General features: G+C 54.7%; 31 protein-coding genes and 1 tRNA gene. 21 read left to right on the top strand and 11 right to left on the bottom strand.

The annotated features are described in order from the left end of the window. Positions 1–561, bottom strand: a 561-nt coding sequence (locus ABJK56_RS02635) for an SDR family NAD(P)-dependent oxidoreductase (RefSeq protein ID WP_347243113.1), incomplete at its 3' end; no start/stop codon positions are given. A gap of 327 nt (positions 562–888) precedes the next feature. Between ABJK56_RS02635 and nagB the strand changes: the two genes are divergently transcribed. From nagB to ABJK56_RS02610, 5 genes are all read left to right on the top strand, one after another. Next, positions 889–1,671, top strand: a complete 783-nt coding sequence (gene nagB / locus ABJK56_RS02630; RefSeq protein ID WP_347243112.1) for a glucosamine-6-phosphate deaminase — start codon at positions 889–891, stop codon at positions 1,669–1,671. Positions 1,672–1,692: 21 nt separating this feature from the next. Next, positions 1,693–2,238 carry a Holliday junction resolvase RuvX gene (gene ruvX, locus ABJK56_RS02625; protein ID WP_347243111.1) on the top strand — a complete coding sequence of 182 codons (546 nt, stop codon included), beginning with the start codon at positions 1,693–1,695 and terminating at the stop codon, positions 2,236–2,238. A 33-nt stretch (positions 2,239–2,271) separates the two neighbouring features. Then, on the top strand, positions 2,272–3,162 hold the full coding sequence (locus ABJK56_RS02620; RefSeq protein ID WP_347243110.1) for an SDR family oxidoreductase: 891 nt from the start codon (positions 2,272–2,274) through the stop codon (positions 3,160–3,162). 52 nt (positions 3,163–3,214) lie between these two features. Beyond that, entirely contained in the window at positions 3,215–4,639 is a 1,425-nt protein-coding gene (locus ABJK56_RS02615) for a BNR-4 repeat-containing protein (protein ID WP_347243109.1), read from the top strand. A gap of 699 nt (positions 4,640–5,338) precedes the next feature. Further along, the gene (locus tag ABJK56_RS02610; protein ID WP_347243108.1) at positions 5,339–6,442 is read left to right on the top strand and encodes a WYL domain-containing protein; all 1,104 of its coding nucleotides are present in this window, start codon (positions 5,339–5,341) and stop codon (positions 6,440–6,442) included. Positions 6,443–6,505: 63 nt separating this feature from the next. On the opposite strand, the gene tgt is transcribed toward ABJK56_RS02610, so the two are convergent. From tgt to ABJK56_RS02595, 3 genes are all read right to left on the bottom strand, one after another. Beyond that, positions 6,506–7,651 (bottom strand): tRNA guanosine(34) transglycosylase Tgt, encoded by a 1,146-nt coding sequence (gene tgt / locus ABJK56_RS02605; RefSeq protein WP_347243107.1) that lies wholly within the window; start codon positions 7,649–7,651, stop codon positions 6,506–6,508. Positions 7,652–7,819: 168 nt separating this feature from the next. Beyond that, positions 7,820–9,157, bottom strand: coding sequence for a DNA-directed RNA polymerase subunit alpha C-terminal domain-containing protein (locus ABJK56_RS02600; RefSeq protein WP_347243106.1), 1,338 nt, complete (start codon positions 9,155–9,157; stop codon positions 7,820–7,822). A 154-nt stretch (positions 9,158–9,311) separates the two neighbouring features. Continuing rightward, a tRNA-Thr gene (locus ABJK56_RS02595) sits at positions 9,312–9,384 on the bottom strand. Between the two features lie 603 nt (positions 9,385–9,987). Between ABJK56_RS02595 and ABJK56_RS02590 the strand changes: the two genes are divergently transcribed. The 4 genes from ABJK56_RS02590 to ABJK56_RS02575 all read left to right on the top strand — a co-directional run bounded on the left by ABJK56_RS02590 (position 9,988) and on the right by ABJK56_RS02575 (position 15,534). Then, complete coding sequence (locus ABJK56_RS02590) at positions 9,988–11,103, top strand: ATPase, T2SS/T4P/T4SS family (RefSeq protein ID WP_347243105.1); 1,116 nt, start codon at positions 9,988–9,990, stop codon at positions 11,101–11,103. A gap of 345 nt (positions 11,104–11,448) precedes the next feature. Next, positions 11,449–12,462, top strand: coding sequence for a Gfo/Idh/MocA family oxidoreductase (locus tag ABJK56_RS02585; RefSeq protein WP_347243104.1), 1,014 nt, complete (start codon positions 11,449–11,451; stop codon positions 12,460–12,462). 341 nt (positions 12,463–12,803) lie between these two features. After that, complete coding sequence (locus tag ABJK56_RS02580; RefSeq protein WP_347243103.1) at positions 12,804–14,366, top strand: hypothetical protein; 1,563 nt, start codon at positions 12,804–12,806, stop codon at positions 14,364–14,366. A gap of 280 nt (positions 14,367–14,646) precedes the next feature. After that, entirely contained in the window at positions 14,647–15,534 is an 888-nt protein-coding gene (locus ABJK56_RS02575; RefSeq protein WP_347243102.1) for a hypothetical protein, read from the top strand. A gap of 24 nt (positions 15,535–15,558) precedes the next feature. Here the strand turns inward: ABJK56_RS02575 and ABJK56_RS02570 are convergent, their stop codons facing one another. Next, positions 15,559–17,466 (bottom strand): glycosyltransferase family 39 protein, encoded by a 1,908-nt coding sequence (locus tag ABJK56_RS02570; RefSeq protein WP_347243101.1) that lies wholly within the window; start codon positions 17,464–17,466, stop codon positions 15,559–15,561. Positions 17,467–17,941: 475 nt separating this feature from the next. Between ABJK56_RS02570 and ABJK56_RS02565 the strand changes: the two genes are divergently transcribed. The 7 genes from ABJK56_RS02565 to ABJK56_RS02535 all read left to right on the top strand — a co-directional run bounded on the left by ABJK56_RS02565 (position 17,942) and on the right by ABJK56_RS02535 (position 28,958). Further along, positions 17,942–20,434, top strand: coding sequence for a YidC/Oxa1 family insertase periplasmic-domain containing protein (locus ABJK56_RS02565; RefSeq protein WP_347243100.1), 2,493 nt, complete (start codon positions 17,942–17,944; stop codon positions 20,432–20,434). Between the two features lie 15 nt (positions 20,435–20,449). Beyond that, a complete protein-coding gene (locus ABJK56_RS02560; RefSeq protein ID WP_347243099.1) occupies positions 20,450–21,877 on the top strand; it encodes a tRNA modification GTPase in 1,428 nt (475 codons plus the stop codon). Positions 21,878–21,968: 91 nt separating this feature from the next. Then, entirely contained in the window at positions 21,969–22,904 is a 936-nt protein-coding gene (gene rbsK / locus ABJK56_RS02555) for a ribokinase (protein WP_347243098.1), read from the top strand. Positions 22,905–23,053: 149 nt separating this feature from the next. Further along, positions 23,054–24,301 carry a Gfo/Idh/MocA family oxidoreductase gene (locus ABJK56_RS02550; RefSeq protein WP_347243097.1) on the top strand — a complete coding sequence of 416 codons (1,248 nt, stop codon included), beginning with the start codon at positions 23,054–23,056 and terminating at the stop codon, positions 24,299–24,301. Between the two features lie 105 nt (positions 24,302–24,406). Continuing rightward, positions 24,407–25,453, top strand: a complete 1,047-nt coding sequence (locus ABJK56_RS02545; protein ID WP_347243096.1) for a ThuA domain-containing protein — start codon at positions 24,407–24,409, stop codon at positions 25,451–25,453. Positions 25,454–25,665: 212 nt separating this feature from the next. Next, positions 25,666–26,949, top strand: coding sequence for a Gfo/Idh/MocA family oxidoreductase (locus tag ABJK56_RS02540; RefSeq protein ID WP_347243095.1), 1,284 nt, complete (start codon positions 25,666–25,668; stop codon positions 26,947–26,949). 71 nt (positions 26,950–27,020) lie between these two features. Continuing rightward, positions 27,021–28,958 carry a HEAT repeat domain-containing protein gene (locus ABJK56_RS02535; RefSeq protein WP_347243094.1) on the top strand — a complete coding sequence of 646 codons (1,938 nt, stop codon included), beginning with the start codon at positions 27,021–27,023 and terminating at the stop codon, positions 28,956–28,958. Positions 28,959–29,065: 107 nt separating this feature from the next. Here ABJK56_RS02535 and ABJK56_RS02530 read toward each other — a convergent pair whose 3' ends face one another. Both ABJK56_RS02530 and ABJK56_RS02525 read right to left on the bottom strand, forming a co-directional pair. After that, complete coding sequence (locus ABJK56_RS02530; RefSeq protein ID WP_347243093.1) at positions 29,066–32,395, bottom strand: error-prone DNA polymerase; 3,330 nt, start codon at positions 32,393–32,395, stop codon at positions 29,066–29,068. A 24-nt stretch (positions 32,396–32,419) separates the two neighbouring features. After that, positions 32,420–33,424 carry a hypothetical protein gene (locus tag ABJK56_RS02525; protein ID WP_347243092.1) on the bottom strand — a complete coding sequence of 335 codons (1,005 nt, stop codon included), beginning with the start codon at positions 33,422–33,424 and terminating at the stop codon, positions 32,420–32,422. Positions 33,425–33,484: 60 nt separating this feature from the next. Here ABJK56_RS02525 and ABJK56_RS02520 point away from each other — a divergent pair, with 60 nt between their 5' ends. Further along, positions 33,485–33,634, top strand: coding sequence for a hypothetical protein (locus ABJK56_RS02520; RefSeq protein WP_347243091.1), 150 nt, complete (start codon positions 33,485–33,487; stop codon positions 33,632–33,634). A 115-nt stretch (positions 33,635–33,749) separates the two neighbouring features. On the opposite strand, the gene ABJK56_RS02515 is transcribed toward ABJK56_RS02520, so the two are convergent. Then, the gene (locus ABJK56_RS02515; RefSeq protein ID WP_347243090.1) at positions 33,750–34,610 is read right to left on the bottom strand and encodes a hypothetical protein; all 861 of its coding nucleotides are present in this window, start codon (positions 34,608–34,610) and stop codon (positions 33,750–33,752) included. Positions 34,611–34,817: 207 nt separating this feature from the next. Here ABJK56_RS02515 and ABJK56_RS02510 point away from each other — a divergent pair, with 207 nt between their 5' ends. From ABJK56_RS02510 to ABJK56_RS02500, 3 genes are all read left to right on the top strand, one after another. Beyond that, complete coding sequence (locus ABJK56_RS02510) at positions 34,818–35,306, top strand: L-2-amino-thiazoline-4-carboxylic acid hydrolase (RefSeq protein ID WP_347243089.1); 489 nt, start codon at positions 34,818–34,820, stop codon at positions 35,304–35,306. Positions 35,307–35,396: 90 nt separating this feature from the next. Further along, positions 35,397–36,389, top strand: a complete 993-nt coding sequence (locus ABJK56_RS02505) for an NADPH:quinone reductase (RefSeq protein WP_347243088.1) — start codon at positions 35,397–35,399, stop codon at positions 36,387–36,389. 205 nt (positions 36,390–36,594) lie between these two features. Further along, the gene (locus ABJK56_RS02500) at positions 36,595–36,969 is read left to right on the top strand and encodes a hypothetical protein (protein ID WP_347243087.1); all 375 of its coding nucleotides are present in this window, start codon (positions 36,595–36,597) and stop codon (positions 36,967–36,969) included. A 45-nt stretch (positions 36,970–37,014) separates the two neighbouring features. Here the strand turns inward: ABJK56_RS02500 and ABJK56_RS02495 are convergent, their stop codons facing one another. Continuing rightward, positions 37,015–38,325: a Gfo/Idh/MocA family oxidoreductase gene (locus ABJK56_RS02495; protein ID WP_347243086.1), complete on the bottom strand. Its 1,311-nt coding sequence runs from the start codon at positions 38,323–38,325 to the stop codon at positions 37,015–37,017. 101 nt (positions 38,326–38,426) lie between these two features. Beyond that, positions 38,427–39,605, bottom strand: coding sequence for a VCBS repeat-containing protein (locus ABJK56_RS02490; protein ID WP_347243085.1), 1,179 nt, complete (start codon positions 39,603–39,605; stop codon positions 38,427–38,429). A 13-nt stretch (positions 39,606–39,618) separates the two neighbouring features. Here ABJK56_RS02490 and ABJK56_RS02485 point away from each other — a divergent pair, with 13 nt between their 5' ends. After that, on the top strand, positions 39,619–41,124 hold the full coding sequence (locus ABJK56_RS02485; RefSeq protein WP_347243084.1) for a uroporphyrinogen decarboxylase family protein: 1,506 nt from the start codon (positions 39,619–39,621) through the stop codon (positions 41,122–41,124). A 21-nt stretch (positions 41,125–41,145) separates the two neighbouring features. Here the strand turns inward: ABJK56_RS02485 and ABJK56_RS02480 are convergent. Next, positions 41,146–41,769, bottom strand: a 624-nt coding sequence (locus tag ABJK56_RS02480) for a GNAT family N-acetyltransferase (RefSeq protein ID WP_347243083.1), incomplete at its 5' end; no start/stop codon positions are given.

Genomic DNA, 41,769 nt, shown 5'->3' with positions numbered 1-41,769 from the left:
TTCCTCGGCAAGTCGCTGGGCGACGAGCTGTGTAATCATGTGCATTGCGGCTTTGGTCAGGCAGTAGTCCGCCCGATTTGTTGAGACGGCGAACGCAGAAATAGAAGAGATATTAATGATGTACCCTTTTTCCTGCCTTCCCGCCCGGATGAAATCAATCATCCTGCGAGCGGCGGCTTGGGAAAGGAAAAACGGGCCTTTAAGATTGGTGGCGAAAACGCGGTCCCAGCTATCCTCGGTGGCCTCCAGGATATCCCTTCTGCCCACGGAGGTAATCCCCGCGTTGTTGACGAGCACGTCCCAGCGACCAAAGTTTTCAAGACGAGCGCTCATTCTGTCGCGGTCCGCGGCGCTTCCGACGTCACCCTGGACAGCTTCCGCAGATCCCCCTTTTCCTATGATAGACGCGACGACTGCCTCGGCGGCATCAGGCCGTGTGGCATAGTTGACGAAGACATGATATCCCAGTTCCCCCAGCTTCAACGCGATTGCTGCACCGATTCCCCGGGATCCCCCGGTGACCAAGGCGGCTGGCCGCGACGGCGCGGTGGTGCTTGTCATCTCTGTCCTCCTGTTTGCCTAAATTCTTCCTGAACCCCTAAGAGCGAACGCCTCCGAACAGAGTTGATGAGGCTGCAAGTTGCCTTGTGGCGCAGGCGGTTCCATCAGCTTGACAAAGCCCCATGTAGGCCTGACACTCAAGTAATATTATCATGAAGGAGCATTTGATCAGAGTCAAACGCAGGCCTATATGAGACTTAGCAGAAAAGTGGAATGAGTGAGAGACTGTCCGGCAAGTTGGTTGATAGACGGGAAGTGCTTGTGTTCGCTGGAGGAGTGACCGGGGTCAAGGTTCGCGGCGGGTTCATCCGTTGAGGGAGACGGATCATGGAAGTAGTCATCAAAGAAACTTACGAAGAAATGTGTCGGGCGGCTGCCGAGGCTGTCGCCAGTGTCCTCAATGCGAAACCAAACGCCGTTCTCGGCTTGGCTGTGGGCAACACCCACATTGGGTTATACCGGGAACTTGTGCGGATGTTCAAAGAAGGGTTGCTCGATTTTTCTCAGGTGACAACCTTCAATCTGGATGAATATGTCGGTCTGGGAAAGGATCACCCACAAAGCCAGTACTATTTCATGCACGAGAACTTCTTTAAATATGTGAATCTTTCACCGCAAAATATCTATATGCCGTCTGGTACGGCAAAAAATTACCGCGCTTTTTGTGCTTGGTACGAGCAGCGGATCAAAGAGTGCGGTGGGATCGATTTGCAAATTCTGGGAATTGGGACAGACGGGCACATCGCGTTCAACGAACCGGGCAGTTCCCTTGGTTCGCGGACGAGAATTAAGACATTATCCGAACGACGATTGGCGGAGATTAAGGATCTTTTTGATGAGGGTGAAGAATTACCGATTTATGCTATCACCATGGGAGTGGGCACAATTCTCGAGGCGCGGCGAATCATCCTGCTGGCGCACGGCGCTGCCAAGGCAGATGCGGTGGCGGCCGCCATCGAAGGGCCGGTGACGAGTATGGTGACGGCCAGCGCTTTACAACTTCATCGCGATACGATCGCATTCCTGGATCGCGAAGCCGCGTCGAAGTTGAAGTTGTTTGATTACTATCTGTGGGTCCAGAAAAAGCGTCCTGGAGCTCCAGGATATTGATTAGCAGCAATATAAAAGAAAATGATGAATAACGAAGCGGCAAACGAACAACGCGAGGAAGAGAGCCTAAAAAGAAGGCCGCTCCCCGAGCGGGGACGTATTGCCGGACTGGACTACGGTAAGACGCGGATTGGGATCGCGTTGAGTGATCCAGGCTGGGTACTGGCCACTCCCTGGTCTGTCTATCGGCGACGGGGGGCTGTGCAGGATGCGGCTTATTTTCAGAAACTTGTGCAGCAGGAACAAGTTGTTCTTTTCGTCCTGGGGTTGCCTGTCCATTGTGACGGGACGGAAAGCGAGGTATCGCTGGAGGTGCGAGAATTTGGAAAGTGGTTGGAGTCAGTCACCCGTGTACCGGTCGTCTATATGGACGAGCGGTTCAGCACCCAGACAGCAGAAACGTGGCTGCGAACGGCAAATTTCAGTCGCAAGGAGAGGCAAAAACGCGTGGACAAACTCGCCGCACAGATTATTCTCAGTTCTTACCTGGCCATTCTAAAACGGGGTGACGCCCCGCCATCCTGGTCGCCGTCACCTTTGGACGATCCGTCCCTCGACAACGAATGAGCAGTCCTAAATTGCGAGGGAATGCTCACGCGAATGGCTCGACGCATTGTGGTGGGAACCGGATATGTAGGGCTGCGCATTGCCAAGCTGTGGCAGCAGCAGGGAGACGAAGTGTATGGAGTGACGCGCTCCCCGGCAAAGGCGCGCACGCTGGCCGAGCTAGGATTAAAACCGATTATCGCCGACGTTTTGGATCCGCCCACTTTGGCCGATGTTCCCTACTGTGACACGCTGGTCTATAGTGTTGGCCCCGGCGGTCAAAGTCAAGTCTCACGGTTTGCTCTGTATCGTGACGGTCTAAGGACTGTGCTCAGCCGTTGGGGCGATCGAACCGCGCGAATTGTTCTCGTGAGCTCAACCGGGGTGTACGGGGACTCTGATACCGAAGTCGTTGATGAGTCAACGCCCAGGAAACCGCTCCGTGAATCATCGCAAGCGTTGGCGGAGGCGGAAGATCTCCTTCTTGCGCCTGCGTGGAGGGATAAGGCCGTCATCACGAGAATGGGAGGGATTTATGGTCCCGGCCGATTGCCACTTCTGCGTTACATTCGCGCTCGGCAGCCGCTCCCCACCGATCCGGATGCACTTCTAAACTTGATATTTGCAGACGACGCCGCCCGCGCCGTCGTCATTGTGGCTAATGCTGCAGAGCCTCCCGAGGTGGTCAACGTCGTGGATGGACGCCCGGTCACGCGACGGCAGTTTTATGAGAAACTTTGTCAATGCCTTGGCTTGCCACCGCCCACCTTCTCTCCATCATCACAGGAAGCCCTGCGGTTAACCCGGGCAGCAGGATCAGCACGTCCGGTGCGAATCATCAGTAACCGGCGCCTGATTGACAGATATCAGATGTCTTTTCTTTATCCAGATTATGAGCGAGGCATCGAGTATATCGTTGCATCGGGACGGGAAGAACCAGATTGATTGCGCAAGTCTTTGCGCTTATGCGGAAGCGTCATATACGAGGGATGGTCCGATGATGAAAAGCCCAGGACATCATTTTCTCCCTGGTGGCAAGACCGGCTTAATATTTTTGGTTTTTGCCATCTATTGCGGCACGCTGATATTGGGTGCCGAGAAAGAGACTGGTTATCGCGGTATCTGGTTCACGCTTGGTCAGAAAACTGAATGGGGAGACAAGTATTCCGGGGGGCTCGGAACATATACAGCCAACCATGTTCCAATTGCCGTTTATTGTCCTCAGGTCAAAAAAACGTTTTTTGTCTATGGCGGTGCTAAGGACGGCAAACGGCATTTACTCAATATGATTTCCTATTACGATCACGAAAAAGGGACGGTCCCACGACCGGTGATAGTACACGACAAGGGTGGGGTGGATGATCCCCATGATAATGCGGCGCTGGCCGTCGATGACCAGGGATATCTTTGGGTATTTATCAGCGGGAGAGCACGGAGTCGCCCAGGTTATATTTATAAAAGCTGCAAGCCATATTGCATCGATGACTTCGAGCGCGTTCGAGAAGGCGAGCTCACCTATCCGCAGCCATGGTGGTTCCCGGGCGAGGGATTTTTGTTTTTATTTACAAAATATACACGAGGCCGCGAGCTGTACTTCAGTCGCAGCCTGGATGGTCGTGACTGGCTTCCAGATGTCAAATTTGCCGCGATGGGTGGGCATTACCAGACAAGTTGGCAGCGACAGCATCTCGTCTTTACCGCGTTTAACTACCATTTCGGGGGAAACGTCGATCGGCGCACAAATCTTTATTACCTGCAAACAGAGGACCTGGGGCAAACATGGAAAAACGTCCAGGGCGACCCAATCGAAGTTCCCTTGACCGATCCGGTTAACAATGCCCTGGTCCGTCATTATGAGAGTGAGCATCGCTTAGTGTATATTCATGATATCGATTTAGATCACAACGGACATCCGGTAATTCTGTATGTTACTTCTGCCAGCTACAAGCCTGGACCTCCAGGGGCTCCTCGGTGGTGGACCACAGCGCATTGGAACGGCAAGACCTGGGAGTTTTCTGAAATTACGCCGGCCAATCACAATTACAGTACAGGAGCACTTTATATTGAGGAGGATGGCTGGCGGGTTATCGGTCCGACCCAACCAGGACCACAGCCGATTGGTGCGGGTGGGGAGATTGCCGTTTCGCTCAGTAAAGATCAAGGTCGTAGCTGGACAATGGTTCGGCAGCTTACGGAGCGGAGTCCTTTCAACCACAATTATGTTCGGCGACCAGTGAACGCGGATCCAGGATTCTACGCATTTTGGGCGGACGGCAATCCGGACACGTTTTCGCCCTCATGTCTATATTTTTGCACGAAAGAAGCTGAAGTCGTTTATCGTCTTCCGTATCACATGACTGGCGAGGAAGAACGCCCCGAACCGCTTCCGTTGACTCGTCTCAATCGTGCTCGTGGCGAGTAGAAGGCGGCCTGTTTGTAAAAAAGTCGGTGACAACACGACGACAAGAACATTGCGCCTCGGAGGCCGCTCGCTTGGTTTCCTGCCCTGGTTCAAGCATAGACATCGTCATTCCCGGTTATCTGATCAAAGCCATGCGGGGCGGGGGGTGCGAGCTCATTTTCTGAATTTCCCCCGCCCGAAAGCCCGCCATCGGAACCTGACAAAAAATTACACCGGTTGGACGTGGTTTGTCCAACCTGCTGGTTAGACTTGCCTTGGGAGGGACGCCTCGTGCGTTAATTTTGGACGGTGAATGGGGATGGCCCGGCGTCTGGGATCCTGGGGCAGAACGGCGGCACTGCCCCGAATGCCGCCACCAGCGCCGGGCCGCCTTTTCGCTTGAGAAAATTTGAGTGTGCCAATAACCTCTCGAGCCTGGCCGAATTTATGACTCCGGTATTGCGGTGTGGGAACCGGCTTCTGTGACGCAGATACCGTGTGAGGCGAGGAATCTTTCGATGAGAAGGCCGGTGACGGCCGCGGCCTATCGTGCGGTTGTCTGCGCCAGAAAAACGGAGCGGGGTTTGAAAAACGCTTTGGCGTCGAACGTCGCCACGTTTTATAATCGAACACGGGGGCGGAATGATGGAAGCGGTCTATCGATTCTTACGACGATGCTGTGGATGGGGAATCACCTCGAAGGATATCTGGGAGTCGCACATGGCCGAGCACTCTCCGCTTGTCCGTCAGTGGATCATGCTCCGAATTCTGTCCAGCCGTCACTACGGCGTGACGGTGAAAGAGCTGGCCGAGGAGTTAGGCGTTAGCGAGAAAACTGTCCGTCGAGACCTGGATGCTTTTTCGGAGGCCGGATTCCCTCTGGAAGAAACCGTGGTGGAACATGGCAGGAAGAAATGGAAACTGGCCGGGGATCTGACGGTCAAGGGAGTGCCGCTCCATTATGACGAGGCCATTGCCCTCCATGTCGCGCGGTGTTTTATGGAACCGCTGGCAGGGACGATCTTTTGGTCAGCCGCTCAGCGAGCATTCAATAAAATCCGCTGCATGTTCAACGAACGAGCGCTGAAATATGTCGAAAAAATGGCCCAAGCTTTTTATCAAACCCGTGTGGGCTTTTGTGACTATTCGCGACAGGCGGAAATTATCGATCAGATTATGATAGGACTGGAAGATCACCGTGCATTGGAGATCGAATATCAGTCACTGAAAGCCACCGAACCGGCCACCTACGAAATCCATCCTTACGGGATGACGTACCATCGCGGGTCCCTGTATCTTGTGGGATGGTCTCCGGGGAAAAAAGAGATACGACACTGGAAGGTGAACAGGATAATCCGGGCGGAGGTGACCGATCGCCGATTCGAAATGCCTGAGGACTTTCGCTTGGACGAGCATTTTGCCGGAAGCTTCGGGGTGTATCAGGGTGACGGCGATTATCATATCCGTGTTCGCTTCTCTGCAGAGGTTGCCCGATATGTGAGTGAAGCCAGGTGGCACTCCAGTCAGCAGTTACATCCGCAGCGAGACGGTAGCCTCATCGCGGAATTTGACCTGGAAAGCCTCGAAGAAATCGAACGCTGGATTCTCAGCTTCGGACGCCATGCGGAAGTACTCGAGCCGCCAGAACTCGTGGAACGAATCGGTTATGAAGTTGAACAAATGGCGCGGGTTTACACGGTCAAAAAAGACGCACAAAGGCTGACACTTCACAATCACGCGTCTATTTTTGACGCGGCCCTCCCACAGGACGAGTCATTTCTTTCAGACCGAATGAAGAACGCCGTGTCCCGGGCTCAAAAATGAAGATTGTGCTCTCGGATAGATGGGACAAAGATTTTCCAATGAAAATTTTTAATGTGGAGCACTTTATCTTCCCGCGTCATCCTCCAGATCAGCCTCCGACCAGGCGGCACGCTTTTGCTCCAGAAAATCGCGGAACGAGCCGCTCTGAATCGCTGCCCTCGCCTGCCTTATGACCCGTTGGTAAAACGCGATGTTGTGGAGGCTCACAAGAATCGGGCCGAGCATTTCGCGAGCCATGAACAAATGCCTGATGTAGCCCCGGCTGAAGGTGCAGGCGAGGCACGGGCACGTGGGATCCATCGGACGCGGATCCCGCTCATGACAAGCATTGCGCATGCGAAGCGGCCCAGCTTCTGTAAAAGCCATCGCATTTCGACCGTTGCGTGTGGGTATCACGCAATCAAACATATCCACGCCCCGAGCAATTCCCTCGAGAAGATCGATGGGACGACCCACGCCCATGAGATAGCGAGGCTTATCGACGGGCAAAGAAGGAGCCACGACATCCAAGGTACGGTACATTTCGACGGGAGATTCGCCGACGCTCAAACCGCCGATGGCGTATCCGTCAAAACCTATCTGAACGAGTTTTTCGACGCAGCGAAGTCGAAGGTCCGGCTCCAGCCCTCCCTGGACGATAGCAAACAGCCACTGATCTTTTCTTTTGTGCGTCTTTCGACACCGCTCGGCCCAGCGCACACTCCTTTCCATCGCGTCCTCGATGATCGCCCTTTCGTTGGGCAGGGCGACGACGTGATCGAGGACCATCGCGATATCGCTGCCAAGCATTTCTTGGACTTCAATTGCGCGCTCCGGCGTCAGCTCGACCACCGAACCGTCTAGATGGGACCGAAAAACGGCTCCACGTTCCTCGATCCGCGTGAGTTGAGCGAGGCTGAACACCTGGAATCCGCCGCTGTCCGTGAGGATCGGCTTGTGCCATCCCATGAAACGGTGAAGTCCGCCAAGGGCAGCAACCGTTTCGGGTTTCGGACGCAAAAGGAGATGATACGTGTTGGAGAGAATGATTTCCGTACCGGTACCTTCAACAAGATGAGGTAGCAACCCCTTGATGCTTGCTTGGGTGCCAACAGGCATAAAAGCGGGCGTGTGCACGACGCCGTGGGCCGTTCGCAGAATACCGCAGCGGGCGAACGTTTGCGCATCTGTGTGGACAACCGAGAAGATTTCCTCGCCAGCGGTACTCATTTTCCATTTTGCCGTAGTCGGCATCGCCTGTTCCCGGCGTTTTGTCCAAACGTAAATCCGGTCGCTGTACCTGCATCAGCGCGAAGCTAACCCAAACACAGCCATTATAGGGCAGGCGGCGAATTTTTAACCGTCGGTCAAGCGAGCCCAGCGAGTATGCCCGCGGAATCAATCTCCGCGAAGTTTGAGCCCTAGAGCCCGCAGCTTTTCCCGAACCTCGTTGAGGCTGGTCACGCCGAAGTTCTTGCACTCCAATAATTCATCGCCGCTGTAACGGATGAGTTCCCCGACTGTGTTGATTCCCAGCCGGGCCAAGCACTTCCGGGCACGCACGGAGAGATTCAGCTCGGACACAGGTTTCGCAAGGAGAGCCTGTTCCTCGGGCGGCAGGGCTTCTTCTTCCTCGCCAACTCCTTCCGCGGCGGGAGCGCCTACACGCTCGGGAAGAAGTTGCCCGAGGCGAAGCCCTTTGGATGCCAGCATCTCTTTAATTTCGGCGAGACTTGTTTCACCGAAATTCTTGCTGGCCAGAAGGTCCTGTTCGGTGCAGCGACACAGATCGCCCAGCGTCATGATACCCATTTTCTGGAGGCAATTGCGGCTGCGGACAGAGAGTTCAAAATCGGTGACGGGAGTGGCGAGAATTTGGGCAAGGCGGTCACGACGCCGCGTGGTGTCCTCTTCAAGAACGATCTGCCCAGCCGCCTGAGCGTCCTTCAGAAACAGCCGCGCTCGCTCATGACCCGGAAAGGCCTCCAGCACTCGCTGGTAGCATCGAACAGCCTTTTCGTACTGTTCCAGGTCCTCATAAAGGATCCCCAGATTGATAAGCGCTCCTAAGTGCGGCGGAAATCGGGAAACGCATCTTTGGTAGAGGTCGAGAGCGACGTCGTCATTACCATGACGGTCATTCTCCCAGGCCAATCCAAAAAGTGCGCCCACGTGGTTGGGATCGATCTGGATAGCCTTTTCATAGAGGGCGGCGACCTCCTCGGCAGGTGCGCCCAGAGTTGCTAATGTGGCACCACGCTGATAATAGTACTCGGCGCTCTCCGTGGCCGAACCAGACAGCCGGTCGAGGATCTCCAGCGCGCTTTTGAGGTCACCTTTCCCGCGGAGGGCCTCGACTTCCCCGAGAGCACATTCATCGGGGTTGTAACCGGCGATCCTCGCAGCCCGAAAACTCTCCAGTGCCTCGTCGTATCGTTCTGTGGCTAAATAACATTTCCCCAGATAAAAATGGGCGAGTGCGCCGCTGTCACCACGCTTAAGGACGGAAATCGCGCTTTCGAAACGCCCTAGCAGATAAAGGCAGCAGCCGAGCCGCACATTGCTCGCGGGAGTCTCTTCCCGGAGCTCCAATTCAGCGACTGCGTCGCGGAGCACCTTGTACTGGGAGGGATCCTCCGCCATGGCGCTGGCCAGCGTCTGAACTTCCCGCGGGCCAAACAGAGAATTGCTGAGAACGATTTGCCTGACGTCAGTGTCCAACGCCGCTTGCGACATCTTTTTTGTCCTTGTCGTTGTCGTTGGGTGTCCTAATGCAGCTTCTCGCCCGAAAAATCAGGCAAGTTTTTACTTAAAGAAGGGGGAACTGGAATATGCGAAGGTCTGGACCACGGCATAAGGACTGTGCCCCGTCTCCTCGTGAGGAGAAAACAGCCAACGGGGGGACTCGAACCCCCAACACCCGCATTACGAATGCGGTGCTCTGCCGATTGAGCTACGCTGGCAATTGGATGCAAGGTATGATACGTTCCCCGCCCCGCTACGGGGACGCTCTTGCTAATAAACATACCAAAAAGAGCCGCTTTGGCAAGGCCGACCGGCAATTGGTAGTAAATTCGGGGGATTCCCGACCCTCTTCAGCGGCTCCAATTGTGAGCGTTTGTCAAAATATCGTGCCAGCCGGGTCACCGATCACCGGAAGCGTCGGCTCCCTTCGCGGGACAGGCATGAGCACTGCCGGGTTTTGGCTTTCAATGCCCGGGATGGGATGTGGACCGGAAAAAACAGTACCGGCCGCCCTCGTGTTCAACTGGCGCGATGGTCCCCGCTAAAAAACGATCCGAGTACGGGAGCGATTCGCGTTAGCGGCTTTTTTTACTGGAGCGTGCAACGACAGGAAATGAGAGTTCCATCTGCTATGTGAGCCGCTCGTACGGCGAATTCATGATCTGCTAAACTCCGACCGCTTTGCTAGTGGGGCAAGTTTTCCGCTATCATGGAGGGACGGGGAGATCGGGCGAAGGCCGGCCGAGATTCGACAGGGGAGAGAAAGAGAGAATTTAGTCTTCCCCAGGCCCGTCTTGTGTCGGATTGGAGGGGACCCATCAATGACGCGGGAAGCCATTTTTGAGGCCAGCACCCGGTATTTTCTGGCGCCGATTTTGCCCTATTTACTGGACGACACCGTGACTGAGATTATGGTCAATGGACCGTACGAGGTGTACATCGAGCGCGGGGGGAAGCTGCAAAAAACGGATGCCCAATTCCCCAGTGAAGACGCCCTCATTTCTGCGATCAATAACGTGGCCCAGTGGGTTGGTCGAGAAATCAACGCTGAGCACCCGGTACTGGACGCCCGTCTCCCCGATGGCTCGCGCGTCCACGCTATCCTTCCGCCAACTTCTCGCATTGGACCTTGCGTGACAATTCGCAAGTTTACGCGGGAGGCGATGACCTTAGAGGATTTAGTTCGACTCAACTCCCTGTCCGAGATCGCCAAGGAATTTTTGGAAATTTGCGTCAAGTTGCGGAAGAATATCCTCATCTCTGGAGGGACCGGTACTGGGAAGACTGTTCTCCTAGGAGCTTTATCGCGGGCCATTTCCCCAGAAGAGAGAATTGTCGTTATCGAGGATACTTCTGAACTGCGTCTCGTGCAGCCGCACACAATATATCTGGAGGCCAGACACGGCGGCCGTGAGGGGCGCGGCGGGCTAACAATCCGACATCTGTTCAACAATTCTCTTCGGATGCGCCCGGATCGGGTGATTGTGGGAGAGGTTCGCGGTGGCGAGGCGCTGGATATGATCCAGGCCATGTTGAGTGGCCATTCCGGCAGTCTTTCCACCATTCACGCGAGTTCTCCGCGGGATGCTCTCATTCGACTCGAGACGCTCTCGCTCATGTCCGATGTAGAAATTCCTGTGTACGTGGCGCGGGCGCAGGTGGCGTCGGCGATTCACATTGTCATTCAGATTGCCCGATTTACCGAAGATGGATCAAGGAAGATCACGCAGGTGAGTGAGGTGGCCGGTTTGGACAGTGATGGTCGATATGTTCTCCGCGATCTTTTTGTTTCCCGGCTTGTGGGCCGCTCGCCGGAGGGCAAACTGGTGGCGAACCTGGCGTTCACCGGGGTGAAGCCCACTTTTGCGGATGCACCGAAGAATGCAGGTATGGAGTATTTGGTACAGCATTCTGCGCCACTCTGGGATCTGGCATAGTGAGTCGTCGCGTAGGACATCGACTTGGGAAACTGCGCGGGAACATTCTTGGTTGTGCCCGCTGGCGGTGCACGCTTTTGATACGAAGTTGGCGCAACATCGACCAATTGCAAACCGGGTAAAAGAGCGACGAACTCAGGTGATGGCTAGGAACGGGGTTAACAAAATCGGCCCACATGGCTCGGCAGTCTGCTTTAGGCAAGAAGTCGTCTCGTGAGTATTTCTGAGATTTTTGGCTCCATTGGCTTCGCACGTTAGAAACCGGTACTTGAGCTAAGTGTTACCCAATACAGATCACGAAAATTATTCGGAAAACTGGATCACAGGTATCAGGGATAACCTCTGATGAAGCTGCGATTGGGAGTCATTGGACTGGGAGAAGGTTGGGAGCGCCGTTACTTGCCTGCTCTCCGCGTACTCAGCGATCGCTTTAACCTCGTGGCTGTATTCGAGTCGGTATCCCAGCGGGCGCGGATGGCAGCGCGGGAAGCGAGTCTTGCCGTTCACGACAGTTTTTGGACACTCTGCCGGCGATCTGATGTGGATGCCGTTCTTGTGCTCAATCCTCGGTGGCTGGGACCTTTGCCGGTATTGGCGGCTTGTGAATTCGGAAAGGCCGTGTATTTGGGAGCTTCTGTGCTCTTGACACTGGAAGAGGTCACCGAACTCCGAGAGGCCGTGTTGCAGTCGGGAGTGGCCTTCATGGTAGAGTTCTACCGCCGGTACGCCCCCGCCACGATTCGCCTCAAAGAATTGATCGCGACACGGTTGGGGCCCCCACGCCTTCTGTTTTGCCACCGGCGCCTCTCTCGCTATCTCAGGGGAAACGGAACCTCAGGGCCTCACCCGGCTGACCCTATTCGGCTCGATCTTGTTGAGCTTGTGGACTGGTGTCGCTTTGTGGTAGGCGAACAGGCTACCAGTGTGATGGGGGTTTTTCATCATTGTCCGGACAAAAGGGACCTCGACTACCTGATGCTCAATCTTGATTTCAGTCCACCAGGGCAACTTGGGAAGGGACCAACAGCGCAGATAAGTTGTGGACGTTACATCCCGCCGCACTGGCATGAAGCGGTAAGTTATCGTCCGTTGCCCGAGCTTCAGGTGGTCTGTGAACGTGGTGTGGCTTTCGTAGATCTTCCCACGACCCTCGTGTGGTTCGATGAAGCAGGACGCCATCAGGAACTTCTTGACCATGAACGGCCAATAGAGGAGCGTTTGCTTCTTCAGTTTTATCGGGCAGCGACCAGCCTGGTGCAGCGCGCCAGCGACATCGACGATTTGCGTTTCGCTTTGAGTACCATTCGCAAGGCCGAAGAAAGTGCCGCAGCAGGACGTCGGATCTCGCTGGACATTTGAGCCGTTCTGAGCTAGTCTGGAACCGGCCTTTCTGAGTGCTCTGAGACCGGCAGCCGATCGTCAGAACCGGCAACGACAGAAATAGAACGCGGATACCACGCGCGGAGCAAAGCTTTTATCCGAGAGGCAAATGGCCTGCACGGGGCGTATTGGAAAGGTGAAATGAAAACAACATTCAGTTATAGTAAAAAGGTGTTTCAAGAAACGCGACCAACGATAGTTTTGGGGCCTGTGCTTTGTGGCTGATGGACGGCATGGAGGGCCCGCAGAGCCCCGGTACATCGGGTCGGGGCGAAATATCGAACGGGGGCGTAGATGGTTGTGGGAGGTCGGCCTCACGAATGAACTGGCTTTCCGCTGCTTGTCGCCTTTTCAGTGTGATGGACGCCCTCTACCTGGCGGGAAATTTTCTTTACCGCCGGAGTCTCCGATATACGCTGGCTACAGCACTGGTGTCCCTATTGGGATATCTCGGTAATTTCATACCTGGCGTTCGTACTTATGACGCTCAGGTGGCTATTATTATGCCACTTTGCGTGGGGGGAAGCATGCTTACCGGCGGCCTGCTCCTCATGCTACTCCCCAGCCTTTTCAAATCGCGGCTCCTCAATGTAGCGCAGGCGGCCGACCTAGACCTAATGGAAAACTACCGGAAATGGAACCAGGACCAACACTTGGAGGCTCTATGGGATCGCGTTTATCGATTTGAATGGGAATTAGGGACGGCGTTGGTTCACCTTCGTTCTCATCCAAAGGAATGCCCTCCCGAGTTGTGCAGCGATGAAGGTTTACCGGACGACCCGATGGAGCGGGGGAGAATCAAGTTTTTGCGTTGGGGGCAGTTCGCGCTCGCACGCCCACAACCAGAGCCTCGCCAGCGATATTATCTGGGCATCGACCTCCGCTTTCTGGAAGACTGGTACAACGGGGGTTATTTTGATCCCAACGATGTCAAACTTTACGAACAACAATCGGCTGCACCAGCCCTCGAAAGGGTCCGCGAGCTGGCGGGTTATCAGCTCTGGGACGTGCTCAAAGACTTGCCGATGAAAATCTCTTCCAGAATCTGGTTTCGACTGATTACTCGGGCAGTTGCCATGCGAGTGGGAGAGGCGGTCATTTGCCTCAACCGTACCTTTCACACTGATTATTTCAATGCCCAGGCACTGCTCTGGCCGGAGGAAGTGGACGAACCATGGGTTGCGGAAATGGGGAGCAATGCCCGGGAAGCACTCCTCCGCGAGCGGGCCAGATTGCTCGGTCGTGTGTTCGGATCGCTCGAAGAAGGGCGACGCATGCTTGACCATTTCCTGATACCGCTGTTCTGGGCGGCTACTGATCTTCGGGCACGATTTGATCCAGAATACGTGGATGGCAGCCTGGGATACGACGTCTGGAGCGACCTCAAATGGGCGGGCTTCGGGAGTTTTCGACCGATGCGTTTCGTTCGGCTGATGCAGCGGGCAGCGCGCGACAAAAGGCGACTTTTGGATTGCCTTGAATCGGGCGCATTCTCGAATATTGACCCAAATCCAGTAACAGAAGAAGGCCGAGAAGCGTTTCGCGCCATTCGCATCGCCGTTCATGTCAATTGGCAAGGGTTGCGGGACAAACTCGCTCGCTGGCATAGGGCGGGGAAACGCCGTGCCCGTTATCATGAAGCCCTTCTCGCTGTGTTCAAGCAAGCCATTTCCTGTCGTTCCCAGTTCACCACATACCTGGTGGCTCTGCGAACGCACCACGAGCTTTGCCGACTCCATCGTGTGACATATCAACAACTATTGCAGGACCTTTTTAAGACATGCGCTGAAGTTGCCTCGTGGGGAACAAGATCTATCCAATCGGTATCCAAGGGACGGGACCGATACTGCACGACAGTCGCTGGAGAAGATATCTTCCTGTGATCAGTGGATCGTAAATACATGGCTTGCGATGGTGGCTGAGAGTTTGCTGGTTGGTCCTCCGGGCCGCGTGATTGTTCCCAAGAAGGCAAATGGAGGCACGTTCCGGAGCGAGCGATACTCCGCGAACAAACGGGTGTTATCATGATAGGCAGAGAGTTGTCGGAGCGGTGAGTCCCTTTCCCGGGAAACGGAGTGGGCTGCGATGGAAGCTAAAGGAGGTTCAGAAGCGGTCCGATGTCCGCAGTGTGGCAAGCTTTCGAGGCTCCCGACCGGGAGTTTGGTGACACGGGTTCGCTGCCCTCACTGTCATGCAGTTTGGCAGCTTGCCTCGCGAGGGAAGCCCAGCAGTGCTTCGAATCTCGGATCGCAAGAAAGCGGAATTCTCGATAGTGGCCTTGCCAAGGGGTCGTCAGGCATCGAGCGCGCAGATCTTCGGCAACAACCGGTCTCTGCTCCTAGCAGGGAATCTGCTGTTGAGGACAAAAATACCAAGGCCCCGTGGCATATTTGGTGGTTTATTCTCGGAGGTTTCTTCGTACTGTCGCTGGTGGTCATTATTGGGTTGATTGTGGTGGTGATCTTTCTGATGTGGCAGCGTCCCGTCCTCATTCCACAGCCGGTGGTTGCACTCCCGCAGCAAGCCGTCGCCCCTGCGCAACCGCCTCCTCAACCCCAGGTGATCAATCCAGAGTTGGCTCGAAGGGGAGCAGCCACAGCCGCCTACCTTCAAGGATTGCGCGATGCCACGATGAAAGTTCTTGGTGGCCTCGACCTGACGGCGATCCTCACTGGAGGGGCCGGAATTCAGAATCCCGGTGAGAAGTTGGCGACCTGGGAACGGGAGGTGGCCGCTCTCAACCCACAGGACGTGGACCCGCTCGCAACTGAATTTAAAGAAGAATTTGCCCAGAAATTCCGGAACGTGATGCTTGCGTCGGAGGCCAGCTCGACGCTCGCCTTGCAAATCGCCAGTGCCCCGCCTGACAAAATGCTCGACCAGCTACCCGAGCAGCTTTCGCCACTCGCACTCCTCGCACCCCTTCGGGATTTTGTCAACTTCGTGAATGTACGCGGGCCGCAGGTCAAAGCGGAGCTGGAAAAACGCTACAATCGTGAGATGCCGGTTTTCACGCTCCCCGCCTTAGGAGGAGGGACTCAGGTCCCCTGACAAACCGCTTGATGTTGTGCCGTGTTAAGGGTGGCTTCCTCGATCCGTTCCCAAAGCCCGGGCAGGCGCCACGTTGGATGACGGTTCTGTTTCTGCCTTGGGAAGCGCTTCGCCGACAACGACCACCGGTTGGGGATCTCTAGTGGGGGTACGACCGAGCGGGATGACTTTCCAAGGTTTCCAGCAAAAGGAGAGTTGGGGACAGACAATCAGGCGACCGCTCAAGGGAAACTGAACCAGCTGTTGACCGCTTTTCCGTATAACCCGGGCTTGTGATGAGTACATTGTTCCCGAGAGGCAAAACACAGAATTCGGCAGGCCTTCGACTGTCGTTTCTCGGGGAAGCTGTCGAACGAAATACGGGTAATGGAAACGAAAAGCAGCCGAAACAGGACCTACGCTAACCAACTTTTCTGGTGCCCGTATCTCGCTAGCAAGACCCTGTATCTGTTCGCCAGGCGACCAAAGGAGTTGTCGCTGCACGGACAGAATTCCCACCCGATGACCCAAACCTAGAAAAAGTCCGATGGCCAGAGCAGAAAAAGCAAGGTTGGATCGAGTCGCTTTTTTCAGCGTCAATCGCGTTGACACAATCATCAGAATGGCCAAGAAACAGATAACAATTGTTGGGAGAGGTGAAAGTTGAATTCCCTTGAACTCATATGCTGAAATGGGAAAGAACTTGGGAACACAAAGGAGAATTGCCGCTGCACTCCCCAGTACTGCCAGGGCTTGAAGCAATCTGAGAAAAATGACCAAAACTTTCGGTAGCATGTAGGGAGAGTTTTTCGAGTCATTGACAGTCTCAGCAACATACTCCCACGGTAACGAAAGAATAAGAGCGGTGGGCAAGTAAAGGGGTAAAAGGTACCGGTTTTTGGCTTCCGGGACAACCCAGAGGCTAGCAAACCCGACTGTTACACAAAGTGTCATATAGGTGATCAGAGATCGATGCCTGGTCGCCCAGCGACGAAAGGATTTGTCTGTCCACGCCAGAAACAACCAAGACCAGGGAAGCATGGCCCCTATCGTTGCCACGGGGAAAGATATGAAATGAGCGATAAGTCCCCGTGTGGCGAGACGCTCCTCTACTTGGCCGAACCAGATTTCCCGGGTGGCCGGTAAACCCGCAGTCAGGCAGTATGGAATGCTCCACAGCGCGATGGGCAGTACCATGGCCCCGACCGAGGCGAGGTATTCTTTGCTTACAATGCGCCTTTGTTGTCCGGAAATCCAAAGGAAACCTGTAGTTGATAGGATGAAATAAACAGGAGCTTGCAGCCCTTTTGTCAGCGCCGCTAGCCCCGCGAAAAAACCAGCCGAAATCCAATTCGATTTTCCGTCTGACTTGTTCTGGCCGGAGAACCACATCAAAAGTGCACCGCCGAGAAAAGCGGCGAAAAGCGAGTCTGTCTCTCCGAGTTGGCCGATCGTCAATGATTGACCCATAGTTAAATAGGCCATTCCAGCGACGATACCGGCTACCGGTCCGATCTGTTTACTGGCGATCCTCCAGCAAATGACGGAGGCCAATACAAGTGCCAGTGCGCTCGGTAAACGAACTGTGAAAACGTCGAACTTCCCTCTGCAAACACCGATTGCCCCGATGAGCCAGTTTTGGAGTGGTGGACGCGTACAGTAGAGCTGGCCCTGTTCCCGGGGTACCAGCCAGTCGCCTGCCCAGTACATTTCGCGAGCCACCTGGCCTCGTCGCGGTTCCTCCCCTACGATGGGAAGGGAGTTGATCCCCAAAAATGAGATCGAAAGAATTGTCGCAGCAAATAACCAGGGCAGGACTGCTGTAAATCGTTTTTCCTGCGATTGTGGACCTAGGACCAGGCCCTGCGGCTTGGTCTCGCCGATCTTTCCAGTTGTCCGGGAGACGCCCTGCTCTTCCACCAGTTGGTTGGGTCGAGTCGCATGCACTCCCACGCGCACGGTCCTCCACACGCTGTGACCCATGCACGGAGTTTCTCGGTCCCGCTAAAATAAAAAGCTTAGGGCAAAGAGTCCAAGTAGAGTCAGTATGATAGCCAAACGACCCAAGTCCGATCAACGCTGATTAGTTTTTGGGAATTCGACACGAAGATCACTGGCCTTGAAACAAGCGAACCAGGGAGGAGCCCCATGTGGTAACTTCCCGGGACGGCTGGAAACCGCGTGGTTTCTACCTTTGGCCAGTGCTGCAAAGAGTATAGAATGGTTCTTTCACAACGAGGGAGCGGTACAACCCTCCGTGAAGCGGCGGCGTGACCATGAGCCGGCAGCGGTACTTCTGTGAAAATGGGAAAAGTGCTTGTGGGCCGGCGAAGGCGGGATGGTTCGCCGTAGACGGTGAAGGTCCTCTTCCTGCTGCCAATTTGGGGAATTCAGATCTTTAGCTGAGTGGTTTGTTCGAGGAATCGACATGCTCGACCAGAGCCAAAATCGGATGTGGGCACGGTATTTTGCCTTTTTGGCCGTGTCCATGTTGATTATCGTCATAAACCTCTATCTGGGGAGCCTCTGGGCACCGAACCCCCCAGCAGGACCACCGGCCGTGGTCTCTCAGCAACAAGAAGCGGGTTCTCGTGAGGCCGAGAGCAAACAAAATGGCGAGAACGTTGCGAGAATAACTGCCGGACCCGAGGAGCCGAACGCGCCTTCCGTCCAAAAAGAACCTGTTGAGACTCAAAAGAGCGAACTGCCCGAGCCACCGGTTCGCTACGTCACGCTGGGTTCTCTGGACCCTGAAAGCCCCTATCGGATGCTGGTAACCCTCTCCACTCGGGGAGGGACCGTCTCCAGGCTTGAACTGAACAGCCCCAAATACTGTGATACGGAAGCCCGTGGGGGATACCTGGGAGAATTGTTTTTCGAGCCTCCGGCGGACAAAGGACCGCTCCGTGTGGACGTTGTTGGGCCGGGTACCCCGGCCGCCCTGGCCGGTCTCCGCCCCGGTGATGTGCTCCTAAGCATCGATGATAAGCCAGTCGAGGGAATTGCTGGATTCCGCGAAATTATGGACAAAACGCACCCGGGCCAAAGGGTGTCCCTGGCAATCGGGCGGGGGGATAAAAAGCTCACCCTCGAAGCGCAATTGCGGAGGACGCCAATGGCGATCATTCGCCGGGAGGATGGGGGCCCCTACTCTTTCGAAATGACGCTTGCCGCATTGGGCAAGCAACGCCTAGTCGACGTCCGCTCCCGATTTGAAGAACGGATGCAAGAAATAACCGATCCGCTGCAAAAGGAGGTTTTGTACCTTCAGTGGCTTCATTCGGAGTTACCGGACGTTCACCTAAAAAGCGAGAACTGGTATCTGCTCCCCGATAATGCCGATCCGAGCAAGCCTGAAACGTGGACTGTCGCCTCGACTGAAGATGATGGTGCACCGCGGGAAACTGTTCGCTTTGCACGCTGGCTGCCGGACAAAAATTTGGTGATTGTCAAGCGTTATGAGCTGGCGCGGGTGCCACCGGGAAAGCAGGAGGATCACGATGATCCATCATATCATTTCACATTTCAGATCACGGTTATCAACGTGGGGAAGAACCCGACCAGCGTCGCTTATGAACTGGATGGGCCCAATGGTCTGCCTACAGAGGGAGCCTGGTATGCACGGAAAATGAGCAATAGCTGGAGTGCTGTGGGACTTCGCGATGTGGCCATCCGCCTCGGTAAAAATGGGATCAAACTAGTGGCCTGTCCAGCCATTGCACGCGATCGCTGGGGAGCCCCCTGGAAAGATACGGAAAACCAGTTGATTACAGCTCTCGGTGTTGATGCCCAGTATTTCTCAGTGATTCTTCTCCCCCAGCGAGAACAGGCGGCCGACGTTTGGTTTGATGAAGCCAGGCCGATTCGGATTGGAGCTGTCGAGCCGAACTACGAATATCTTACGAACGTATCTTGCCGTCTCCAGTCTGTTCCAGCAGAGCTTAAACCTGGCGAACAACTTTCCCATACCTTCAAGGTCTTTGCGGGGCCGAAGCGGTCTGCTCTTCTCGCTCGTTATCAGCTTGACAGCCTGATCCAGTACGGCTGGTTTTGGTTTGTAGCCGATCCAATGACCAGGCTCTTGCATATTTTTCATGACTATATCGTGTTCAACTATGGTCTGGCGATCATCCTGCTTACGGCCGTCGTTCGTCTTTTGATGTTTCCCATCAGCCGCAAGCAGGCTCTCAATGCCCAGAAAATGCAGGAATTGCAGCCGGAAATTAAAAAGATTCAGGAAAAGTATAAGGACCTTCAAGAACGGAATCGTGCGACACAGGAATTGTTTCGGCAGCATAATTACAACCCATTTTCGGGCTGCTTGGTTTTATTTATTCAATTACCTATTTTTATCGGTTTATACAAAGCCCTCGCAATTGACGTGGAATTGCGCCAGGCACCGCTGATTTCCGAAAGCATTCGTTGGTGTTCCAATCTGGCGGCACCCGATATGCTGTTCAACTGGAGCTTTCTCTGGCCGGAGTGGTTCAATCGCGGAAACGGGATGTTTGCACTCGGTCCGTATTTCAATCTGCTGCCGGTTCTCACGATAGTCATTTTTCTGTGGCAGCAGAAACGGATGATGCCGCCGCCGGCGGATGAGCAGGCCGCAGTACAACAGAAAGTCATGAATTTCATGATGATCTTTATGGGGATCCTGTTCTATAAAGTTCCCAGCGGTCTATGTCTGTATTTTATTGTGTCAAGTTTATGGAGTATGGCGGAACGCGAGATTTTGCTGAAGACTGTCAAGAGACCGGACGGAACCAAGAAACCAAAACGCGACTGGAAAAAAAACTGGCAGAAAATTCAGGATTCCATCCCGGACTGGCTGAAGGAACTCATCAAGGCCGCGGATAAGCGTTACGCGGAAAAGATGCCTCGCGAAAAGCTTCCTCCGGCAAAACGCACGCGGGTCTGACCCCTCAAAAGCTCTATGTGGCAGCAAGCCCATGACACGATCGTTGCTGTCGCGACCGCCTTTGGACGTGGTGCCCGTCAGATCATTCGAATTTCTGGTCCCGAGGCCTGGCAAGCGATAAAACGCGTTGTGACCTTTCAAGAGAGCGTTCCCAAAGAGGAACCACTTCAGCCGCTAGTATTTGCGACCTGGTTGGATTGGGAGGGATTGCCCGCGAGAATTCCCTGCGATGTTTTTTACTGGCCTTCAGGGCGAAGTTACACCGCTCAGCCGGTGGTTGAACTTCACACGATATGTTGCGGTCCGCTGGCTCAAGAGATCATTGCGAGGCTCAAGCTTCGACCTGCCCGACCTGGGGAATTTACCTTACGGGCGTTTTTAAGTGGGCGCGTGGATTTGACTCAGGCAGAAGCCGTAGTCGGTGTTGTTGAAGCGCGGGAGGTCCGAGAACTTCACACTGCGCTTCAACAACTCGCAGGCGGGATTGGGGGGCCTTTGCGAGCATTGCGGGAGGAACTTCTCGATCTAGTAGCGGATGTGGAGGCAGGGCTCGATTTCGCTGAGGAGGACTTGCCGTTTCTATCATGGGAAGAATTGGAGAACCGGGTGACGTCCGCCGGAAGAACGCTGGAGCAAATTAAACGCCAGTTTGAAAAGCGACGTGGAAATACCGAACTTCCTCGGGTCGTTCTAGTCGGGCCACCAAACGCGGGAAAGAGCACCCTTTTCAATGCACTTCTTTCAACAGAGCGAGCCATCGTATCACCAGTACCCGGGACGACCCGCGATTACCTGACCGCCGTCTGTACTCACCGCGGTGTCACCTTTGAACTGGTCGATACTGCCGGTCTGGAGAGTTGGCCTGGAAAGGTGACGGCCTGTGCGTCCGGGAGCACAAACAGTACGGAAACCTCAACCGGCGATGGGGATTCTTCTATCGCAGAGAAGATGCAGGCGGCCACCCAGCGGGCAGCACAAACAGCTGATTTATGGCTTCTGTGCTGGGAGGCCACCCAGTATTCTCCCCAGACTGTGGGGGCTGCCTGGGATATTCACAACTCGCAGACGCTTCTCGTACTAACCAAAGCCGATCTGTTGCCAATAGGGGGATCGTCGTCATGCCCGGAAGATGCGTTCCTGGTGAGTGCCCGCTGCAACATCGGTCTTGAGATGCTCAAAGATGCGATCGTAAACGGCCTTTTAGCGCAACAGGAAACAAGTGCGGGAGTGGTCGCAGTGACCGCAATGCGATGCCGCGATGCTTTGCAGCGGGCGTCGGATGCCATTCAACAGGCACAGGAGCTCATTCGCCGGCGGGAATCTGAAGATTTTATCGCCACCGCCCTCCGCGTGGCTCTCTCTTCAATTGGCGAAATAACGGGCGAGGTTTACTCGGAAGAAATTCTCTTCAGAATTTTCTCGCGGTTCTGCATTGGAAAGTGAGTTGTGTCTTCTCCTCGCAGGGCCGGTTCTCGGTAAGGTCGGCTGTGAGTAAAATCCTCCCCAGCCTGATTGAGCCAGGAAGGAGACTCCGATGAAAAAGCGCGTCATTGTCTTGGGTTCCATCAACACAGATCTTGTGGTCAAAGTGCGTCGTCTGCCCCATCCAGGAGAAACGGTCATCGGCGGCACCTTCTACCAAAACCAAGGCGGAAAAGGGGCCAATCAAGCGGTGGCTGCCGCTCGTGCCGGGAAAAATCCGGTCACTCTTATCGCGGCAGTGGGGAACGACGTTTTTGGCCGGGAAAGTCTGGCAGCGTTGCAAAGGGAGAAAATCGACTCGACGTATGTCGAGGTGAAAGAGGACATCTCTTCAGGCGTCGCGCTCATCATGGTGGATGAGCGTGGAGAGAATGCAATTGCAGTGGCATCGGGTGCGAACTCGGCTCTGTCGCCCGCGGATGTAAGGAAAGTTCCGGATTCGGTTTTCGAAACCGCGGCTGTCCTGCTGACCTGCTTCGAAGTTCCTGTGGAGACAGTTGAAATTGGGATTCAACGCGCTCGAAAGTGCGGTGTGACGACCATCCTTAACCCAGCGCCTGTTCCTGAAGAACTTCCAGCCGAGTTGCTTTCCGAGGTGGACATTGTCACACCCAATGAACACGAAATAGCCAGGCTCGCGGGTTTGCCGCAGATAGACGAGGGAGCAAGTATGCACGCCGCGGTGGAGCGATTGTTGGCTTATGGCGTGCGAAAGGTCGTTCTCACTCTTGGATCGCGGGGATGCTTTTTCGCGGAAGCGAACAGCGCCAAGTACATTCCCGCTTTCCCAGCAAAAGCCGTTGATACAACAGGGGCTGGTGACGCATTTAACGGGGCCCTAGCGGCGGCACTTGCTGAAGGGCGCGAGTGGACCGAGAGCCTCCGTTGGGCGTCCGCGGCCGCTGCCATCTCCGTGACTCGCGCAGGGGCTCAGCCATCGATGCCCTCGCGTCAGGAAATTGAGGAATTTTTGAAGCGTCAAGGTTGATCGCTGCCCTCACTTTTGGGGAAGCTTGAAGCTCGGCCAGCCGTGCCGTAATATAACCGGCAACGATCGACGCCGGATCACATCATCCTCACGCAGGAAGCTGTGGCAGTAACTTGTTCTTTTATCTGCTTTGGTTACGGAGGGAAGAAATGAGTACGCTGCGATTTGGGCTGGTCGGCGGGGGTTTTTACGCGCGGTTTCAACTTCGAGCACTGGAGCAAGTTCGGGGTGTGGAGGTGGCGGGCCTTGTGTCACGCCGACCGCCGGAAGCAATTGCTCAGTATGTTCGTGAAAAAAGGTTGGGCGAGGGACGAATCTTTTCCAGTGTTCGAGAAATGGCCCATCATGTGGATGTCGTGGCTATTTACGCCCCCAATTTTGCCCGAGTCGCCATTGTCGATGAAATAGCCCAGGCACTCGAGGATGGGGCAAAACTCCGGGCGGTAATCTGCGATAAACCGCTTGCTCGGAATCTCCGGGAAGCCAATCAGATGATCGCGCGTTTGGAACCGTTCGGCGTGCCACTCATTTATTACGAGAACCAGCTCCACATGAAGGCTGTCAAAGCGGCCAGGACACAGCTCGAACCGGTTATGAAAACGATGGGACCGCTTGCATTGGTGCGAGCCTCGGAGGAGCACGCAGGTCCGCACTCCGCGTGGTTTTGGGATCCGACTCAGCAGGGTGGCGGTGTGATGACGGACATGGGTTGCCACAGTGTGGCGGTTGCCTGGTACCTGTTGACCCCGCCCGGAAAGCCGCTGGGATTTTTGCAGCCGGTGTCTGTGCAAGCGGATCTTTCGCTCTTGAAATGGGGGCGTCCCGAGTGGCGAGAACAGCTCAAGACTCGTTTCGGCGTAGATTATACGAAGACCCCTGCGGATGACTTTGCGACTGGACTAGTTACCTTCCGGAATCCCGAAACCAACGTTCTCAGCAAAGCGCAGTTCACTGTCTCATGGATGTACGACAAGCAGGGGTTGCGCGTGATGATCGATGGTCTGGGCCCCGGGTATGCCTTTGAGTTTAACACCCTTCGCTCTCCACTTGAGGTTTTCGTAGGGGATGTTGCGGCCACAGCCGTCGCTGATGCCGAGGCGGCCCTGGAAAAGCAACAGGCCACGCGAGGACTACTCACCGTTCAGCCTAACGAAGCTGACCTGTACGGCTATGTGGATGAGAATATCGACGCCATCGAGGCGATTCTCACCGGGCGGCCAGCACTCATGGATTGGCATTTCGGCCGTGAGGTGGTTAAACTGACGATGGCGGCCTACCTATCATCGGAAAAGAAGGCGGCTGTGGATCTGACTGACCCCGCAACGGTGGAATACCTCGAGAATTACATTCCGTTGATTCAACAGGGGAGAGGCCGTGAGGTGCTCCATCTTCCCTGAAACACGCGTCAAATCAACTACCGAAGTCATTCGGTGTAAAAGCTGAGGAAATTATTCCTAATTTCTAAACGATTAGAACTTGAGGAGAACTGGGAGACGGCACCGATGAGACACTTTACTGGGCTATATTTGCTTGCTGCTACGGTTCCCACACTATGGCTTGGTGGGAATTTCCTGGCTTTTTCGAGCGACAGGTCGGATCAGCGGCCATGGGTTGTGTATGACGGTAAGACCGGGCCGGGACTGGGAAAGCACGTTGTACTCATCTCTGGCGACGAAGAATATCGATCGGAAGAAACTTTGCCGATGCTTGGGAAAATCCTCGCCAAACATCACGGTTTCAGGTGCACGGTGCTCTTTGCGATCGATCCTGCGACGGGAGAAATCGCACCAAATGTGAGGGATAATATTCCCGGATTAGAGGCACTAAAAGATGCAGATTTGATGATTATTTTTACCCGTTTCCGAAATCTTCCCGACGATCAAATGAAGTATATCGTCGACTATCTCGAGCAGGGAAAGCCAGTTATTGGCATTCGGACAGCCACCCACGCCTTCGATATTCCGCACGATAGAGTGTACGCCCGGTTTAGCTGGAATTCGAAGGAACCCGGTTGGGAAGGTGGATTCGGGCGGGTGGTGCTCGGCGAGACGTGGATTGCCCATCATGGGGCTCACAATAAAGAAAGCACCCGCGGTGTGATTGCCCCTGGGGTTGAGAGTCATCCGATCGTGAGGGGCTGTCAGGATATTTGGGGGCCGACCGATGTGTATCGCGTGCGCCTCCCATTGCCGGGTGATTCGCGAGCGCTGGTGCTCGGTCAGGTGCTGGTAGGAATGAATCCCACGGATCCGCCCGTGACTGGACCGAAAAACGATCCGATGATGCCCATTGCCTGGGTGAAATCGTATGAAATCACCCCAGGTAAAAAAGGACGGGTGTTCACCACAACAATGGGAGCCGCCGTGGATTTTAAGAGTGAGGGACTTCGTCGCCTGGTGGTCAACGCAGCCTATTGGTGTGTCGGGCTGGAGGATCGCATTCCAGAAAAGGCCAACGTTGAGTTTGTGGGACCATATGAGCCGAATTACTTTGGTTACAATGGTTACAAAAAAGGGCTCCGGCCGGCAGACTTTGAATGGAAGGAGTAACTACACGACAAAGTGACTAATCGGAGTTGGAGGCTTTCGTGGTGAATTGAGCCGACCATTGAATTAGACGTAGAAAGGTAATCGCAGCAGGCGGGCAGTCTTTGACGCGCTTCGGGGTTTTTGCGAATAAGAGGTGATCAGACCTTGGGTGAGCGCGATACTGGAAGATAATGGAATGTAGTCGACTGTCATAAAAATGGGAGATTCAAATTATGACGAGACCTCGATCTGTTTTGGCAGTGAGTCGGCGCGAGTTTCTGGCCAAGAGCGCTGCCCTTGTGGGAAACATCGGCGTTCCCCTGCTGGTGGCCAGCCGAGCTCTGGGGCTTAATGGAAGCGTGGCAGCGAGTGATCGGATTGTGATGGGTGGCATCGGCATTGGGCCCCGGGGGAGAACGGACCTGGCATGCTTTCTGAGAAATCCGGATGTGCAATTCGTGGCGGTAGCTGATCCTCAGAAGGATCGGAGAATGCTCGTCAAAGAGATGGTCGATAAGCATTATCAGAATAGTGATTGCCAAACTTACCACTATCTATTTGATGTACTTAACAGAGACGATATTGACGCCGTGTTGATCGCCACCGGTGATCGATGGCATACGATGGCCTCTATTTTGGCGGCCAAGGCGGGCAAGGATATCTACTGTGAAAAACCATGTTCAATGACGATCGCGGAAAGTCGGGCCCTGGCCGATACTATCAGCCGGTATGGGCGGATTTATCAGGCTGGCACGCAACGCCGGAATATCGGTAACTTCATCTTTGCAATCAATCTTGTGCACAGTGGTAAGTTGGGGAAACTCCACACTGTCCATGCCAACACTCTGGATCCCCGCACCACACGGGAGTGGCTGCCGGCTGAGCCGGAGCCCCCGAAAGATGTCTGCGATTGGGATCTTTGGCTGGGGCCCTGCCCTTGGCGACCATTTAACCAGCGTTATGTCAATGGAGGCTGGCGTGGGTTTTTCGATTTCCATGGTGGTGGGATTTTGGAATGGGGATCGCACACAGTTGATCTGTGTCAATGGGCGAACCAAGCCGACGACACAGCGCCGATTGAATACGAGCCGCAGGGAAATCACGTCCATGCCACCTACGCCAACGGGGTGAAGCTGATCATGCGTGATACTGGTTGGCTGGGCCTGGGCACGTGCAGTGTTCGCTTCGAGGGGGATGAAGGTTGGGTGGAAACGGGCGACAGTGGCCAGGTGGCTGTCTTTCCGGAGTCCTTGCGATCTGAAATGCCCGTTTTCACGATGGCGGGAACCGATCCTTCAACGCATATCCGCGATTTTCTGGACTGTGTGAAAAGCCGTAAGCAGCCGGCTTCGAATGCGAGTGTCGTGGCACAGTCGCACATTGCCTGTCATGCTGCGTACATCGCGTGGCAACTAGGGCGTAAAGTACGATTTGATCCGGCTAAAGAAGAGTTCATTGGTGATGAGGAAGCCAATCGCTTGCGCTCCAGAGCGCTGCGAGAACCCTGGCATATTTAAGGAATCTTTGGTGGAGTGTGGCTACAGAAAAAAATTGGCAACGATCTTTTTAAAGCACAAGGAGTGAAACAATGCGCGCCCGAACTATGTTACATTTTGGGTGGGGGCTCCTCCTTTTGTTCACGGGCAGTCTGCTTGAAGCACAAGATTTGGCGACCACACGAGACGTCTCTCAGCTAGTCGCGGCCTTGAAAGACCCAGCAGCAACGGATCACGAGAAAGCGGTGGCGTGCCAACTCTTGGCGGTCTTGGGAGGAGCAGATGTTGTGCCGATTTTGAAGGAAATGCTCCTCGATCCCAAGTTTTCCCACTACGCACGGTATGCATTGGAGCCGATTCCTTCGCCGGAGGTAGATCAAGCTCTCCGGGATGCCCGTGTTAATGCTGACGGAGGTGTACGCCTGGGGATACTTAACTCGATTGGCAATCGCCGGGACTCCGGCGCGATCTCGATCATCGCTCCCTTGTTGGAGAACTCCGACCTGGCTGTTGTGGATGCCGCCGCCTCTGCGCTCGGGCGAATTGGCACCCCCGAGGCCGCAGAAGTTCTCTTCAAAGCGCTTAAGGACAGTCGTCCGGCGGCACGGAGTGCGGTGGCGGACGCGCTTCTGACATGCGCGGAATGTTTGAGGGCCGCTGGTCAACGGGATCTCGCCTTGGCGGTCTGGGAAATGGTGCGAGCCGCTGACGTCCCGGTACCGATTCGCGTAGCGGCGCTGCAGGCTCTGATCATCGCTCGGGGCGCCAGTGGTATTGATTTGTGGAAGGAACAAGTCTTTTCTGACAATGAAAAGCTTTTCCAACTGGCAATGCAAGTAGCGCGAAAATTACCTGCGGATGCTGCCCTGCCTATTCTTAGCGATGCAGTGACCAAACTGCCCGAGACACGTGCTGCAGTCGCCCTCGAGGTGGCGGCAGGCATCGGCTCGAAAGAGGCACTCCCGACCGTTCGGCAATTCGCCCAGCAAGGGCCGCGGGCAGTGCGGCAGGCTGCTCTCCGTTCACTTGAAAAGATCGGTGATGCTTCTGACGTTGCGCTGCTTTTGGCCGCAAGTGTTGACAGCGACGAACAGATTGCGGCGGTAGCTCGTGAGACTCTGGAGATTTTGCCCGGGAACGAAGTTAATCTGGCGCTAGTGCAAGCCGCGAGTGGCGCAAGCAAGGAGAAATTGCTTGTCATTTTAAGTGTACTCGGTCAGCGGCGAGCGTCCGAAGGTTTGAAAACAATTCGCGACGCCATGCAGAGCAAGGACAATGAGGTTCGGGCGGCCGCAGTAGTGGCCTTGGGAAAGGTGGCCCGGGATGATGACGTTGTTACCCTGGTGAAAGAGCTGACGGCAAGCAGCTCAGAAAGCGACCGGACGGCGCTGATGGAAGCTTTGCGAACGGCCTGTCAGCGGGTTGGCGATCGGGAAAAAGTGGCTTCCCTGATTGCTATTCAATTGCAGTCCGCTCCCGCTCCGTTGCGAGCCAGCTTGCTTGAACTTCTTGGGGTTCTTGGGGGAAAAACAGCGTTGGCAGCCGTGGCGGAGGCCGCTAAAAGCCCAGACGCCGATTTGCAGGATGCTGCGACGGCCGTCCTGGGAAATTGGCTCTCCGCGGATGTTGCTCCGGTGATCTGGTCGTTGATCGAGAGCAATGCGGCGCCCCGTTATCGGGTGCGGCTGATTCGGGCGTACATTCGTGTGGCGCGACAGTTGCGTGTTCCCGACCAGGAGCGCTTGGAAATGTGCCGGAAGGCACTTTCGGTGTCAGAACGTCCCGAGGAACGTCGTCTGATTCTGGATGTCCTAAGGCGGAACCCCTCCCCGGAGTCCCTCAGCCTGGCAGCGGAGTTGGTTGCGCCATCGGACACCCGAGAGGCAGCCTGTGATGCGGTGGTTACTATTGCCGAGAAACTGAATCGGAATGTGCCGGGCTTGAAAGAGGCTCTGCAAACCGTTCTGCAGCACTGTACCAACGCGCAGGTTCGCGCCCGGGCGGAAGCACTCGTGAAGCGTTTTCCGTGAGTGATTTCGCGTTGTTGATCGGCGAATTTGTTTAAACCGGTAGTAGCCCATTCCAAATAGGGAGTGGGCTTTTTTTTCAAGCGAATAGTTGCGGAATTCAAGGGACATTAGCAGAAGTCACGAGATTGTCCTTCTAGTCCTGCAAGTTTGCTGGAAAGATCTTCTAAGCGTATGACAACGACGTGAATGACCCCACTTTGCTTTTGAAGCCGTCCTACCGCGAGAACGAGCGGTGCGTTGAGGGCAACGAGTCGCCACCGGTGCCACACATCGGGACGGATGATCAGGTTAATCATCCCGGTCTCGTCCTCCAGTGTCATGAACGTGATTCCTCGGGCGGTGGAGGGCCGCTGGCGCACAAGCACTATTCCCGCCACACGCACAGGATGCCCATCAGGAATATCCTTCAATTTAATTGCCGGAATAACGTGCAGGCGGTCGAGTTCCGATCTGAGTAATCGTAAAGGATGTGCCTTCAAAGACAGGCCAAGCATGGAATAATCAGCCACCACCTCCTCTGCCATTGACATTGGAAGCAGCAGACACTTCTCGAAAGACTGGTCTTTTATATTCAGGTGTGATGATTGGCCTGCTCTGCAATGAGCAGAACACGTCTCCGCGGTGGAGGTAAAAAGGGAAGGAGTTTCGGGAGCGATCTTCATAGCCAGCCAGAGGGCCTCACGGCGCGTCAGGCCCAGTGAAGCGAAAGTATCTGCACGGGCAAGGCGAACCACAGAAGACCTGCTGAGTTTCGTTCTTTGGACGAAGTCGCTGAGACTTGTGAAGGGACCGTGCACTCGAGCTGCGATAATTTTTTCGGCGTCTGCTTGTCGCATACCCTGGACCATGCGAAATCCCAGACGAATGGCTTTTACTGGGAAAAAGGTTGATTCAGGAGAGGGTGCAAGCTGATTTATATTGCTATTACCCTCCTGATAGGGATTTGGAGAGGCATGCCAGGGGCATGGACCTTCCCAGGGGACTTCCTCTGACGACTGCTGTTGGTTCTCTGCCTTTCTTTGAGAAGTATTGGATGGAAGAATTGCCGCTATCGCCAGTTTCGTGGGTGCATCCGCGTCTTCCAGGTCGCTATCCCAGAAGCTGAAATTCACATCCACGGGTCGGACTTCCACACCGTGCCGCTGGGCATCTTCGATGAGTTGCGCCGGGGCATAAAATCCCATCGGCTGGCTGTTGAGAAGTCCCACGGTAAACGCTGCCTGGTAGTGATATTTGAGCCACGCGGAAACGTACACCAACAGCGCAAAGCTGGCTGCATGCGATTCTGGAAAGCCATAGTCTCCAAATCCACGAATTTGCTGGAATATGGCTTCAGCATATTCTGGACTAAATCCATTGGAAAGCATTCCATCAATGAGTTTGCGGCGGAACGCATCGATAAGGCCTGGTCTTCGCCAAGCTCCCATAGCCCTCCGCAACTGGTCGGCCTCTCCCGGAGTAAAACCAGCAGCCACCATGGCAAGTCGCATGGCCTGTTCCTGGAAAAGGGGCACACCCAATGTCTTGCCCAGCACCTCCCGAATGGCTTCACTGGGATATGTGATTGGTTCCTCGCCGGCACGGCGGCGTAAATAGGGATGAACCATATTTCCCTGAATTGGCCCAGGACGCACAATGGCCACTTCTATGACGAGGTCGTAAAAGCAGCGAGGTTGAAGCCGGGGCAGCATACTCATTTGGGCACGACTTTCAATTTGAAAGACACCCATCGTGTCGGCACGGCGGATCATTTGATAAACGCCTTCATCTCCTTCAGGAACTGAGGCGAGGGTGATTTCCCGGCCATAATGCTTTTTAATTGTTTGGAATGTCTTACGAATAGCAGTAAGCATTCCCAAACATAGACAATCAACTTTGAGAATACCCAGCTCATCAAGATCATCTTTATTCCACTGGATAACCGTTCGGTCAGGCATTGCCGCGTTTTCGAGTGGAACAAGTTCACACAGTGGTCCATGCGTAATGACCATTCCACCGGTGTGCTGGGAAAGATGTCGGGGAAATCCCACAAGTGTGGTGGCCCATTCTACAAGGTGTCGGGTGGCAAGAGACTGCGTGTCAAACCCCGCTTCACGGCACCGTTCGAGGAGATCGGGTTCCTCGTGGAACCGCTCGATTGTGCTGGCAAGACGATCCACTTCTTCCAGCGAAAAGCCGAGGGCTTTGCCCACATCCCTGACCGCAGAGCGGGGGCGGTAGGTGATGACTTCGGCTGTCATTCCGGCACGTTCCCGTCCATATTTGTTATAAATATATTGGATAATTTCTTCCCGTCGTTCGTGTTCAAAATCCACGTCGATGTCGGGAGCTTCGTTGCGTTCCCGACTGACAAAACGTTCAAACAGAAGATCCATCCGTTCAGGATCCACGGCGGTGATCCCCAAGCAGAAACAAACTGCGGAGTTGGCAGCGGATCCCCGTCCCTGGCAAAGGATGCCACGACTCCGCGCAAAACGGACGAGATCCCAGACAGTAAGAAAGTACGCCTCGTAGTGAAGCTCTCCAATAAGACGAAGTTCATGTTCAAGAATCGAACGAACTTTTTCGGGGATTCCCTGAGGATAGCGTTGGCGGGCCCCTTCCCACGTAAGAAAGCGAAGATACTCCAGCGGTGTGTATCCAGGGGGGACCAATTCCTCAGGATATTCATACCGCAGTTCATCGAGTGAAAAGCGGCACTGCTCGGCAATTTCTGTGGCTCGTTCGCAAGCGTGTGGGGCGCGGTGCCACAGCGCCCGCATTTCCTCAGGCGATTTCAGGTATTTCTGGGCATTGGCAAACCGCTGCTTTCCCAGTTCACTGACCCTGATTCCCATGCGGATGGCCGTAAGGATGTCATACAAGGGAGCGCGGGAAGGATGATGATAAAAAACATTCCCATCGGCTACGAGCGGTAGATGGGATCGCTGCGACAGGCTTTCCAGCCACTCCAGACGCCGGCGGTCGTTCGGGCCGAGGGAAAGTTCTCCTAAAAGATACCCTCTTTTTGAGAAGACTTTTGCATACTGTTGAAGATAAAAGAGAAGAGGCTGTCCTTTGGCGGCCTTTGGAATCACTCCCGCCAGAAGACCATCACTGTGTTCGACAATATCCTGAAAGGTGAGGCTATACTGGCCCTTTTCGGCCTGGCGCCTGCCCTTTGTGATGAGGCGGCAAAGCCGTCCGTAGGAACGACGATCGGTGGCCCACAGCACAACCGGTAAACTATCCTGTGGATGAATCTCAGCCCCCACGATGAGTTTCAGCCCCAGCTCTTTTGCCGTAATATGGGCGCGGACAACACCCGCCACGCTGGCTTCATCCGTGATGGCTAACCCCTTCAGACCCAACTCTGCGGCCTGGTGGAAGAGCTCATCTGGATGGGAAGCACCCTGCAGGAAGGAAAAATTCGTTCTGACACGAACGTGGTAATCCATAAAAATCCCCATTGTTAATGACTATCAGAATATCCCATGGAGAAACCATTGTCCGGTAGAGAGACACCGATAAATCCAGAAATGCTCTCCGGTAGCTGTTTCAACGCGATAATAGTCACGCAGAATTGTGTCACCACGCCACCATCCGGTTTCAATACGCTCGGGACCCCAGAAACGAACGATTTTTTTGCTTTGGCCTCGATAAAAGAGACGATAGGGATCTCCTGAGGGAATTCCCATGACCACCTCAATCGGCACAGGATTGTTCAGAAGCCGTAAAGGGCGCGCTCCGGAAAAAGAGGCAAAGGATACGGAAGAACTCTTCTGTTTTCGCTGCCGATCGAGGCAACTCCTCCACCTGGTCACATATTCCGGTGCGTAATCCGGCTCCAGAAAGGCTTCAGAGACGCGCTCTTTGCCCAATCGAGCAGCCAATCGCTCGAGAAGTTCTGCCCACTCCCGGGATGAGGAGGTAACCGAGGGATGAAAAAGAGTCGATTGACCCCATTCGAGGGAGGCAGTACACGTGGCTGCAACTGAGATTTGAGTAACAGGTCCCGATAAACGTAACTGCTCTTTGTGTAATTGGAAAAGACCATACAGCTTTTCAGCGTTTACTGTGGGATGGATCAGGGTGATCGTGATGGATAACGGCTTTGCATCGTCACAAAAGAAAGTTATTACTAACTCTAAAGCCCCCTGCCCTATTTTGAAAAGATGGCCACTTAGTGTGTGTAAAAGTGACGATATATGCCCGTCAATAATTTCGGGCGATGTTGTGGGATATTCGAGATAGACACTGTATTCAAATTTGGGTAAAGGGTGATACGGAGGAAGAATTTCCTCACATTCTCCTACGAGTTGCTGAATGCGGATGCCAAAATCTTTTCCAAGGCGTTCCTCCCATTCAGAAAGGGGAATGCGAAGAACGTCTCCAATCGTGTGGCATCCCAGTTCATGGCAGACGATATGCCATTCCTCTTTGCCCCGAATGGCTTCCACAGGAAGGGATTGGAGCCAGTGTCGCATCTTTCCCGGAGGGATGATCCATGCCTGGGATATGCGGTGCTTTGTTTCGATGGAGGCAAAATGGGTGAAGGCCCAGCCAGCCGTTGCCGTTTCGGTGATTGCGATTGCAACCGGATGAAATCCTCGCTGATAACATTCTCCTATCAGATGGGTGATGAATGGCTTCTCCTCGCCAATGATGTGAAGGACACGGGTAAGATCAAGGAATAACGTATCAGAAGGGCCAAGCGGATCCAAATAAATGTGTGGGGTATATCGAGTACAAAATTCTGCAAGACGTGATAAAGGAGATTCCGGATTGATCGCGACCGTGGTAGCGGGAGAATTATGCTCGGAGTGATGCTGCTTTGAGGGATGGGCTTTCGTTGAGGGATGAGGTTCCAAAAGTCTGAGACAGAGGATCCGCCGGATCATCGATCAGCACCTCCCCTGCAGTGTTTTCCCATTGACCGCGAGCCCGAACCACAATCACCTTCACACGCCGACGCTGGGAAGTGTCCTGGGCACGGGTTGCAGCCTGAGGTTGGACGAGGAAGCGTACCTGAGCCCAGGAAATCTCGTTGATTGCCTGGAACGGCCGAACGAAAATTCCTACGGTGAAACCCTGTTCAGCGGCAAGTTGAAAGCGACGAGCGGTTCTGGTGTCCAGGCGGTCAATACGCGCCCACAGGGCTCCTGTAGAAGAGCAGCGAAGAACCTGAATGATGGCCCAGGAGGCATCCTTTGGAGAAGTGGGGTGAAGAAAGATTGTTCGTGAAAGATCGATTCCCAGATACACCAAGCCAGGAGGATAAATTTCCTGAGTAGGGTCAACAATAACGAGATGGCCTTTCCGGTGAACTGCGATAGACCAAGCCATTCGCAGAGAAAGGCATTCTCCCCCTATACCTTCTGTGGGGATCAACCATTCAACAAAACCGCCTGGAAAAATTCTTTTTTGGGGAAGGAGGGCATCCACTTCCGGAATGTCTATAGAAATCCCTTCAGAGGGGGAGTGGGCCCGTCGAGACGAAACCGCCTCTATTTGCCGGCGAAGAACGGCCACAAGAACACTCCGAGAATCCTCCGTCTGCTGGGAGAAAATCGGAGGGGCTTTCGCATGCTCTGTGTAGCTTCCCAGGAAGGTATTCCCTTGAGGAATCCCAAGAGAGTCTGCCGAAGATGGAACGAAATCGATGCTAGCCATGCTGTCACCTCCACGTATAGTGTACATTTGTACCCTATCTTCGTCAACTCGCATTGAAGTGTTCATATGAGCATCATAAAGACACTTTTAGGACACGCTGTTCCATGGGTAAAAGCGACCCTCATGTTTCCCCCACGCCCTCGGGTCCTATAATTCTGGAAAAAACGGTTATCACAAGCTGAGGAAGCTCCGACGAAGGAGAAACCCATGAGCGAAATCGAAGAACTACGCCAACAGTTGAGGGATGCCTACAAAAACCGAGCGATGATCTATTACCACATCTACGAGGAGCTATCCCGGGAACTTGGGCCACAGCGGGCTGAGCAGATTATGAAACGGGCTATTTACCGCCGCGGGCAAGAGCGAGGCCAGGCCTTCCGCCAGTTTGCCCCCGCCAATCTCGCGGGGGTGCGTGAAGCATTTTTGGGCCATTTGCCCGATCAGGGACGGCTTTTCGAGCCTGAAGTCCTTGCCCACGATGAGACGCGCCTTGATATCAAATTCCACCGTTGTCCGCTGCGAGAAGCCTGGATGGAGGCGGGACTGCCGGACGATCTTGTGGCCACCCTCTGCCGAATCGCCGCTGAAGTGGATTACGGGTTATTCCAAGAGGCTGGATTTAAGTTTTTTGCCGACACATGGCAGCCAGGAGGCGAGGGGTGCTGTTGCCTGCACATCCGTCCGGGAACAGGGTGACTGTCAATGGTTGCTGAACATTCCGGTTAGAAGTCTGGGCCCCACCAAACCATGGATTGTCTTCCAGAAGAAGCATCGAGGAGGATTCTTATGAAGGCAGCTTACATCGAACACTACGGTCCTCCGGAGGTCATCAAGTACGGGGAGCTACCTCAGCCACAGCCAGGGGATACCGAGGTGCTCATTCGCGTGGGAGCGGTTTCTGTCAATCCCATTGACACCTACATCCGGGCAGGCATTGTCCCAATGCCAATTCCAAAGCCCTACATCTTGGGGTGTGACGTTGCCGGAACGGTGGAGGCGGTGGGAGCGAAAGTGACGCGATTCAAGGTCGGCGACCGCGTATGGGGTTCCAACCAAGGACTTCTAGGAAGACAGGGGACTTTCGCGGAGTACGTCGTGGCCGACGAATGCTGGCTTTATCCTACGCCCCAAACAGTGTCCGACCGCGAAGCGGCCGCGATCGCTCTTGTAGGAATCACGGCCCATCTAGGATTATTCCGCGATGCAAGACTTCAAGCGGGGGAGACCGTGTTTGTCCATGGTGGCGCTGGTGGGGTAGGATCCTGTGTTGTTCAGATGGCCAAGGCCGTGGGAGCCCGCGTGATCACCACGGCGGGGAGCGACGAAAAAGCAGAACTGTGTCGCCAGTTGGGTGCTGACCTTGTGATCAATTACAAGAAAGACAACGAGGAGGAAGAGATTCGTCGGTTTGCCCCCAACGGTGTGAACGTCTGGTTCGAGACGCTTCGGGAACAGAATCTTGAAATGGCCGTGTCACTTTTGGCCATGCGTGGCCGATTGATCTTGATGGCTGGAAGGGAATCCCGGCCACCATTTCCCGTGGGGCCATTTTATGTTAAGGATTGCAAGGCCTACGGATTTGCTATGTTCAACGCGCCGCCGGAGGAGCAGCGCCGAGCGGCGGAAGACATCAACCGGTGGCTCGCCGAAGGAAAGCTGCGACCTGTTATCGGCAAGATTTTCAAGCTGGCGGAGGCGGCTGAAGCTCATAGGCTCCAGGAAGACAATACCCTCCGCGGGGCGGGGACGCTGGTGGGCAAAATTGTGCTGGAGCCGTAACCCGCCTCGTTAGCGTTTTTCTCACTCGAATGATTGCCCCAGACCGGCGCGGTAGTTTGGTGGTCATACTCGGCGCGGGTAAACTTGCACCAGTGGACAGCCAAGGGTACGGACCTTCTGGGCGAGGTTGGAACGGCAACTCAAACTGGGGACAATGAGGGGTACTGTGCCGTGAGCTTCACCTCAAGACTTGATGGTCTCTGGAATGACCTCTCGCACAAAACAGGAATCCGCCGACCCGACAATTCACTTGCGTCGTCACGCCCTCGGTGTGCTGGCGGCTCTGTTGTGCCTCGGAGCAATTTTCTTTCACTTTCGCCCGCCGAGCAATTCGTTTGAAATCATGTGCGAATCCGCCTGCTGGCGGATGGCCCCGGTGACGGCCCTGCTCTGGCTTGCGTACTACAGGATCCTCGAGTTGCCGCAGTGGCTGGTGCTGGCCGTCCCCTGTTTCTTGATCGTGGTGGTTCTTCGACCAAAGCTTTTGCTGTTTGCTGCTCCAGTCATTCTTCTGATTTTGTTTTTAAAGCCACGTCCTGCAAAGTCTGCAGGAAAGAAACAGGCCGCCAGAAGACGATAACACCGGCGGCCAGCGGCGTAATCATTACTGATGTTTTCCAAAGCATTAGACCTCAGGCAACAGATAAGGCTTTCGGCGAGGACGGTCCAAGAATTGGTTCGCTTCGTCGTCGCCCACAAACCGCTCGTTCACAGGATCCCACTTGAGAGTTCGGCCGACCCAGCGTGCGATGTTTCCGAGGTGGCAAAGCGTCGTCGAGCGGTGGCCGATTTCTTCATGCGCGACAGGTTTCTCGCGTGTCTTGATGCATTCCAGCCAGTTTAACAGATGATGGTTGCTTACCGGCAAATGAACTGTGAAATCGTCATACGGTGGATCTCCCAGCTCTTTGGGTTCTACCGTGAACTTCCCACGATCGATGGTGATCCGTCCCTTGTCCCCCACGAAAATTGCACCGCCCGGAGGGCCGTTGTCCAACTTCACAACAACTCCGTTTGCGTATTTGAAAAACACCTTCGGTTCGCTGCAGATTTTCTCACCGCGGGTTCGGGGTTCTGGTTGCGTGTACGTGGGAGGATTAAATTTGGGCCCTTCTGTCCAGATTTCCACCGGACCAGTATCGTCGGTCCCAAGAGCCCATTGGATTTGATCCAACCCGTGGGCCCCCCAGCCCGTCATTTCGCCTCCTGAATATGGTCGGAACGAAATCCAACCGGGACGGGCACGAGGAGTGTAAATATCGATGTGGTAGGGCACGGGTTCTGTAGGACCACACCACATATCCCAGTCCAGACCGGGAGGTACCGGCTGACCAGGGAAATTGCATTCCCAGGGGCTCGGATAGTTGGCCGCTATGACCGTGTGAACTTTGCCGATGCGTCCATTGCGTACCAATTCGCACCCCAACCGATTCGCCGCCATCGAGCGCTGCTGACTGCCGGTTTGGAAGACGCGCTTGTACTTCCGAACGGCTTCCACGATTTTTCGCCCCTCGTGAATCGTGAGTGTCATCGGCTTTTCGGCGTAGATGTCTTTCCCGGCCTGGCACGCGTGGATGCACACGATCGCCCGCCAGTGATCGGGCGTGGCCGTGATGATCGCATCGACATCTTTCCGCTCCAGCAATTTGCGGTAGTCCTGGTAAGCGGCAGCCTTGTAGGGCTCGGCTGTTTTTTCGGCACGCGGGAGGTTCACATCCGCGATAGCCACGATGCGCCCGAGATTGGGGAGTTCATCAAACAACTGGAGTCCCCGGCGACCGATACCGATGCCACCAATGCCAATCCGTTCATTCGCCGGAGGGATGCTTTGAGTACCCAGTACATGCCGTGGAATATACAAAGGGGCCGACGCGGAGACCGAGGCGATCAGCGAAAATCGCAGAAACGAGCGACGGCTAAATCTTGTGGTTGGCATAATGGATACCCTCCCAATTCTCGTACTATCTCCCGCGATCGGGAAATCGCAGGCATCCGAGCTTGTAGAGCTTGCGTGCAGCGGGGACGGTGAAGTCGCGATCAACGTAACTGGTTCTCAAACCAAACGGGGCCGCCCCATTTTCCCGTTACAACGACATCCAGATCACCATCCCCGTCAAGATCGATCACGGGGATGTTGAGGCCCGCCCCGATTCCCTGGTTGTAGGTGATGGCATGCTTGATCCATTTTACTTCTGGTTTGCCCTGAAATTCGTACCAGTACACGCCGAGCGGCTCGAAAGCACCGGGGTCGCCGCCATTGTGAGCCATGAACCGCTTGCCGGTCACAAGGTCCAGATCGCCATCCAGATCAATATCCGCCAGTGTGAGTGAATGGGCCTGGCTCCATGTGTTATCGATAATGTGGCGTTTAAATTTAATCTCTTGCCCGTCCCTCACTTGTTCATACCAGTAAATTCCATAGCGGTGCGCAGAGCTTGCAACGAGATCGTTCAGACCGTCGCCGTTCACATCGTGGACAAGAATTTGAGCTGTGTGCTCGGCGGTTCCTTCTTCGGCTCCGCCCAACGTGATGGGATGTTCAATCCAGGAGCCCTGGCGAGGGTCAGAGGGGGCTTCGAACCAAGCATTTGGGCGGATGATGTCCGGGCGGCCGTCACCATTCACATCCCCTACCCCAGAACCGAAGTTCATTGGCTTGTCACTCACCACGTGTTTAACGAATTGCACTTTTCCATCAGCCTGAGGTACGATTTCCCACCACCACGTTGGGGCAACTTCGGGAAGGATCTCGCGAGCCTTGCCGTCACCATCCACGTCCGCCAATTGAGCGGTTTCGTGATTGAGGCTCACGTCGATGACCGTCCGCGGCCAAGGGTTCCCATCGAATCCTGTGTTCCGATGCCAGTCGAGGCACTTTTCAAACCAGTCGCAAGAGATGACGTCTGGGCGGCCGTCCAGGTCCACGTCGAGCGGCAGGTCGGCAAAATTCCACATATAGCCTTTTCCTGAGTTGTCTACCTCACCTTTCAAGTCACGAATCTTATAAGCTTTCCAGTCAGGTGCCAGATAGACAAACGGGCCCGCGACCACGTCCAGCTTGCCATCACCGTTGAAGTCAGCGACGCCACAGGCTTCGCTGCGAAACTGGCCAATGCGGTGCATCTTGAACGTCACGTCGGCCCCCCAGCTTGTGACCGTCCATGACACCACCACGGAAAACAGTGACAGAGCCAGCAGAGCACGGCGTAAATTCATGGATTATCCTCCGATGTTGATCAATTCTCCCAATGGGTCACCACGCCAGGGCACCTTTGTCTGCACGGGCTTCACCAATAGGCTAGTCCAAGCCGGCGGCTTTCGCAAGGGACCGGCTGAGCGGGTTATTCTTCGGTATGAGGTGCCGATTGACCGACATTGCCGAGATTGTATCATGGGCGCCCGAGACCTGAGACTGAAACGGTTTGATAACCTGGGAGCGGCAAAGATGGCATTGACCTCGCGACAGCGGGTGCAGACGGCACTCTCGCACCAGCAGCCGGATTACGTTCCACTCGACCTCGGTGGGAGTCCCGTCACAGGAATGCACGTCAGCAGTGTTTACCTCTTAAGACAAGCCCTGGGGCTTGATCCGCCGGGGACCCCGGTTAAGGTCGTCGAGCCCTATCAAATGCTGGGTGAAATTGACGAGCGGCTCCAGGCGGCCCTAGGGGTGGACGTTGTGCCCCTTGGGCGTCGCAAGAATATGTTTGGCTTCGAGAACAAGGATTGGAAGCCCTGGCAACTATGGGATGGGACGCCCGTTCTCGTTCCCGGAGATTTTAACACAGAACCGGAACCGAACGGGGATTTGCTGATGTATCCCGAGGGAGATAAGTCGGCACCGCCGAGCGGGAGGATGCCAAAAAACGGGTTTTACTTTGACACGATCATCCGGCAGGACCCAATCGATGAGGAGAAGCTCAATCCGGAGGATAACCTGGAAGAGTTCAAACCCATCGATGATGACGAGCTGCAATGGCTGGCCACCGAGGCGGACCGGTTGTATCGCGAAACCGACAAGGCGATCCTCGCCAATTTTGGCGGAACCGCTTTCGGGGACATTGCCCTTGTGCCGGCCCCCTTTTTGAAGCATCCCAAGGGTATTCGCGATGTCGCGGAATGGTACATGAGCACGGTGACGCGATTCGATTACGTGTGGAAGGTCTTCGAAAGACAATGCGAAATCGGGATTGCAAATCTCAAAAGAATTTATGAAGCGGTGGGTGATCGTGTGACCGCGGTGTTTATCACCGGCACGGATTTTGGTCAACAGCACGGCCCATTCATCAGTCCGCAAACCTATCGCCGTCTGTTTAAACCATTTCACCAACGAGTGAATGCGTGGGTCCACGAAAACACTCCGTGGAAGACATTCATTCACTCCTGCGGATCGGTTGTGGCTTTCCTTGACGACTTCATCGAGGCCGGATTCGATATCCTCAATCCGGTGCAGTGTTCGGCTGCCGGTATGGACCCGCGAATGCTCAAAGAAAGATACGGCGACCGACTTGTCTTTTGGGGTGGAGGAGTTGATACACAGAAGACGTTGCCCTTTGGGACTCCTGATGATGTCCGCCGGGAAGTCAGAGAACGGATCGAAATCTTTGGACGCGGCGGAGGTTTCGTCTTTAACACAGTGCACAATGTCCAGGCGAGAGTCCCGGTAGAAAACCTGTTGGCTCTGTACGAGACAGTTAATCAGTGCCGGGGGCTTCCATTCCCGGTCACACGCTGACCAAAAGCGACAGCGGTGGGCCTATGGTATTCCTTTCACAATCCACGGGCCTAAGCACCGCGTTAACCAGACGGGCAGCCGCCGCCACACGGCCGTTGCGAGGCGGAAACGTGGGTTGTCGGGACGCAGATCGCACGCAGTCCCGCGAAAAACGTGGTACTGCCAATGCGCTGGATAAGGCTGAGCACCCCACTGTTTCTTGAACCGGTAGGTTGAACTTTCAAGTGTGCTTCGGCCGAAGTCGAATTCCTTTTGCCCCCGTTCGACACTCCGCTGCAGCATTGCCCAGTAAAGTCCCATATTGGCACAGGTCCAATTCCATTTGCGGAGCGAACTGGCACTGGGGACCTCGGTGACGCCCGATCCATGGAGAACGATCCCCGCGGCCAGCGCCCGATGTTTGAACCGGACGACGGCGATTTCGGCCTCGGGAAACGCCCGGAGGATACCGGCAAAAAGTTTTTGGGGAAAAACAGGTGTTCCCAGGTCGCGCATGTTATGACAGAAAACGCGATAAAAATCCGTGAGACATTCTTCCCGGCCCCACTCCACAACAAGGCCCAGCTTTTCAGATTTTCGGATTTGATTACGGACTTTAGGTGAAAGGCTTTTCCACAGTGCCTCCACCGTGTCAGGAAGCAAAAG

It is taken from the genome of Thermogutta sp., from assembly GCF_039793925.1.
Lineage (GTDB): Bacteria > Planctomycetota > Planctomycetia > Pirellulales > Thermoguttaceae > Thermogutta.
The sequence above is the reverse complement of the archived record's forward strand: the minus strand, read 5'-3'. Positions and strand labels throughout refer to the sequence as shown.

Bases quoted from the DNA above. Each gene is read 5' to 3' on its own strand.
- ABJK56_RS02615 (WP_347243109.1), top strand. From the start codon at position 3,215: ATGATGAAAAGCCCAGGACATCATTTTCTCCCTGGTGGCAAGACCGGC.
- ABJK56_RS02560 (WP_347243099.1), top strand. From the start codon at position 20,450: ATGTGGCAGCAAGCCCATGACACGATCGTTGCTGTCGCGACCGCCTTT.
- ABJK56_RS02610 (WP_347243108.1), top strand. From the start codon at position 5,339: ATGGCCGAGCACTCTCCGCTTGTCCGTCAGTGGATCATGCTCCGAATT.
- tgt (WP_347243107.1), bottom strand. From the start codon at position 7,651: ATGAGTACCGCTGGCGAGGAAATCTTCTCGGTTGTCCACACAGATGCG.
- ABJK56_RS02525 (WP_347243092.1), bottom strand. From the start codon at position 33,424: ATGCGACACTGGCTCCAATCCCTTCCTGTGGAAGCCATTCGGGGCAAA.
- ABJK56_RS02550 (WP_347243097.1), top strand. From the start codon at position 23,054: ATGAGTACGCTGCGATTTGGGCTGGTCGGCGGGGGTTTTTACGCGCGG.
- ABJK56_RS02530 (WP_347243093.1), bottom strand. From the start codon at position 32,395: ATGGATTACCACGTTCGTGTCAGAACGAATTTTTCCTTCCTGCAGGGT.
- ABJK56_RS02540 (WP_347243095.1), top strand. From the start codon at position 25,666: ATGACGAGACCTCGATCTGTTTTGGCAGTGAGTCGGCGCGAGTTTCTG.
- ABJK56_RS02580 (WP_347243103.1), top strand. From the start codon at position 12,804: ATGAACTGGCTTTCCGCTGCTTGTCGCCTTTTCAGTGTGATGGACGCC.
- nagB (WP_347243112.1), top strand. From the start codon at position 889: ATGGAAGTAGTCATCAAAGAAACTTACGAAGAAATGTGTCGGGCGGCT.
- ABJK56_RS02495 (WP_347243086.1), bottom strand. From the start codon at position 38,325: ATGCCAACCACAAGATTTAGCCGTCGCTCGTTTCTGCGATTTTCGCTG.
- ABJK56_RS02620 (WP_347243110.1), top strand. From the start codon at position 2,272: ATGGCTCGACGCATTGTGGTGGGAACCGGATATGTAGGGCTGCGCATT.
- ABJK56_RS02600 (WP_347243106.1), bottom strand. From the start codon at position 9,157: ATGTCGCAAGCGGCGTTGGACACTGACGTCAGGCAAATCGTTCTCAGC.
- rbsK (WP_347243098.1), top strand. From the start codon at position 21,969: ATGAAAAAGCGCGTCATTGTCTTGGGTTCCATCAACACAGATCTTGTG.
- ruvX (WP_347243111.1), top strand. From the start codon at position 1,693: ATGATGAATAACGAAGCGGCAAACGAACAACGCGAGGAAGAGAGCCTA.
- ABJK56_RS02535 (WP_347243094.1), top strand. From the start codon at position 27,021: ATGCGCGCCCGAACTATGTTACATTTTGGGTGGGGGCTCCTCCTTTTG.
- ABJK56_RS02545 (WP_347243096.1), top strand. From the start codon at position 24,407: ATGAGACACTTTACTGGGCTATATTTGCTTGCTGCTACGGTTCCCACA.
- ABJK56_RS02490 (WP_347243085.1), bottom strand. From the start codon at position 39,605: ATGAATTTACGCCGTGCTCTGCTGGCTCTGTCACTGTTTTCCGTGGTG.
- ABJK56_RS02590 (WP_347243105.1), top strand. From the start codon at position 9,988: ATGACGCGGGAAGCCATTTTTGAGGCCAGCACCCGGTATTTTCTGGCG.
- ABJK56_RS02585 (WP_347243104.1), top strand. From the start codon at position 11,449: ATGAAGCTGCGATTGGGAGTCATTGGACTGGGAGAAGGTTGGGAGCGC.
- ABJK56_RS02510 (WP_347243089.1), top strand. From the start codon at position 34,818: ATGAGCGAAATCGAAGAACTACGCCAACAGTTGAGGGATGCCTACAAA.
- ABJK56_RS02485 (WP_347243084.1), top strand. From the start codon at position 39,619: ATGTTGATCAATTCTCCCAATGGGTCACCACGCCAGGGCACCTTTGTC.
- ABJK56_RS02505 (WP_347243088.1), top strand. From the start codon at position 35,397: ATGAAGGCAGCTTACATCGAACACTACGGTCCTCCGGAGGTCATCAAG.
- ABJK56_RS02500 (WP_347243087.1), top strand. From the start codon at position 36,595: ATGACCTCTCGCACAAAACAGGAATCCGCCGACCCGACAATTCACTTG.
- ABJK56_RS02520 (WP_347243091.1), top strand. From the start codon at position 33,485: ATGGGTGAAGGCCCAGCCAGCCGTTGCCGTTTCGGTGATTGCGATTGC.
- ABJK56_RS02515 (WP_347243090.1), bottom strand. From the start codon at position 34,610: ATGGCTAGCATCGATTTCGTTCCATCTTCGGCAGACTCTCTTGGGATT.
- ABJK56_RS02565 (WP_347243100.1), top strand. From the start codon at position 17,942: ATGCTCGACCAGAGCCAAAATCGGATGTGGGCACGGTATTTTGCCTTT.